This is a genomic window from Neptuniibacter sp. (assembly GCF_024231755.1).
Taxonomy (GTDB): Bacteria; Pseudomonadota; Gammaproteobacteria; order Pseudomonadales; family Balneatricaceae; genus Neptuniibacter.
Genome location: NZ_JAAEQH010000350.1, coordinates 1 through 41339 on the forward strand (window position 1 = coordinate 1; position 41339 = coordinate 41339).

Annotated in this window: 33 protein-coding genes and 1 pseudogene; 27 read left to right on the forward strand and 7 right to left on the reverse strand. The window is 45.5% G+C overall.

Translation table 11 applies throughout. From position 1 onward, the window contains the following. The first annotated feature begins 201 nt into the window (after positions 1 to 201). Positions 202 to 342, forward strand: coding sequence for a MerR family transcriptional regulator (locus tag GY843_RS19705; protein WP_297312247.1), 141 nt, complete (start codon positions 202 to 204; stop codon positions 340 to 342). Between the two features lie 9 nt (positions 343 to 351). Further along, positions 352 to 543 carry a MerR family DNA-binding protein gene (locus GY843_RS19710; RefSeq protein WP_276309500.1) on the forward strand — a complete coding sequence of 64 codons (192 nt, stop codon included), beginning with the start codon at positions 352 to 354 and terminating at the stop codon, positions 541 to 543. A gap of 165 nt (positions 544 to 708) precedes the next feature. On the opposite strand, the gene GY843_RS19715 is transcribed toward GY843_RS19710, so the two are convergent. After that, a complete protein-coding gene (locus GY843_RS19715; protein ID WP_105932867.1) occupies positions 709 to 1161 on the reverse strand; it encodes a Cd(II)/Pb(II)-responsive transcriptional regulator in 453 nt (150 codons plus the stop codon). 81 nt (positions 1162 to 1242) lie between these two features. Between GY843_RS19715 and GY843_RS19720 the strand changes: the two genes are divergently transcribed. The 6 genes from GY843_RS19720 (at position 1243) to GY843_RS19745 (ending at position 9958) form a co-directional block, all read left to right on the forward strand. Further along, positions 1243 to 3708, forward strand: a complete 2466-nt coding sequence (locus GY843_RS19720) for a heavy metal translocating P-type ATPase (protein WP_088585980.1) — start codon at positions 1243 to 1245, stop codon at positions 3706 to 3708. A 93-nt stretch (positions 3709 to 3801) separates the two neighbouring features. Further along, complete coding sequence (locus GY843_RS19725) at positions 3802 to 4206, forward strand: helix-turn-helix domain-containing protein (RefSeq protein ID WP_088585979.1); 405 nt, start codon at positions 3802 to 3804, stop codon at positions 4204 to 4206. After that, positions 4190 to 4459: a hypothetical protein gene (locus GY843_RS19730; protein WP_212751624.1), complete on the forward strand. Its 270-nt coding sequence runs from the start codon at positions 4190 to 4192 to the stop codon at positions 4457 to 4459. Before GY843_RS19725 ends, GY843_RS19730 begins: the two co-directional genes overlap by 17 nt. A gap of 312 nt (positions 4460 to 4771) precedes the next feature. After that, positions 4772 to 5719, forward strand: a complete 948-nt coding sequence (gene lpxC, locus GY843_RS19735) for a UDP-3-O-acyl-N-acetylglucosamine deacetylase (RefSeq protein ID WP_088585977.1) — start codon at positions 4772 to 4774, stop codon at positions 5717 to 5719. 220 nt (positions 5720 to 5939) lie between these two features. After that, positions 5940 to 6374: a Cu(I)-responsive transcriptional regulator gene (gene cueR / locus GY843_RS19740; RefSeq protein WP_088585976.1), complete on the forward strand. Its 435-nt coding sequence runs from the start codon at positions 5940 to 5942 to the stop codon at positions 6372 to 6374. 143 nt (positions 6375 to 6517) lie between these two features. Continuing rightward, positions 6518 to 9958, forward strand: coding sequence for a molybdopterin-dependent oxidoreductase (locus tag GY843_RS19745; protein WP_073661981.1), 3441 nt, complete (start codon positions 6518 to 6520; stop codon positions 9956 to 9958). 230 nt (positions 9959 to 10188) lie between these two features. Here GY843_RS19745 and GY843_RS19750 read toward each other — a convergent pair. Further along, a protein-coding gene (locus GY843_RS19750; RefSeq protein WP_161789755.1) for an IS630 family transposase occupies positions 10189 to 11218 on the reverse strand; the annotation gives its coding sequence in 2 pieces (ribosomal slippage) (positions 10189 to 10765 and positions 10764 to 11218; 1032 coding nt in all). Between the two features lie 116 nt (positions 11219 to 11334). Between GY843_RS19750 and GY843_RS19755 the strand changes: the two genes are divergently transcribed. The 3 genes from GY843_RS19755 to GY843_RS19765 all read left to right on the forward strand — a co-directional run bounded on the left by GY843_RS19755 (position 11335) and on the right by GY843_RS19765 (position 16016). Next, positions 11335 to 12570, forward strand: coding sequence for an efflux RND transporter periplasmic adaptor subunit (locus tag GY843_RS19755; protein ID WP_249362399.1), 1236 nt, complete (start codon positions 11335 to 11337; stop codon positions 12568 to 12570). Then, positions 12567 to 15737 (forward strand): efflux RND transporter permease subunit, encoded by a 3171-nt coding sequence (locus tag GY843_RS19760; protein WP_088585973.1) that lies wholly within the window; start codon positions 12567 to 12569, stop codon positions 15735 to 15737. Before GY843_RS19755 ends, GY843_RS19760 begins: the two co-directional genes overlap by 4 nt. 87 nt (positions 15738 to 15824) lie before the next feature. Further along, positions 15825 to 16016 carry a heavy-metal-associated domain-containing protein gene (locus GY843_RS19765; protein ID WP_088585972.1) on the forward strand — a complete coding sequence of 64 codons (192 nt, stop codon included), beginning with the start codon at positions 15825 to 15827 and terminating at the stop codon, positions 16014 to 16016. A 220-nt stretch (positions 16017 to 16236) separates the two neighbouring features. Here GY843_RS19765 and GY843_RS19770 read toward each other — a convergent pair. From GY843_RS19770 to GY843_RS19780, 3 genes and pseudogenes are all read right to left on the reverse strand, one after another. Further along, positions 16237 to 17199, reverse strand: a pseudogene (locus GY843_RS19770) (IS5 family transposase). A 400-nt stretch (positions 17200 to 17599) separates the two neighbouring features. Then, complete coding sequence (locus tag GY843_RS19775; RefSeq protein ID WP_088585971.1) at positions 17600 to 17869, reverse strand: metal-sensing transcriptional repressor; 270 nt, start codon at positions 17867 to 17869, stop codon at positions 17600 to 17602. 106 nt (positions 17870 to 17975) lie between these two features. Continuing rightward, a complete protein-coding gene (locus GY843_RS19780; protein ID WP_088585970.1) occupies positions 17976 to 19274 on the reverse strand; it encodes an MFS transporter in 1299 nt (432 codons plus the stop codon). A gap of 1178 nt (positions 19275 to 20452) precedes the next feature. Here GY843_RS19780 and GY843_RS19785 point away from each other — a divergent pair. Continuing rightward, positions 20453 to 21358 (forward strand): 3'-5' exonuclease, encoded by a 906-nt coding sequence (locus GY843_RS19785; RefSeq protein WP_024024111.1) that lies wholly within the window; start codon positions 20453 to 20455, stop codon positions 21356 to 21358. Between the two features lie 72 nt (positions 21359 to 21430). Here GY843_RS19785 and GY843_RS19790 read toward each other — a convergent pair whose 3' ends face one another. Further along, entirely contained in the window at positions 21431 to 21679 is a 249-nt protein-coding gene (locus GY843_RS19790; RefSeq protein ID WP_297312283.1) for a hypothetical protein, read from the reverse strand. Here GY843_RS19790 and GY843_RS19795 point away from each other — a divergent pair. From GY843_RS19795 to GY843_RS19850, 12 genes are all read left to right on the forward strand, one after another. Then, the gene (locus tag GY843_RS19795) at positions 21572 to 21871 is read left to right on the forward strand and encodes a hypothetical protein (RefSeq protein WP_297312257.1); all 300 of its coding nucleotides are present in this window, start codon (positions 21572 to 21574) and stop codon (positions 21869 to 21871) included. The genes GY843_RS19790 and GY843_RS19795 overlap by 108 nt on opposite strands. A 317-nt stretch (positions 21872 to 22188) precedes the next feature. Then, the gene (locus tag GY843_RS19800; RefSeq protein ID WP_297312258.1) at positions 22189 to 23112 is read left to right on the forward strand and encodes a WYL domain-containing protein; all 924 of its coding nucleotides are present in this window, start codon (positions 22189 to 22191) and stop codon (positions 23110 to 23112) included. Between the two features lie 69 nt (positions 23113 to 23181). Continuing rightward, positions 23182 to 24741: a type I restriction-modification system subunit M gene (locus tag GY843_RS19805; protein ID WP_297312259.1), complete on the forward strand. Its 1560-nt coding sequence runs from the start codon at positions 23182 to 23184 to the stop codon at positions 24739 to 24741. Next, positions 24738 to 25961: a restriction endonuclease subunit S gene (locus GY843_RS19810; protein WP_297312260.1), complete on the forward strand. Its 1224-nt coding sequence runs from the start codon at positions 24738 to 24740 to the stop codon at positions 25959 to 25961. The genes GY843_RS19805 and GY843_RS19810 overlap by 4 nt, the downstream gene beginning before the upstream one ends. Then, the gene (locus GY843_RS19815; RefSeq protein ID WP_297312261.1) at positions 25961 to 27166 is read left to right on the forward strand and encodes an AAA family ATPase; all 1206 of its coding nucleotides are present in this window, start codon (positions 25961 to 25963) and stop codon (positions 27164 to 27166) included. Before GY843_RS19810 ends, GY843_RS19815 begins: the two co-directional genes overlap by 1 nt. 8 nt (positions 27167 to 27174) lie before the next feature. Continuing rightward, a complete protein-coding gene (locus GY843_RS19820) occupies positions 27175 to 30288 on the forward strand; it encodes an HsdR family type I site-specific deoxyribonuclease (protein WP_297312262.1) in 3114 nt (1037 codons plus the stop codon). A gap of 102 nt (positions 30289 to 30390) precedes the next feature. Next, the gene (locus tag GY843_RS19825) at positions 30391 to 31650 is read left to right on the forward strand and encodes an SIR2 family protein (RefSeq protein ID WP_297312263.1); all 1260 of its coding nucleotides are present in this window, start codon (positions 30391 to 30393) and stop codon (positions 31648 to 31650) included. 12 nt (positions 31651 to 31662) lie between these two features. Next, positions 31663 to 33402, forward strand: coding sequence for an ATP-binding protein (locus GY843_RS19830; RefSeq protein ID WP_297312264.1), 1740 nt, complete (start codon positions 31663 to 31665; stop codon positions 33400 to 33402). A gap of 117 nt (positions 33403 to 33519) precedes the next feature. Continuing rightward, positions 33520 to 35670 carry a MobH family relaxase gene (gene mobH / locus GY843_RS19835; protein WP_297312265.1) on the forward strand — a complete coding sequence of 717 codons (2151 nt, stop codon included), beginning with the start codon at positions 33520 to 33522 and terminating at the stop codon, positions 35668 to 35670. 48 nt (positions 35671 to 35718) lie between these two features. After that, positions 35719 to 37539, forward strand: coding sequence for a conjugative transfer system coupling protein TraD (traD, locus tag GY843_RS19840; RefSeq protein ID WP_297312266.1), 1821 nt, complete (start codon positions 35719 to 35721; stop codon positions 37537 to 37539). Positions 37540 to 37548: 9 nt separating this feature from the next. Then, complete coding sequence (locus tag GY843_RS19845) at positions 37549 to 38109, forward strand: conjugative transfer protein (RefSeq protein WP_297312267.1); 561 nt, start codon at positions 37549 to 37551, stop codon at positions 38107 to 38109. Further along, positions 38096 to 38731, forward strand: coding sequence for a DUF4400 domain-containing protein (locus GY843_RS19850; RefSeq protein WP_000033756.1), 636 nt, complete (start codon positions 38096 to 38098; stop codon positions 38729 to 38731). The genes GY843_RS19845 and GY843_RS19850 overlap by 14 nt, the downstream gene beginning before the upstream one ends. Positions 38732 to 38757: 26 nt before the next feature. Here GY843_RS19850 and GY843_RS19855 read toward each other — a convergent pair whose 3' ends face one another. Beyond that, positions 38758 to 39345 (reverse strand): plasmid-related protein, encoded by a 588-nt coding sequence (locus tag GY843_RS19855; protein ID WP_177340615.1) that lies wholly within the window; start codon positions 39343 to 39345, stop codon positions 38758 to 38760. 288 nt (positions 39346 to 39633) lie between these two features. Here GY843_RS19855 and traL point away from each other — a divergent pair, with 288 nt between their 5' ends. From traL to GY843_RS19870, 3 genes are all read left to right on the forward strand, one after another. Continuing rightward, positions 39634 to 39915: a type IV conjugative transfer system protein TraL gene (gene traL / locus GY843_RS19860; protein WP_000433891.1), complete on the forward strand. Its 282-nt coding sequence runs from the start codon at positions 39634 to 39636 to the stop codon at positions 39913 to 39915. Then, entirely contained in the window at positions 39912 to 40538 is a 627-nt protein-coding gene (locus tag GY843_RS19865; protein WP_000667170.1) for a TraE/TraK family type IV conjugative transfer system protein, read from the forward strand. The genes traL and GY843_RS19865 overlap by 4 nt, the downstream gene beginning before the upstream one ends. Continuing rightward, positions 40519 to 41339 (forward strand): type-F conjugative transfer system secretin TraK (locus GY843_RS19870; RefSeq protein ID WP_367183880.1); only part of this gene is annotated, 821 nt, incomplete at its 3' end. The genes GY843_RS19865 and GY843_RS19870, both read left to right, overlap by 20 nt.

Genomic DNA, 41339 nt, shown 5'->3' on the forward strand with positions numbered 1-41339 from the left:
CTTGCTGTACCCTGCCTATGGATTGCTGCTTTCGCCAATCTTTGCTGCAGGCGCGATGGCGCTATCCAGTGTATTTGTTCTGGGCAACGCACTTCGTTTGCGTCGGTTCCAGACTCCGCTGGCAGAAGACTCTGAGCACTAAGATAAAGGGGAGTTATGAACATTGGTAAAGCATCGAACGAATCAGGAATCTTCGCAAAGATGATTCGCTATTACGAGCAAATTGGTCTGATTCCTGCTATAGGTCGTACCGAAGCAGGCTACCGTGATTATGCACCCAATGATGTCCACCGTCTGATTTTTATCCGCAGTGCGCGTGACCTTGGTTTTTCTCTTGAATAGATAGCCGATTTGCTCAAGTTATGGAATGACAAATCTCGCCAGAGCGCCGATGTTAAACGTCTGGCACAAGAGCATATGGATGATTTAGAGCGACGTATGGAAAATATGCAACGAATGGCATATACACTCAGAGCTCTGTTCAAAAGCTGTGCTGGGGATGAGCGATTTGAATGCCCAATACCAGACATTAATGACCGCTGATGCTAAAAGCCATCCCGGTAAGAGAGAAGGGGCGGTGCAACGTAGTTCTCGTGGTAACGAAATGGAAAAAGCCCGACCCCTTATTTTAAGGGCATGATGGCGTAGCACAAAGCTGTATGGGCTAGTGTTACGCCATCAGTCTAATCAACTTATAAGCGCACACCACTAATGCACCCCCCCCAAGTGGTCAGTTGGTACGGTTAAAGGAAGATCACCATTCTCTTCATCAGCAGTCAATTTCTGTACTATCCCGCATTCGTCCACGCTCCGGTCTGAGCTGCAATAGCCATTAAGTTCTTTTAGTTGTGTTTCCAGGGCTAATAGCTCTTTAATACGATGCTGAACATGCGTGAGATGGGCACTGATTATTGCATCAATGGGGCCACAGTCTTTACCGCGATTATTAATTGCCAGTAGCAATGCACGTATTTCCTCATGAGTCATATCAAGAGAGCGGCAGCGTCGGATAAATAACAACTTTTCCAGATGAGTATTGTTGTAACAGCGGTAGTTATTTTCAATATCTCTTAATGGAGCTTGAAGTAATCCTTTTTTCTCATAGTACCGAATAGTTTCCACCGGACAACCCGCCTTACGGGCCAATTCACCAATTTTCATGCATCCCCCCTTATGCACTTGACCCTGTAGTTAGATCAGGGTCTTTAATAGTCAGTATAGTTAGCAGATGAGGAAATGAAAATGAGTGGTGGTGTAAAAAATAGCAAAACCCCTGCAGGAGACGAAGCGGCTAGTTGCTGTGAAACGTTCAATTTAGGGACAGGACTCCGGGTTAAGAATACTGGTGAATCACATAAAGCAAATGATCATGCACATGATCAGAAGGCTCATAATCACAATAAATGCAGTGATGACCATTCCCATGAAGGCCATAATCATGATGCCCATAGTCATGGCGGCGAAGGGCATTCGCATGATGAGCATAATCATAAGGGATGTAACCATGATCATGCCGCGCAAGAGCATTCTCATGAAGGCCACGATCACGGCCATGAGGGGGATTGTTGCTCCGCGGCTCCAGAACAATTGAGTAGCCTGGGGGGCTCGCAGGTTGTGGCTGGTGGATTACGGACAGAAATTCGCATTATGCAGATGGATTGTCCTGTTGAAGAAAATCTTATCAAAAAGAAACTGGGTGGAATGAGCTCTGTTAAAGAGCTTGATTTCAACCTGATGCAGCGTGTTTTGACTGTAACTCATACACCGGATTCGCTTGAAGCGATCATGGCTGCAATTCGCTCGTTGGGATTCGAGCCAGAAGTTTCGGATAATACTAGCGGCAAGAAAAATACCCAGGAGAAAAAAAAGCCCTGGTGGCCATTAGCTCTGGCTGGCGTAGCTGCTCTTGCAGCCGAAGTGATGCACTGGGCTGATATGCCTGACTGGCTCGAAGCTGGGTTGGCTTTGATAGCAGTGCTTTCTTGTGGTCTGACAACCTACCAAAAAGGTTGGATTTCGATTCGCAATGGCAACTTGAATATCAATGCACTAATGAGTATTGCCGTTACTGGGGCTTTGGTCCTTGGGCAGTGGCCAGAAGCGGCGATGGTTATGGTGTTATTCACCATTGCTGAACTAATAGAAGCCAAATCACTCGATAGAGCCAGAAATGCAATAGGTTCACTGATGAACCTGACTCCTGAAACTGCAATGGTCCAACAAGCTGATGGAACATGGCAGGAAGTTGACGCCAGTAGCGTACAACCGGGCAGTATTGTTAGGGTAAAACCAGGTGAACGAATTGGTCTCGACGGAGAAATCGTCAAAGGTCAAACCACCATTAACCAGGCTCCAATTACAGGTGAAAGTATGCCTGTCGATAAAATCGCGGGCGATACAGTATTTGCTGGAACAATAAATCAGTCAGGCTCTTTTGAATATAAAGTCACTGCAGCTGCAAATAATACAACCCTTGCGCGAATCATTCATGCTGTTGAGCAGGCGCAAGGTGCCAAAGCAGCTACACAACGTTTTGTTGACCGCTTTTCCCAGATTTATACCCCAGTCGTTATGGGTATTGCTGTTGCGGTTGCTGTATTGCCACCATTGTTTGGGGCAGGAACATGGCAGGAGTGGATCTATAAAGCTTTAGTTATGCTTGTCATAGCGTGTCCATGTGCCCTGGTTATTTCTACGCCAGTAACGATTGTCAGTGGACTTACTGCAGCTGCTCGCAAAGGGATTCTCATTAAAGGCGGTGTTTATCTTGAGCAGGGACGTAAGCTAAAAGCCCTTGCGCTGGATAAAACAGGAACTATTACCCATGGGAAACCAGTACAAACCGACGTAATGGTATTCAATGGATGGAGCGAGCGTGAAGTTCGTACTACTGCAGCTAGTCTCGCTAGTTACTCTGATCACCCTGTTTCACTGGCAATTGTGAATGCTTCTGCTGATTTGAAAAAGCAGGATGTTGACAGCTTTGAAGCGATTGTTGGGCGAGGTGTGCATGGCGTAATTACAGGTAAGGATTTTTACCTTGGAAACCTGCGTTTGACAGAAGAACACTTTAATTGTCCATCAGAGATTAAAGCAACAGTACAAAGGCTGGAAAGCCAGGGTAAAACAGTTATTTTACTCAATGATGGTAAGCAAGTGCTTGGGCTGTTCGCTGTTGCTGATACTGTTAAAAACAGCAGTCGTGAAGCGATTGAACAACTTCATGAACTTGGCGTTAAAACTATTATGCTGACTGGTGATAACCCACATACAGCTAAAGCAATCGCATCTCAGGTTGGAATTGATGAGGCTCGAGGGAATCAATTGCCAGAAGATAAACATCGTGCAGTTGAAGAGCATTCACGGATTGGAATCACTGGGATGGTTGGTGATGGTATCAATGATGCACCGGCTCTGGCTGCAGCTGATATCGGTTTTGCTATGGGAGCAATGGGTACTGATACGGCGATTGAAACTGCAGATGTAGCTTTAATGGATGATGACCTGCGTAAAATACCAGCCTTTGTGAAATTGTCCCGACAAACGTACAGCTTACTTGTACAAAATATCAGCCTCGCTCTAGGTATTAAAGCCGTATTCCTTGTACTCACGCTCATGGGAATGGGAACCATGTGGATGGCTGTATTTGCTGATGTTGGTGCCAGTCTTCTGGTTGTGGCAAATGGCCTGAGATTATTACGAAAATAAAGAGTTGGGTCTCTGAGTTCTTCATGGACGACAGACTCAGAGACCGTATTCTGGTTTGAACATATTTATCGAATATGGTTTGAGGGGGAGCGGATGGACACCAAAAAATATTCTGAAAGTGTTGTCGAAGATATTGTACAGTGGGTTGAATGTTCATTGAATAAAACCTTGCCAGTAGAAATCATTGCTGAAAAATCTGGTTATTCACGATGGCATTTTCAACGTTTATTTAAACAGGCGACCGGCATTGCGCGGGGTGAATATGTTCGCTCTCGTCGATTATCCTGCGCTGCCATCGATCTGAAACTAACTTCCAGAACAGTTCTGGACATTGCTCTTCAGTATGGTTTTGATTCGCAACAAACTTTCACGAGAGCTTTCAAAAACAAGTTTCATCTTCCTCCCGGTCGGTACCGTAAGCAAGGGAGTTGGGATTTATCAGCGCTGTGTCCATCTTTACTTTCAGACGATGAGGAGAGATATGCCAATGTTAGTTAATGACCCCGTATTGATTCCTATGATAGAAGAGCTGGCTGATAAATATAATAAAATGCAGGATTTTTTAATCGATGATGAACCTTGTATTGATATCGTACGGTCGGTGTATGAGTTGGAGTGCACCGTTAGCGAATTCAAAAAAAGAATTATACTTCAACATATTTCCTATTGCCATTCAGATGAATGTGATGACCCTGACCTGCATGTGGCCCTAATTGACAATATAAAAAATATACTTGACTATCTTGAATAATTTTACAAGAAGGGGGTTAGGTTTTCTTAAAACCATTTGTGTTTTGGATGAATAAATATTTTTAATTCACTGATTTCCATATGGTCTCAACCATAAGGAATATGATGGTAACTAACTCGGGTCAGTCAGTGCGACTCGTGCAAGATGCTTCATGTGTATATCGTATAAAAGCTTGACCCTATATCAACTTTAGGGTTTTTAATGGAACCAAGTCGAGAGTAGCGAGGACGATGAACAGGGCAATAGGGGGAATCATTAATGGAGCCTTGTTGCAGACGTTCTGCCTAGTCGCTAGAGCAAATAGAGGTCTCCATGATCAAGCAAAAAACTATCAAGAATATTGTTGAGTTAAACGGTATTGGCTTGCATAGCGGTAAAACCGTTAACATGAAAATCATGCCTGCTGGTGCCAATAGTGGCATACGGTTCCGTAGAACAGATGTAACTCCTGTTGTTGATATTCAGCTCCGTGCCGATCAGATTCATGACACTATGCTGGCAACAAGCATTATCAACCCTCAGGGAGTTCGAGTTTCAACAATCGAACATTTCCTCTCTGCGGTGTCCAGCATGGGACTTGATAACCTCTTGGTGGAGCTCGATGCTCCAGAACTTCCCATTCTCGATGGGAGTGCCAGAGGATTCATATATTCAATAATGCACGCTGGTTTGATAGAGCAGTGTGCGCTAAAAAAATATCTGCTGATAAAAAAAACGGTTTCCGTAAAAGATGGCGACAAATGGGCTCTTTTGCATCCAGACTCTAAGTTCTCGATCGATTTTATGATTGATTTTAAGCATCCCTTGATTTCTGCTGAGACCAATAGATTAAATATTGAAGTGTCGAAAGAAAACTATATTGGCGAGATTGCTGATGCCAGAACTTTTGGATTTGTTCGTGATGTAGAACTTCTACAACAAAAAGGTCTTGGGTTAGGGGCAAGTTTGAATAATGCGATAGGTCTTGATGAATATAGCGTTCTGAACCCGGAAGGTCTGCGATTTAACAACGAACTTGTGCGACATAAAACACTGGATGCGATTGGAGACCTCTTCGTATCAGGCCATAATATTATTGGCGCCTACCATGCTTATAAGTCAGGTCATGCATTAAATAATAAGTTGATGCTTGCGTTGTTGAATGATGTCGAATCATGGGAATTAGTGAGTGTTGGCGAATATAAAAATGATTCCACTAGAGATAGCATTCTTTCTAAACCCAAAGAAGAGTGTTTTGAGTCATTAAGTATGTGGTCATAAGGGAGATGAGTATTTTCGTCACATCTGGTTTCTTATACAGCTTATCTTGATGATCTTTTTTCTTGACCTTACCGCCACAGGAAGGTTTAGGCTGGATATCGACTCAATATTGATGAGCCAGACGGTAACCGTATCACTACGTATGCAAGGTAAGAGCGCCGGAAACGACGTCATTTGAAACTGGATCTGGTATCAACAGAATACATTTTGGGAGGTAAGGATGAACATTGGTGATGCTGCCCGGTTATCCGGAGTTTCCGCAAAAATGATCCGCTATTATGAAGAGGCGGGATTAATACCGGAAGTAGCCAGAACTGCAGCCGGGTATCGGATGTTCCGCGATATTGATGTGTACAAATTACATTTTATACGCCGATGTCGGGAATTAGGTTTCTCTCTGGCACAAACAGGGGAACTTCTCTGTCTGTGGGGGAACCATTCGCGCCAGAGTGCTGATGTAAAAAAATTAGTCGAGTCACACATCAACGAGTTGACGCGAAAAATTCAAGAATTTCAGCGTATGGCATCAATACTTACAACGCTTTCTGATTGCTGTGCAGGGGATGATAAGCCTGAATGCCCTATTTTGAGTGCACTGTATCTTGCAGATGTTAACGGTTTACAAAAATCAGACTCTGGTCCTGAAATTTCTTAGCCGCAATCCATAGATGACAGTAATTTCAACTGAAATTACGCCTACAAAACAAGATGACATTAATTGGGTTAGTAACTCTTGGGTAAAAAGAAATCAATGTGGTTTTTAAAGAATATTAACTGTTTTTAGTAGTGAGGTTTCCAATGTCAGATATTATTCCCGGATATTGCACACTTTGCCGTTCGCGGTGTGGGACGCTGAGTGAAGTAGCAAATGACCACCTGATCAAGGTACGGGCTAACCCTGAACACCCTAATGGTAAGGCCATGTGTATGAAGGGGAAAGCGGCACCTGAGCTGGTGGACAGCGCAAATAGAATTCTGTACCCGATGAAGAGAACTCATCCTAAAGGTGCAGAGGATCCGGGCTGGCAACGTATAAGTTGGGAAGAGGCTATGTCAACGATAGCCGGACAACTGGAAAAATTTAAACGAGAGGATGGAGCTGAATCTGTCGCTTTCGGCTTTACGAGCCCAAGCGGTACCCCCCTCAGTGATGCAATTGAATGGTTAGAGCGATTTGTTCGTATCTATGGCAGCCCAAATACCAGCTATGGAACTGAGATATGTAACTGGCATAAAGACGTTGCACATCGATGGACCTTTGGCTGCGGCATTCCTGTTGCTGATTATTCCCATGCCGATCTTATTCTTCTTTGGGGGCATAACCCCGCGAATACTTGGCTTGCCCAGGCTAGTGCGATTGGTACTGGTCGAAATAACGGCGCAAAACTGATTGTCGTGGATCCTCGCCCGACACCCTTAGCGAAAGAAGCAAATGCCTGGCTTGATGTCAATCCTGGAACTGACGGTGCATTAGCTTTGGGGTTAAGCCATCTCCTGGTAGAACGAAACCTGTTTAATCATGAGTTTGTTCGAAACTGGACTAATGGTCCTTTGTTGGTTCGAAATGATAATGGTTATTTTCTTCGGGAAAAAGATATTAACCCACTTGCCATCAGTAATCGCTATACAGTTTGGGACGAACACAACCAGCAAGTCACATTTATCGATTCCGAGACTCGAACTGAAGAAACGCTGATGCCTACAGCTGCACTTGAGGGCAATGTTGAAGTCGCAATAGCTGATGGTGCAAAAATTTCCTGCCAAACGGCGTTTTCATCTTTTAAAGATATGTTGGCTAATTATGACCCAGAAAACGTAAGCCGTATCACCGGGGTATCTGTTGCGTCAATTGAAGCCGCTGCGAGTTTGATTGCCGGGGCCAAGAAAATCGCCTACCACAGTTGGTCTGGAGTGGCTCAACACACTAATGCCACCCAAACAGAACGTGCGATTGCGACACTGTATGCTTTAACCGGTTGTTTCGATCAGGAAGGATGTAATCGAATCTATGCCAGCCACCCGGTAAATGTGGTTAATTCACCGACATTGATGCCTAAATCACAATGGGATAAAGCATTAGGCCTTGAAGAAAGGCCTATCGGGCCGCCTTCACAAGGTTGGGTTCATTCTCAGGATATCTGGCATTCAGTATTAGAAGGTACACCCTATAAAATTCGCGGGTTAATTGGCTTTGGTGCCAACATATTACTTTCACAAAGTGATACTTCTCTCGGACAACAGGCGCTTGAGGCGCTTGAGTTTTATGCCCATGTAGATTTGTTTGAAACGCCTACATCAAAGTATGCTGATATCCTTCTGCCAGTTAACACTGCCTGGGAGCGCGAAGGCCTAAGAACCGGGTTTGAAAGTAGTGCTGCTGCTCAGGACCACATTCAGTTGAGAAAAAAAATGGTCTCTCCGCGCGGTGAAAGCCGTTCCGACCTTGAGATTGTTTTCGATCTTGCATGCCGGTTAGGAATGAATGAAGCGTTCTTCGACGGCAATATTGAGGCAGCCTGGAATTATCAACTAGAACCATTAGGTTTGACTGTTGAGATGCTCAGAAATAAGCCAGAAGGTTACGATATCCCGCTTGAGCATAAAGTCAGAAAATATGCTTTCAGAGACCCAAATAGTGGATATCTGGCAGGTTTCAATACAGAAACAAAACGTGCAGAGTTTTACTCTGAGATCCTTCATCACTATGGTTACAATCCTTTACCTGAGTATGTACAGCCGCAAGAATACCAGCGCAACGATCCTGATTATCCATTAATGCTGACATCCGTTAAAAGCGGATTCTTCTGTCATAGCCAACATCGAAGCCTGACTAGCCTACGAAAAAAAGCACCTTATCCAACGGTAGACATTTCGGCAACTCTGGCTGACGAAGAAGGTATCAAGACGGGGGATTGGGTAGAAATTGAAACGAGAGCAGGTCTTGCTCGATTTAGAGCAAAAGTGGAAGCCAAACTCTCTCATGAAACTGTAATTGCTGAGTTTGGGTGGTGGCAGGCTTGTCCTGATTTTGGCAAACCTTCATACCCGGTTAAAGGTGAGTACAGTAGCAATTACAATAGTTTAATCAGCGGTGATAGCTATGATCCAGTCAGCGGTGCTTTACCTTTGCGTTCATTCCGCTGCCGCATTCGCCGCTTGAATGATTTTGAGCTGATAAGGCGCCCCTGGGAAGGTCGTAAAACATTCAAAGTCATTGAACTGAAAAAAGAAGCAGATAATGTTACGACAATTACCTTCCAATCGAACAGTGAAGGCTACTTACCTGATTATGAACCGGGCCAGCATATCACTGTTAGCTGTTGTCCGATGAGCGATTCTGAAGAGATCGTTACCCGGGCGTATTCGCTGACAGGCCCTGCGTTTGTTCATGACCGTAAAACCTATTCCATTTCTGTCCGTCATCAGAAAGCGACTGATGAGAAAGGTGAGTATGTTGAAGGAATAATGTCATCCTACATAAACACGCATTTGCAGATAGGCAAGGATGTTGAACTTACCCCTCCTGGGGGGAATTTCATTGTCCCGCTCAATGCCGTCCAGCCTGTCGTAATCTTTGCTGGCGGTATTGGAATTACTCCATTCATTTCCTATCTGGAGTCTATTAACCCCCAAGCGGAAGGTCCGGAGATCTGGCTTTTCTATGCTAATCAAAATAGTAGGCTACATGCGTTTAAGAAAAGAATTGCGGAGCTAAATGCGTCTATTGACAGGCTTAAAGTAATTAATATCTACAATCAGCCCCTCGACTGTGATATTCCAGGATTGGATTATGATAGAGCTGGTTACGTTGGTGCGGGAGATGTCGAGGCATATCTTATTGAGAATAATGCTCGTTATTACATGTGTGGTCCGCAGCCTATGATGGATGCGATATCGCGAGGGCTTCAGGAGAGAGGTGTACCTGCATTTGCTATTTTCTACGAGATATTTCGTTCTCCAGCAAAAATAAATAATGATCCCTCATTACGTCATAAAGTCATTTTTGCAAAATCAGGAAGAACAGAGATTTGGACCACGGATAAAGGTACTCTACTTAATTTTGGGGAAAAGCTTGGGATTCAAATGCCTAGTGGTTGTCGTGTTGGACAATGTGAAAGCTGTTCAACTAGGGTGATTGCAGGGAACGTACAGCATCTGAATGGTGTGGAGCCCTCTGATGAGGGGGCATGTTTGACATGTCAGTGCATTCCTGCCGGTGATATCACGATTGATGCTTGAGGTAAGTACTAGCTATTAGCATCCTTTACATCAGGCCATTTCAGTGGCCTGATTTTTTCTATGAATAACATTATGTTTTAAACAATTTTCAATTTTTTGTACGAATTCACCTCAATAGCCGATTTAATCAATTTTATCAGTGCGATCTTTCTAAGTTTTTATCATCCTCCCCCTTGACCTTCCAGTTACTACAAGCTTTAGCCTGTAAGAAATTATACCAATTGCATTAATTAATTGACCAACTTTATCCACTCTCTCCAACAGAGATTTTTGACTCGTTCAACATCCGCAATGAATGTATTCCAAGCGCGAGAGACCTGTTCCACTATTTCTTCGTAACCTCGAAATACGCGGTTTGATAAGCAACGTTGCCGTAACCATTGCCATACTTGCTCCATCGGGTTCAGCTCCGGAGAATAAGGTGGGAGTTTTAACAGACTGACATTGGTAAATGGGCTGGCCGTATCGATCGTATGCCAGCCCGCGCCATCCATTACAACAACGGCATGACGCCCAGGCTCTGTCGCTTCACTTATTAATTTCAGATGCTGCTTCATCACCTCTTTATTCACAAGAGGGCTGATAAGCGCCTGAGTATTACCATTGCTCGGACACACCGCCCCAAAGACATAGCCATAATCGAATTGCTGTTGCTTTACTACTCTTGGCCTGCTGCCCTTGGCTGCCCATATTCTGGACGTCTGATTTTGCTGACCGAATCGTGCTTCGTCTTGAAACCAGACGTCAACGCGATCCAGAGGAAGATGACCGGGAGTGTGAAGGATCGTTTCCAGCAGGAAATTTTTTAAAAGTGTCCTGGGTTTGTTGTGATTGTTTAGGGTGTTTAGAGCGACTGGTTATCCAACTGAAACCGAGCGCATCCATGATGCGGTATACGTTTCGCAACTGATAATCGATTTGGAAGGTGTCGCTAATGTATTGTCGTACATCCTGTGCAATCAAACGCCCCCCCTCCTTTTTAACCGCATTTTCTTTGATAAAATGTGCGATCTGTTCTCGCTGGGAGACGGAGAGCTGACAGGGTCTACCCGGACTAGGTTTGGATTGCAGACCTTCAAGTCCGTGCGCCAGATAGTTGGATACCCAGGTATTAACACTGCCTCTGGCAACCCCAAGGTAAGTTGCTATCTGGGTTCGTGTTTCCCCATTCTTGAAATGATACAAAGCTAGATAGCGGGTTCGCAGTTGCCCGTTGGAGGTTTGCTTTGCTAATTGTTTAAAGTCGTCGGCTGTATGCATATCAAAATCACTCGAATATGAATACCACTATTAGATCAAACTTTTAAGACAATTGGTATTACTACAGACGCCAACTTCGGACTGGCCGAAGAGTTTTGGTGAATGAAAGGATCGTTATGATGAAAATGAAAGTTGGGATATTGCTGATGGCAGTTGCAGTGACAGCCAATACAGAAGTGGTACTTGCAAATGATGATGCAAGCGAAACGCAAAAAAAAACTGCAAATGCGCCTGCAGGTCCACAGGTACCCGTGGCTGTTGCCGTATCACGGAATATTATACCTTCTGCTGAATTTACCGGTTCTTTAGCGGCTATTAAAACAGTGGAGCTACGCCCCAGGGTAGGAGGGGCAATCGAATCTGTTACGGTGCCGGAGGGAAGTCTGGTTCAGAAAGGACAGATGTTATTTCAAATCGATCCGCGGCCCTACCAGGTTGTGCTTGATAGTGCACAAGCGCAATTACGACAGGCAGAAGCTCAGGCGTTCCAGGCAAGCCGCAATTACGAGCGTATTAGCCGTCTGGTAAACGGAGGTGCTGTTTCGCGTAAAGACTATGATGATGCATCTTCTGAGAAAAATGCCCGCGTTGCACAGGTTCAGGTATCGAAGGCTGCAGTCGAAGCAGCAAAGCTGGATTTGTCATACTCGCGTGTGACTGCGCCAATTGATGGCCGTATCGATCGGATTTTAGTAACTGAAGGTAACTTGGTTAGCAGCAGCCAGGGGGGGGCCGCGACTCTATTGACAACAATCGTTTCGTCCGACCCTTTATATGTTTATTTTGATATTGATGAAGCGACATATCTCAATACTGTCAGTAAGGCTCGGCCTGATGTTGTCGGACGTAGCAACGAAAAATTACCCGTACATATAGGTCTGGCAAATGAGAAGGGGTATCCGCACGGGGGGGCGCTTGATTTTGTTGGCAACCAAATTGATCGTAATACCGGCACTGTTCGTGTCCGGGCTATTATCCCGAATGCTGATGGTCTTCTTACTCCTGGAGCATTTGCCAGAGTTCAGTTAGGCACTGGTAGTGAGCAAAAAGTAATTTTGGTAAACGATCAAGCCGTAGGCACAGATCAGGGCAATAAGTATGTCCTTGTTGTTGATGCCAATAATAAGGCGCAGTATCGCCCGATAGTGTTGGGGCCAATGGTCGATGGATTACGTGTTATCAGCGACGGTCTGAAGGCCGGGGAAAAAATTATCATAAAAGGGCTCGTACGACCGGGGATGGCCGTTACGCCAGACATCGTATCGATGCAAACGCTGTTGAGCGTACCTGAGAGGCAGCCTGAAGGTGCATCTAAAAAATCGAATGGCAAAAATGAGGGAGGTAGTAAATGAAATTTCCTCATTTCTTCATCCAGCGCCCCATATTTGCAATTGTCTTATCAGTTTTTATGCTGATAGCGGGTTCTTTAGCGTTTTTTCAACTTCCTCTCAGTGAATATCCGTCCGTAACACCGCCAACCGTTCAGGTAACGGCAAGCTACCCCGGAGCAAACCCCAATGTAATAGCAGATACTGTTGCCGCCCCGCTTGAGCAAGCCATCAATGGGGTTGAAGGCATGCTTTACATGAGTTCTCAAACTGCTTCTGACGGCCGAATGATTTTAACCATCTCTTTCAGACAGGGAACTGACCCCGATATTGCGCAAATTCAGGTTCAGAATCGGGTATCACGGGCTTTGCCTCGGCTACCAACGGAAGTCCAGCAAATAGGGGTTGTGACTGAAAAAACCTCGCCGGATATTCTTATGGTGGTGCATTTGTTCTCTCCTGATGAGCGTTATGATCCACTTTATGTTTCTAACTATGCAATGTTAAACGTACGTGATGAGCTTTCACGCTTACCAGGTGTCGCAAGCATAGCGCTGGGAGGTGAAGGGGAATATGCCATGCGAGTATGGTTAGATCCTAATAAAGTGGCTTCCAGAGGGTTAACATCAAGTGATGTCACTGCTGCGATTAAAGAACAAAACGTTCAGGTAGCGGCTGGCTCTGTCGGACAGCAACCTAATGCATCGTCATCATTCCAGGTCACTGTGAATGCCTTAGGGCGCCTAACTACTGAGGAACAGTTCGGCGATATAGTTATTAAAACCGGAGATGACGGACAAATTACGCGCTTGCGTGATGTGGCTCGTCTTGAACTCGGTTCAGATAACTACTCCATGAGGAGTTTACTAAATAATAAAAATGCAGTGGGTATGCAGATTGTTATGACCCCGGGCGCCAATGCACTTGAGGTGTCTGCATCGGTAAGGTCAACAATGGAACGCCTGAAAGTAAGGTTTCCGGAAGGTATTCAGTACAGTATCGCTTATGATCCGACCGTGTTTGTTAGTGCTTCCCTGAAATCTGTCACGACGACTTTATTAGAGGCCACAATATTAGTTGTGCTGGTCGTGATGCTATTTTTGCAAACATGGAGAGCATCAATCATCCCATTGATCGCAGTGCCTATTTCATTAGTGGGTACGTTTGCATTAATGGATGTATTTGGGTTCTCACTCAATACGCTATCTTTATTTGGTCTGGTTCTTTCAATTGGTATTGTTGTTGATGATGCAATCGTTGTGGTTGAGAACGTTGAGCGCCATATTGCAAAAGGACTCTCACCAAAAGACGCCGCAAGAAAAGCAATGGACGAGGTAACGGGGCCAATTCTGGCTATTACCTCAGTACTGGCAGCTGTGTTTATTCCATCAGCATTCCTCTCGGGGCTTCAGGGCGAATTCTATCGTCAATTTGCATTGACGATTGCTATCTCAACGATTTTATCGGCTATCAACTCCTTAACATTGTCTCCGGCATTAGCTTCCGTACTACTGAAACCACATCAAGGTATAGAGAAGCAAGATTTGTTGACTCGTGTAATGGATCGTTTTTTCGGATCTTTTTTCCGTCGTTTTAACCGTTTCTTTGATAGCCTGTCGAATTCCTATGTTGGGACGATTCGACGTATCGTTCGCGGAAGTACAATTGTACTCATTCTGTATGCTGGTTTTCTGGCACTGACCTTCCTGGGCTTCAAACAGGTTCCTGGTGGTTTTGTGCCTGCTCAGGATAAATATTACCTTGTTGGCATTGCTCAGCTTCCTTCCGGCGCTTCACTCGACCGAACCGAAGCTGTAGTTAAGGAAATGTCCAGGATTGCTTTATCTCAGCCTGGAGTTGAAAGTGTGATTGCATTCCCTGGCTTATCGGTAAACGGCCCTAACATGCCAAATTCAGCATTAATGTTTACTATGTTGAAACCTTTTAAAGAACGTCGAAATCCATCATTATCTGCTCAGGCTATTGCTGGTAGTCTGATGGGGAAATTTAGTCAAATTCCTGATGGTTTCGTGGGTATATTCCCCCCACCACCTGTTCCTGGTTTAGGGAGTATGGGAGGATTTAAACTTCAAATTGAAGACCGGGCCGGATTAGGTTTTGAAGAGCTTGCTCGTGTGCAGGACGTCATCATGGCTAAAGCTATGCAAACTCCAGAGTTGGCAGGGATGATGGCCAGTTTTGAAACTAACTCGCCTCAGATTCAGGTAGATATTGATCGTGTGAAAGCAAAATCTCAGGGGGTTGCGCTAACAGATATATTTGATACTTTACAGGTGAATCTTGGATCGCTTTATGTAAATGATTTTAATAGGTTTGGTCGGACGTATCGAGTCATTACCCAAGCCGATGCGCCATTCCGTATGCAAGCAGAAGATATCGGGTTGCTTAAGGTGCGAAACTCAGCAGGTGACATGATTCCTTTATCAGCTCTGATAAATATTAAGCGAACTTCTGGACCTGACCGTGTGATGCGATATAACGGGTACCCATCTGCAGATATTACAGGTGGTACAGCACCAGGTTATTCTTCGGGACAGGCAACTGATGCTATTGAGAAAATAGTTAAGGAAAGTTTACCTGAAGGGATGGCATATGAATGGACTGACCTTACTTATCAGGAAAAATTGGCGGGTAATTCAGCACTGTATATCTTCCCTCTAGCTGTTTTCTTTGCTTTCCTTATCTTGGCGGCACAATATAACAGTTGGTCTTTGCCATTTGCTGTATTGCTGATTGCGCCGATGGCGCTATTTTCTGCAATTGGGGGAGTCTGGATTTCTAATGGTGATAACAATATCTTTACTCAGATTGGTTTTGTTGTTTTGGTGGGGCTGGCCGCGAAAAATGCAATCTTAATCGTGGAGTTTGCCCGAACCAAGGAGAGTGAAGGACTATCACCATTGGCGGCCGTGCTTGAGTCTGCTCGCTTGCGTTTACGTCCGATTCTTATGACATCTCTGGCGTTTATTGCGGGTGCTATACCTTTGCTATTAGCTAGTGGGGCTGGTGCCGAAATGCGGCATGCTATGGGTATTGCCGTATTCTCGGGAATGCTTGGAGTAACCTTCTTTGGCTTACTGCTTACTCCTGTGTTTTATGTGGTTGTGCGAAGTTTTTCCTCAAGGCGAAAAGTTGATACCTCTGGTGAAACGTTTAGTCAAAGAGGATAAGCACGAAAATCTTTGGCGATAGGGCTTGACCTTACAACAGTGGCAAACTCTATCCTAAAGGTCACCACAACTAAATAGGATATACAAATGCAATTACATATAGAAAATATGACATGCGGTGGCTGCGCTCGAACAGTGACTAAAGTTATTCAGAATATGGATCCAGAGGCTAAAATCGTAACCAACCCACCAATACGTAAGGTAGATGTGCAAACATCAATATCTTTAGAGCAGATTTCTGAGGCTTTACGTGAAGCTGGGTTCCCACCAAAAGAATAGTTTTATTAAAACGGTAACTCTACTATGGAGTTACCGTTTTTAACTTTTTTATATTATTTTATCCCTGATAATAGCCTGACTTATTTTTATATCGACTAAGGAACCTGTAATTAAGCCTCCACTTCTGCCCAACCAGAACCCGTAGCAATTGGGGCCCCATTTAGACGTCATTATCCTGCGTTTTCCTTCGGACAGCGCCTTTTCAGGCACTTCAGACTGATTAACCCTGTGCTCGCAACATCTGATCCACGCGCACGAGGTTTGACAGCGCGAACAGCATCGCCAGTTTGCCGTCATTTTTCTTCAGACCACGGTAACGGGCTTTTACAAAGCCGAACTGGCACTTGATGATCCGGAACGGATGCTCAACCTTGGCACGCAGGCTGGCCTTCAGATACTCGGTGCGGGGATTCTGACCTTATTGATGCGAGGATGCTTTTTCAGAGTCTTCAGCTGCCCGGGTTGTTCGGCGATGTGCCAGTCTGCACTGACATCTTTAAGCTCTACCCGCTTTTCGGCGCCTCGGTAACCCGCATCGGCAAAGATGAACGCTTCATCACCATGAAGCAGGTGCTCTGCCTGGTTTAGGTCATGCTCATTGGCTGCCGTAGTGGTGAAGCTGTGCGTGATACCGGTGCAGGCATCCACGCCGATATGGGCTTTCAGCCCGAAGTGCCTTCTTCGTCTGGTGCATCTCAGGATCGCGCTCGCCACTGCGGTTCTTAGTTGAACTGGGGGCCTCGATGATGGTGGCATCGATCAGGGAACCTTCCTTGATCAGCACACCAGCCTCGGACAGCCACTGATTGACCTCGTCGAAGATCTGGCGTGCCAGGCCATGTTGTTCCAGCAGGTGGCGGAACTTCAGAATCGTTGAATGATCGGGGATGGCCTTATCCAGTGACAGACCGGCAAACAGGCGCATGGAGGCAATCTCATACAGCGCATCTTCCATCGCCTCATCACTCAGGCTGTACCACTGTTGCATGCATTGAATCCGCAGCATAGTAGACAACGGATAAGGACGGCGGCCGTTACCGGGCTTGGGATAATGAGGTTCGATGACGTTTTCGAGACGCGTCCAGGGGATCAGCTTGTCCATCCGGCCAAGGAACTTCTCTTTACGGGTCTGGCGGCGCTTGTTGCTGAACTCGCTGTCCGCGAATGTAAGTTGCTGATCCATCTCTATGTCCCCAATCGTGTGCAGCGGACATTATCTCATGCGGCAGACTTGATCACAGCTTCCCTATCATACTCCTTGTAAAGGCCTTGTCGGGATCGGACTCATTAACAGCAGACATCACTTTGTCGTGCAGGTCATTCATGTCCGCCTTATATTCCTGTGACTATGCTGACGAGTGCATTTTTGACATTTTCATTTCCGATTTTTCGACGGAAATGGCTGGCAGGAATAAGATTAATATAGAAAAAGGGAGTTTTTTATTTTCATATAATAAATCCTTTCAGGTAGGTACTGGTTAATTGCTGCTGAGTCAGATAAAAAAGCCCCCTGATGGGGCATATGTAGCAACACAGGCATTAACCACACCTTGCTGTGAAAAACCAGTCATGTTTCACCAGCTTTAAAGATACTTGGTTATCTCTTTAAATTCGCTAAGCGAACTATCAGACTCGGAGTGTTCAGCATGAAGGGCCTCCTCCAGGCAGTGACCTAAGTGGTCGTGAATTAAAGTACGCTTCGCATTCGTTATAGCTTTTTCCACAGCCTGTAACTGCTGGGCTATATCCAGACACGCTTTTTCATCTTCAAGCATCTGGATGGTACTTTTCAGGTGCCCTGCGGCACGCTTAAGTCTTTTAATAATGTCAGGGTGTGATGCGTGTACGGTCATGGGGCTGTCCTCTCTGGGTGGAGGGGATAAGATAATATGTATCAACGCTATGGTCACACTTTTTATCGGCTTATCCTCTCCTTATACGCTGCATATTATGGGTAAATTACTTCTCTTTCTTCGGCCATGACGGGTGTTCATCATCAATCACGAAATCATGCTCATGGGTCGATTCATTGTTTGTATCTGGGGCTGTGTGGCTGTGAACCTGGATGTAAATTTCATGCTCAGGCCGCCAGATGAGTACGGCAGTAACCAGCGACAGCCCCGCCACAATGGTCAGAGCGATGAATGAAGCCTGAGTTCCCCATGTAGCGCCTACCCACCCTGCCAGCGGATAAGTCACCAGCCAGCATGAATGTGACAGCGCAAACTGAGCGGCGAACAGCGCCGGTCTGTCTTCAGCTTTTGACGAGCGCCGCAGCAGGCGCCCACTTGGCGTCTGAGAAAGCGAATAACCCACCCCCAGCAGCGCCCACAGCACTAACAAGGTGACATAATTTTTTAGGAGAATGCCCAATCCCAGGCCAATGACTAAAAGCGACGTACCTACAAGCATCGGCATGCGGTCACTCATTTTGTCGAGGAGTCTGGGTAGAATCAGAGCCGATAGCATGGATCCGATACCGAAGCATGCCAGCGCAATGGCGGTAGACCGTTGTGAGAAACCAAAGTTAGCCTGAACCAGAACAACAGTATTGACGATAACCATCGCACTCGCCGCTGCTACGGCCATGTTGAGAGCCAGCAGGCCGCGTAGTCTCGGTGTTTTCAGAAAAATACGCATGCCTCGCGTTGTTTTGTCATAGATGCTGCGTTTTACCGTTAGCGCTTTCATCTTTGGCAATCTGACAGAAACAACCAGTAAAGCCGATGCGATAAACCCCACAGCCGTCCCAGCAAACAGGTTATGGAAGCTCATGACCGCCAGCAGCGCAGCCGCCAGCATGGGGCTGATAACACTTTCCAAATCGTAGGCCAGCCGTGACAGAGACAGCGCCCGGGTATATTCGCGTTCATCAGGAAGAATTTCCGGGATTGTCGCCTGAAAGGTTGGCGTAAATGCCGCCGAGGCAGACTGAAGAATGAAGATCAGGATATAGATTTCCCAGATCTGGGTGACAAATGGCAGCGCTATAGCCACGAGGGCGCGAACCAGATCCAGCGTCACCAGCATACTGCGACGCGGGAATTTGTCGGCGAAGGCCGCAGCTACGGGCGCAACCAGAATGTAGGCGCTCATTTTGATAGCCAGCGCGGTACCCAAGACAGCACCAGCCCTGTCTCCTGCAAGCTCGTAGGCTAACAGCCCCAGCGCAACGGTCGCCAGACCGGTGCCGATAAGGGCGATAACCTGTGCCATAAACAGGTGGCGGTAAATACGATTAGAAAGAATATTGAGCATCAGGAAATCTCTCGGCTTAAGTTTACATCCCCCCCGGGGGGATGGTTGAAGTATAGATCGGCCTCACAGTAATGGCAATCTCTATCCTGGGTGGGGGGGTGTGAAATTTATCGGTTACTTGATATGAAAAATATTCATGTATCATATGCTTATGGCCTAATTATTATTAGGAATATCAAGAGAGGGACAGCAGATTTCCGGCAAACAGTTGCAAGCAGATATAGTCCAGTTAATCCTTCAGAAAAAAGAGGTACCATCGTGAACCTCCGTTGGAATAGTATTCAATCCCTACCTTGTGGCGATTCAACCACCTGATCGTGTTACGAAATCAGCCCATGCCTGCATCATCGGGCGATGTTGTTCCAGTAAATCAGTCCTGTGGTAAGCGGCCTCAGCTTTACTCTGAATTGAGTGAGCGAGTGCTCTTTCAGCAAGATCTCGAGAGTAACCATGCTTGCTGCACCAATCACGAAAACTTGAGCGAAAGCCATGCGCAGTGGCTACCCTGTTGGGAATATCACTTGGAGCCTCAACGCGACGTAAAAAAGAGGTGAGGCCATATCGCTAAGAACGGTCTGCTATGCTGATTTCTACAAGTAAAATTGTAGGTAAAACTGTAGTTGTTCGAGTAAGACGCTGTGTTGTAGGTGATTTCTTTTTTGTGTTGATAAGCTTGATGTGGGGATCGCTCGCCCTCGTCAAAGCCTGCAAGGCTTGGATAATACTGCTTCTGCCTACTGCTCTTGTTTCTGTTACTGATCCTGTTACTGCTACTGGTTAACGCATGGGTCAAGTAACCGTCAGACAAGGCTTGTTGAACCCTTTGCAAAGGGTTTAAAAACAGTTAGTAAAATTCTGCTTCGTATTGAATTTACTAGCTTAAAGCGAAGTCAGGAGCATCATTAAAATGCTCAGTCGAACTCAGTTAAAGCCTTTTTCAACCGTTTGAAAAGGGGTTGGCTAAGCCATACGTAAAGGGTATCGGTAAGGGTTACCTAAACGGTTTAGCTAAGACTTTCTGAAAGGATTAACCAAAGCCTTCATACATGGGTTCACCCAGTAGAAAGATTAAAAAATGCTGAGGTATCCAAGGTGCATTTTGTACAAATGCGTTTATAAACGAACAGGGCACAATGAAATAACCCAAAGCGAACAATAGAATTGAAGAGGAACCATCAATGACAAGAGCCCCTACGCCATTTCCGCTAGAGCGCCTCGCGGATATCCCAGAAAGACCAGAAGATTTTAGATTGCTGGAGCGTATTCCATTAACGCGTGAGCCGCAGTCCTGGCCACTTGAACTTTCTCCTATGGTAGGCGATGAACAGCCAATGGTGCTGCTCGATACAGAGACAACTGGACTGTCTGCCGATGACGAGTCCATTATTGAGCTTGGTATGGTTAGGGTGCTTTACAGTCCCTCGGCTAAGCGGATTGTGTCGATTGTTGATGTGATCAGCTTGTATGAAGATCCCGGCAAGCCAATCCCCGAGCTGATTACCGAGTTAACCGGTATCACCGATGATATGGTGCAAGGCCAGCACATTGATGATTCACTGGTAGCGAGTTGGTTATCCGATGATCCGCTGGTGGTTGCGCACAATGCACAGTTTGATCGTCCTTTCTTTGAAAAGCGGTTTGCTGCATTAGGCCATCTATCTTGGGCCTGTTCAGCCAGTGGCATAGATTGGAAGGCGCTGGGTTTTGAAAGTCGAAAGCTTGAGTACCTGCTGCTTCGCTTAGGTTGGTTCTATGAAGGACACCGAGCTGCAACCGATTGTTTGGCGATGGCCTGGTTGTTTCATTTGCTGCCTGAGTCCGTTGCAAACTTGTTGTCTGAAGCAGACAGGCGAACTGTGTTAGTTCGTGCGTTTGGTGCGCCGTTTGACGTAAAGGACTATTTAAAAGAGCGTGGTTACCGCTGGCATGACGGTGTTAAAGGTGCCAACAAACATTGGTGGCGCGAAATCAGCGAAGACGAGTTGCCGCAGGAACAAACTTACCTGGATGATTTGTATCATCGTGGCTCAGAACATGCCCACTATGACTACAAAGATGCCCGCAATCGATTTAAACCTTTGTAACTCTTCACAAGGTAAGCCTTGCATATTTGAAAACCTCTGGAAAATGGAAAGTGAACTTACGTTATACCCAAACTACTTGGTGTTGCAGCTAGGCGGCAAGTGAGTGAGTCCCCATGAGCATAGATCTTCTATGTGATTGGGGTGAGCGAATGCAGGTAACACCGCTGCGGCTGCAAGTAGGAAGGGTATATAACCAACAAGAGGAATCTTTCCATGTACCAAGACACCTACATTGAATACTGGGGCGAAATCTTCGTCTCTGCCCGCATCATTGAATTTGGCATCACGTTCGAGCGCTTTCTTAAAGATCCATGGAAGCATTTGATGTCCTGTGGCCAAGAGTCTGCCTCAGACGCGATTGCTGAAGGGATGCTGCCATTGCTACCAGCCCAGGCAGAAGTTGCTAGGCGCATTCGGGAGTGTGAACAACGAGCCCTGATCTCTACAGAGTCGGACAACGGGGTATCGCATCGCGGTAACATCGTGGTGCCATTGGTTCGGGTAGCGCATTGATAGCGGCTATCAGCAATGGCATGAAACAATGTCTTCACGCCCATACCTGAGCGGCAATTACAATCCAGATCAAAAAGTTGCCGCTTAGTCTTCCCTACAAAATAATTTGTGATAGGATGATACCTAATAAAATTAATTAGGTTGAAGCCTATTCAGTGTTTTATGGCCATCTGTCCAGCTTCAACCAGTAGAGATTGATTAGTCATTGCGGATAAAGAGCAGCTTTATGCCATGCCTTTCAATGGGATTACGCGATGTCTGACGGTACTTTATAAACAGAGTTTTAAGAATCTGGTTGAATTGGATAAACAAGACGCATGACAAATGATGGTCTGAAACAAACAGTAGTGGCGAAGCCAGATAGGCTTTCGCAGATAGCGCAGTTGCCACAAGCAACCAGGGATCGCATTGCCCACATCGATTTCACCTTATTATTTAAGGGCGAAGCGGTACGGGCGGATTTAGTCGATCGCTTCAGTATAGCCGCCGCACAAGCAACGAAAGACTTCACCATGTACAGAGAGCTTGCGCCAGGCAACATTGAGTATGATCAAAAGCTCAAGTTACATAAGCGTGGTGAAGCTTTTGAGCCATTGTTCGACTATGACGTTGTGAGAACGCTGGCAACCATTAGCCAAGGGTACGGCGATGGCTTTACTGGAAAGGTAAAACCACCCCTTGCTTGTGAAGCGCCTTATCACCTTAACAAGCCGAGTTTATCGATAGTGGCGAAAGTCACCGAGGCCATACACAAAGGCAAAGCCTTGCGTATCACCTATGTATCATTATCTAGCGGTGAAACAACCCGTGAAATCGTGCCGCATACGCTGGTGGACAATGGCCTGCGTTGGCATGTTCGTGGTTTTGACCGCAAGCATGGTGAGTTCCGTGACTTTGTATTGACCCGCATTAAAGCTGCGGTTGTGCTTGAAGATTCCACTTTGTCTGAAACGGAGCTCGAAACCCAAGACCGGCAATGGAACAGATTTGTAGAGCTTGAGTTAGTGCCACACCCACGTATTGAGCACAGCGAAGCGATAGAGCTGGACTATGGCATGACGGGTGGCGTTCTAAAGGTTGAGATTAGAGCGGCAACCGCTGGGTATTTGCTTCGTCAATGGCATGTGGATTGTTCCAAAGCACACAGCCTTCAAGGCACTGAATACCAGCTTTGGTTAAAGAATACTCCGACACTCTACGGGGTCGGAAATTTGAATTTAGCTCCAGGGTTTAACGAATGATGTTCGACGACAGTGAACATTGCGTAACCCATAAACGAATTATGACGAATTAAAAGCAGGAATTAACAAATGACAAGTTTACAACAACGTGCCGAACTTCAACGCCAAATATGGGCGATTGCCAACGATGTGCGAGGCTCAGTGGATGGTTGGGATTTCAAGCAATATGTACTGGGTACGCTGTTCTACCGTTTTATCAGTGAAAACTTTGTCAACTACATCACAGGCGGAGATGAGAGCGTTAATTATGCTGCCATGTCTGACGATGACGAAAACATCAAGTTTGCCAAAGAAGATGCCATTAAAACCAAAGGCTATTTTCTTTACCCTAGCCAGTTGTTTAGCAATGTGGCGGCTAATGCACACAAAAACGAAAATTTAAATACGGATTTGGCCGCTATTTTTGCGGCAATCGAAAACTCAGCCAACGGCTATGATTCAGAAAAAGACATCAAAGGCTTGTTTGCGGATTTTGATACCACCAGTAATCGCCTAGGCAATACGGTAGAGGCAAAAAACAAACGCCTAGCTGCGGTGTTAAAAGGCGTGGCAGGTTTAACCTTCGGTAATTTTGAAGACAACCAAATTGATTTATTCGGTGACGCTTACGAGTTCCTGATTTCAAACTACGCGGCTAATGCGGGTAAATCCGGTGGCGAATTTTTCACCCCTCAGCACGTTTCAAAACTCATTGCACAGCTGGCCATGCACGGCCAAACCAGTGTCAATAAAATCTATGACCCTGCGGCGGGCTCCGGCTCGTTGCTGTTACAAGCTAAAAAGCACTTTGATGCGCATATCATTGAAGATGGTTTTTTTGGCCAAGAACTCAACCACACCACCTACAACTTAGCGCGTATGAACATGTTTTTGCACAACATTAACTATGACAAGTTCAATATTCAGTTGGGTGATACCTTAACCGAACCACACTTTTTAGATGACAAACCCTTTGATGCCATTGTCTCTAACCCGCCTTATTCGGTGAAATGGATTGGCAGTGACGACCCAACCCTAATCAACGACGACCGCTTTGCGCCCGCTGGCGTGCTTGCGCCCAAATCAAAAGCCGACTTTGCCTTCGTGCTGCATGCGCTTAGTTACTTATCAAGCAAAGGCCGTGCGGCGATTGTTTGCTTCCCCGGTATTTTTTACCGTGGTGGTGCTGAGCAAAAAATTCGCCAGTACTTGGTTGATAACAACTACGTTGAAACGGTAATTTCATTGGCACCAAACCTGTTTTTTGGCACCACCATTGCCGTGAATATCTTAGTGCTGTCTAAACACAAAACCGACACTACCACCCAGTTTATTGATGCCAGTGGCCTGTTTAAAAAAGAAACCAATAACAACACCCTAAGCAATGAGCACATTGAGCAGATCATCAAGGTGTTTGCCAGCAAAGAGGACGTGGATCACTTTGCAAAATCCGTTGATTTGGATGTTATCGCAGGCAACAGCTACAACCTTTCGGTGAGCAGTTATGTAGAAGCGAAAGATAATCGCGTCGTCACAAACATTACTGAACTCAATCGGGATTTAAAAACAACAGTCGCCAAAATCGATTCGCTTCGCAGTGATATTGACGCCATTGTGGCGGAAATTGAAGGTGAGGAGATTGAAGCATGAGTCATTTAAGCTACATGGAGAAGCTGCTGGATGGGGTTGATGTGGAGTGGCTGCCATTGAAAGAAGTGCTAGTACGCACTAAAGGAACAAAAATAACAGCCGGTCAGATGAAAGTCCTTCACAAGGATGGAGCACCGTTAAAAATTTTTGCAGGAGGCAAAACAGTTGCCTTCGTGGATTTTAACGACATACCTGAAAAGGATGTAAATCGGGAACCGTCGATTATTGTAAAGTCCAGAGGTGTGATTGAGTTCGAGTATTACGAGAAACCGTTCTCACATAAAAGTGAAATGTGGTCGTATTACTCGGATAACGATGCGATCCATATAAAGTTTATTTACCATTTTTTGAAATTGCATGAACGGCACTTTCAAGGCATCGGTAGCCGAATGCAAATGCCGCAAATTGCAACGCCAGATACTGATAAGTTTCTCGTACCCATCCCATGCCCAGATAACCCAGAAAAATCGCTGGCAATACAAGCTGAAATTGTGCGCATTCTTGACGCATTTACCGCCATGACCGCCGAGCTGACCGCCGAGCTTAACATGCGGAAAAAACAATACAACTACTACCGCGACCAGCTGTTAAGTTTTGAACAGGATGAAGTTGAGTGGAAAATTCTAGAGGATGTCGCTTCATTTAGGCGTGGCTCATTTCCTCAGCCCTATGGAAACAGCGAGTGGTATGACGGAGAGAGCTGCATGCCTTTCGTTCAGGTTGCTGATGTTGCTGATTTCGGCTTTACACTTCATCAAACGACGAAGCAGAAGATTTCCAAGCTTGCACAGCCAAAAAGCGTTTTCGTTGAAAAAGGCACGGTTGTCGTTTCTCTGCAAGGTACTATTGGACGCGTTGCTATCACCCAATACGACAGTTACGTGGATAGAACTTTAGCAATATTTACCAGCTACAAAGAAGATATAAATAAAAAATATTTTGCACATCAGCTAAAGGCTAAATTTGATAAAGAAAAAGAATTCGCCAGAGGAAGTACTTTGAAAACGATTACTAAGGCGGAGTTTTCGAAGTTCCAAATACCTATACCATCAATTGAAAAACAGAACCGCATTGTTTCCATTTTAGATAAATTTGATGTATTGACTCACTCAATTCAAGAGGGGCTTCCACGCGAAATTGAATTGCGTCAAAAGCAATACGAATACTACCGAGACCTGTTGTTGAGCTTCCCGAAATCTCATCCAGATGAGGCAGCTTAATGAGTAAAACGCTAACGGAAATAGCAGAGTTGTTGCAAGCGTCCGATAAAAAGGTGCAGTTGTTCTATGCCTTTAATGGCACGGGTAAAACGCGTTTGTCGCGTGAATTTAAAGAGATCATCGCGCCAAAGGAAGATGGACTGGATGATCTTGATGGTGGAGAGCAAGCGCCACTGTCGCGCCACAAGATTTTATATTACAACGCGTTTACAGAAGACTTGTTTTACTGGGATAACGACTTAGATGCTGATGCAGAGCCGAAGCTAAAAATCCAACCCAATACGTTTACCGATTGGATTTTGCAAGACCAAGGGCAAGACATGAACGTGATCAGCACGTTCCAGCGCTATGCCAACGATAAACTAACGCCACGATTTAATCCGCAATACACGGCTAAAGACAAAGACGGAAAAGATGTTACCGTCAAAGCCTTTTCTGAGGTGACGTTTTCACATCAAGGTGGTGATGATGAACCGGATAGAAAAATTAAAATATCAAAGGGTGAAGAAAGTAACTTTATTTGGAGTATTTTTTATTCATTGCTCGAACAGGTGATTAGCATCTTAAATGTACCTGAAGATGCTGGCCGCGAAACTGACCAGTTTAACCAATTACAATATGTGTTCATTGATGACCCAGTGAGCTCGTTAGATGACAACCATCTAATAGAGTTGGCTGTTGATTTAGCTCGTTTAATTAAGTCGAGTGATTTCGCTATTTCTGGTCTTAAGTTCATCATCACCACTCATAATCCGCTTTTTTATAATGTTTTGCATAACGAGTTTAATCGAGCACCCAAGTTCGTTTTGCGCAAGCTCGATGATGGTAAGCATGACCTGATTGAGCAAGAAAATGATTCTCCCTTCTCGTATCACCTGCATTTAAAGAATGAGTTAATGAAAGCGGCAGACTCAGGCGATATCCACAAATACCATTTTAATTTTTTGCGAAATGTACTCGAAAAAACCTCAACGTTTTTGGGGTACGAAGAGTGGGGGGAGCTGTTGCCCGGTGTCAAAGGTAATAGGGCTACGGGGCAAGTAAACCCCTATGCACGGGTAATTAATTTATATAACCATGCAAAACACGCAGGCCATGAAGTGGCCGAAGTCGAAGAAGATCATAAGCGCGTCTTTAAGTTTCTAGTGAAAGAGATCGACAATATTTATAAAGGCATGCGCACTCAACAAGGGGCACAGGCTTAGGAATAGATATGGCAGAATACAAAGCAATCGCAGAGTCTAAAAATTACATTGTTTTAGATAAATACACACGCCAAGAGCAAGTTGCTGAGGGCTACCAGAGCGAAGGTGATTTAGAACGTGAGTTGATTCAGGATCTAAGCAACCAGGGCTATGAATATTTACCTGCTCTGACGACACCAGACGCCATGCTGGCGAATGTGCGCAAGCAGCTACAAGCCCTCAATAAGGTCCAGTTTACTGATGCCGAGTGGGCTCGCTTTTGCGAGCATTACTTAAACACCCCAAGCGATAATATTCTTGATAAAACTCGCAAGGTGCACAGTGACTATATCTTCGATTTTGTCTTCGATGATGGTCATATCGAAAACATCTACCTGTTCGACAAGAAAACCATTGCTCGCAACAAAGTGCAGGTCATTAAGCAGTTTGAGCAAACGGGAAGCCATGCCAACCGTTACGATGTGACGATTTTGGTCAATGGTTTGCCTTTGGTGCAAATTGAACTGAAAAAGCGTGGTGTGGCGATCCGTGAGGCATTTAATCAAATTCATAGGTACAGCAAAGAGAGCTTTAATGCAGAGAACTCGTTGTACAAGTTCTTGCAGCTTTTCGTGATCTCTAATGGCACCGACACGCGCTATTTTGCCAATACCACTAAACGAGACAAAAACAGCTTCGATTTTACGATGAACTGGGCGAAGTCAGACAATACGCTGATCAAGGATTTAAAAGACTTTACCGCCACTTTTTTCCAGAAAGAGACCTTGCTTGAAGTGATCTTGCGTTACTCGGTGTTTGACGTCAGCAATACCTTACTGGTGATGCGTCCCTACCAGATTGCCGCTACAGAGCGCATTTTATGGAAGATAAAGAGCGCGTTTAATGCTAAGAACTGGAGCAACACCGAGAGCGGTGGATACATTTGGCACACTACCGGTTCAGGAAAAACACTCACCAGCTTTAAAGCGGCACGTTTGGCCACCGATTTAGACTGTATAGATAAAGTCTTTTTTGTGGTGGACAGAAAAGACCTCGACTATCAGACCATGAAAGAGTATCAGCGGTTCTCGCCTGATAGTGTGAACGGTTCAGACAGTACGGCAGGGCTTAAGAGTAACCTGGACAAAGACGATAACAAGATTGTCGTCACCACAATCCAAAAGCTCAATAATTTAATTAAAAGTGAAAGCGATTTAGCTATCTACAACAAGCAGGTTGTCTTTATTTTTGATGAGTGTCATCGAAGCCAATTCGGTGAAGCGCAGAAAAACCTGAAGAAGAAATTCAAAAAGTACTACCAGTTTGGCTTTACCGGTACGCCAATTTTCCCTGAAAACGCCTTGGGTGCTGAAACCACGGGCACCGTGTTTGGCCAGCAGTTGCACACTTATGTGATCACTGATGCCATTCGTGATGAAAAAGTACTCAAGTTCAAAGTGGACTATAACGATGTTCGTCCGCAATTTAAGAGCATTGAGACTGAGCAGGATGAAAAGAAGCTCAGTGCCGCCGAGAATAAGAAAGCGTTCTTACATCCAATGCGCATTCGTGAAATCTCGCAGTATATTCTGAGCCATTTTAACCAGAAAACGCATCGAGCCTATTCTGGCGCGAAAGGGTTTAACGCCATGTTTGCGGTCAGTAGTGTTGATGCGGCTAAAGCATATTGTGAAACCTTTAAAACATTGCAGGCCGAGGCCGAAAATGGACCCACAAGTAAGCCTCTGCGCATAGCGACTATCTTCTCATTTGCTGCCAATGAAGAGCAGGACGCCATTGGTGATATTTTAGATGAGAGTTTTGAAGTCAGTGCCATGAACAGCAGCGCAAAAGAATTTTTGAGCGCCGCGATTAACGATTACAACGCCATGTTTAAATCTAACTATGGCGTGGACAGTAATGGCTTCCAGAACTACTACCGTGACCTTGCCCAGCGTGTTAAGAATCAAGAAATAGATCTGCTCATCGTGGTGGGTATGTTTTTAACTGGCTTTGATGCGCCCACGCTTAACACCTTGTTTGTTGATAAGAATTTGCGCTATCACGGCTTGATGCAGGCATTTTCTCGCACTAATCGCATTTATGATGCGACGAAGACCTTTGGCAATATTGTTACCTTCCGTGATTTGGAGCAGGCAACCATTGATGCCATTACTTTGTTTGGTGACAAAAACACCAAAAACGTGGTGTTGGAGAAGAGCTACAAAGAATACATGGAAGGCTTTAACGATATTGCTACTGGCCAAGCGCGTCGAGGTTTTGTTGATATCGTCAAAGAGCTGCAAGAACGCTTTCCAAACCCAGAAAATATTGAAAAAGAACAAGATAAAAAGGAATTTGCCAAGCTGTTTGGTGAATACCTAAAAGCAGAAAATATTTTGCAAAACTACGATGAGTTTGCTGGATTAAAAGCACTGCAAAGCTTAGATACCAGTGATGAACAAGCTGTTGAAAAGTTCAAGTCAAAGTACTATCTGGACGATGCAGACATCGAGGCAATGCAAACCATTGATATGCCAAGCGAGCGTGCTATTCAAGATTATCGCTCTACCTACAACGATACCCGTGACTGGTTGCGACGCGATAAAGAAGGTCAGGACAAAGATAAGTCAACGGTAGACTGGGACGATGTGGTCTTTGAAGTTGATTTGCTTAAATCTCAGGAAATCAACCTCGACTACATTCTTGAACTGATTTTTGATCACAATAAGAAGAACAAGAGCAAAGAAGGCTTGATTGAAGAAGTCCGCCGTATGATCCGCGGTAGCCTTGGCAATAGAGCGAAAGAGAGCTTGGTGGTTGATTTTATTAACCAGACAAACCTAGATGAGATCAATGACAAAGCCAGCATTATCGACGCTTTCTTCAAGTTCGCCCAGGCGGAGCAGAAGCGCGAAGCCGATGCCATCATTGCCTCTGAAAAGCTCAATGTCGATGCTGCCAAACGCTATATTTCGTCATCACTCAAACGTGAGTACGCCTCTGAAAATGGCACTGCACTTAATGAGGCGCTGCCCAAACTTAGCCCATTGAACCCACAGTACCGGACCCAGAAGCAAACGGTTTTTCAGAAAATAGCCGCTTTTGTTGAAAAATTCAAAGGTGTGGGTGGGCAGATATAAGTGTTATTACGTGCTGTTCAGGAACGAAGTTAAATAGCACAAGCGTCTGAAATTTATTGGTTTCTAGGCTGGTTGTCTTTTACGTGGAAGGTGAATTAAAAAATGGAAAATGAAAACATAGTAAGGTTTTTGTCATCAGACATAAAAAGGAACTCCGCGTCTTCGAAGAGAGAGCCAATCGAAATTGATCTTTCTAATGATGACTTAGATGACGAGCTGGCCACATTTTTTCGTTTTATCAATAAAGTTTTAGATACTGATAACTTAGTCATACTGGCTGGTTCAGGCACGTCTTTAACATTTAATAAGCCTTCTCAGCAGAACCAAGCGCCTATTGCTCCAAGTATGTGGCACCTTTGGGATTATTGTAATAAAGCAGATGAGAATCTTTTCCAATTGGTTTTGAAGGCAACAAATTATGATGCTCTTCAAAAACATCGTGAAGCAAATGGAGATGCAAAGCCAGACATTGAACTATTATTGTCTCTTTGCGATTCCTCTTTAGCCGTTGGGAACCTTTCAAATCAAAGAACTAATCAAGTAAGTAAATTCCTTGAGCAAGCCAAAAACATAATTTTAGCTAAAACCACCTTTACTGAAACGATCCCTGAATCAGACTGGGTTAGTCATGATAAATTTATGCGTGCAGTAGGTAGAAGGAGTGCTCAGCAACAACGACTTAAACTATTCACGACTAATTATGACTTGGCTTTTGAGCACGCTGCATCAAATACTGGTTTTGTTGTTATTGATGGTTTTGAGTTTTCTAACCCCTCTTTTTTTAATCCTATGTGGTTCAAGTATGACATAGTGAACCGTGGGCACTCTCAGAGCAGTGAAGGCGCATACATATCCAATGTGGTTCAGCTATATAAGATGCATGGCTCTGTGGACTGGAGAAAATTTAACGGCAGAGTTAGAAAGCTAGGTGCTGATAGCAAAATTGGTGAACCTGTTTTTATCTATCCAAGCAGTAGCAAATATCAGACATCTTATGATTCTCCTTACTTAGATATGATGACTTCTTTTTTGGAAGTAGTTAAACAACCAAAAACGGCTGTACTGTGCCTAGGTTTTGGTTTTAATGATAAGCATATAAATAATGCGCTGACTATGGCGCTTAGGACTAACCCTGAGTTTATGCTGATGGTTGCAACGAAAGACCCATTCAGTGTAACGGGTTCATTCAATGATGAGATTAGGAATCTGCTAATGGCAGCTATTGACCATGGGGATGGCAGAATCGCAATAATGGATTCAACGTTTAAACAGTTTTCTAGTCTGCTACCTGAACGAAGATCAACAACTCCTGAGGACGAACTCTTCAAAGCATTTGAAAAAATCACTGCGAGTATTAAATAAGGGAGACTATTCATGGAGCGGAAAAAGTGGTTTTCCCCTTACGATCCAACAAGACGGATTGGTAGCGTCATTAGCGTATCTGCAACCGAGCTTATCATTAACTTATCTAAAGCGGGATCTGGTGAGCCCAGTTGGTCATTCGGAAATCGAATAGCCGCTGGAGAAGTAAATGAATTTGTATTCATCGACATAGGTGAAACAGCGATACTTGGGCGCTTAGTGAAAGTGTGGATTGAGGGGGGAGAGAGATTAAGTGTTGACGGTTTGGCTGATAAACCATCCGAAAATCATCCAATTGGACTTGTTCAATTATTGGTGAGTTTGAACCCAGCTAATGGTCGTAACTACAAAGGAATTAAGCAGCATCCGAGATTAGGTAGCCAAATATATTCAGCTCACCCGTATCTGGTATCAATAATCGCTGAAGGTAAACAAGATGAGGAGCCTGGCCAAATCCATTTACCGTTAGCTTCACTTCCGCATGATGAATCCGTAACTGTTCACGTTACCCCTGAGAAATTGTTTTCACGCCATTGCGCTATTTTAGGAGCAACAGGTGGCGGGAAAAGTTACTCGATGACAAACATCATCGAGCAAGTGACTAAGGCCGGAGGAAAAGCAATTATTATTGACCCCACGGGGGAATATGAGTCACTTGGCTGTGATAGTTACTATGTTGGGAATCATGCAAAAGCAACTCCATTTAATCAGTTAACTTTTCCACATTGGCAGTTTACAGACTCGGATATTCGAGCATTTTTAAGGCCTTCAGCGCAAAGCCAAGCGCCTAAACTGGAGGCTGCTATCGAGAGTCAGAAAATAGTGTGGCAATTTTGGCAGAAACAAAATCATGGCCTTGATATCAATGCAAATTATCTTTTGAACAAATCTGGGCAAGCAAAGGCTCCTTACGAAGCTGCTCTATTATCTATGAATAGCTCTATCCAGACAGCTCCATGGATGTTTAAAAACATTGCAGACCAGATTGTAAACGAGTGTGTGTGGCCCAATGGCGGTAATGCTAATAATCCTAACCCCACTATTTGGGGCGGTAGAGCTGATAATGATGTTGGCCACTGTTTAAACCTGATAGCTCGGATTAAAGCCTATTCAAACAACCCCAATTTAAAATGGATGATTGACCCGGATGATAAATTAAAGACATTACCTAATCTTATTGATGATTTCTGTTCGCCAATAAGTAGCAATAATGTGCTGAGATTAGATCTTTCTGAAGTTCCATTTGAAGCAAACTCAAGAGAAATACTTGTTAATGCCATTGGTAGAAAGTTGTTATCTGTAGCCAGGCAAGGTGCAATAAATCATGGTGCACCTCTATTAGTATTTATTGATGAAGCTCATCAATTTCTCAATAAGCGAATTGGTGAAGAAACGAACAGGTTTGAGTTGGATGCCTTTGGAAATATTGCTAAAGAAGGTAGAAAGTATGGTTTAAATACCATCATTGCTACTCAGCGACCACGTGACATTCCTGAAGATGTTTTAAGTCAGATTGGTACACTTATTGTACATAGGTTGACCAATCAGCTGGACCAAGAAATTGTAAAAAAGGCTGTTGGCGCTATTGATCAACGTTCAGCGTCTTTTCTCCCTGTCTTGGGTCAAGGAGAAGCGTTGTTGTTAGGAGTCGATTTCCCATTTCCTATGACTGTGAAAATGAAACGTCCTGCAAATGCGCCAACTTCGAAAAGCGCTGGCTTTTCTAAAAGTTGGAAACCTTTGCAAAATTAGTTTCAATTGAGACAAAACTGCTTCGCCACTTCCTAGTCAAATAGGTGCGGTTCTTTTACATCTAATCCACCGCCGGTGAGTTTATGAACCTTCACACTATCGTGTCGGAGGTTCACTATGTTCAAAAACCTATTTTTTCAAGCCAAAGCACTACCAGAACTGTCATCGCAACTGGATGCAGAAATCCCACGCTACCCGCCATTCCTGAAGGGGTTGCCAGCTGCGTCCCCCGAGGATTTGCAGTCCACACAAGACGAGCTAATTGCCAAACTGCGCCAGGTACTTGGCTTTAATCAGCGTGATTTTCAACGGTTGATTCAGCCCTGTATTGACCATCTGGCTGCTTACGTTCACTTGTTGCCAGCTTCTGAGCATCATCATCACAGTGGTGCTGGTGGTTTATTACGTCATTCGTTGGAAGTTGCTTTCTGGGCGGCACAAGCAGCTGAAGGGATCATCTTTGTTGCCAGTGGCACCCCGGTTGAGAAAAAAGAGCTGGAACCAAGGTGGCGTGTTGCCGCGGCATTAGGCGGTTTGTTCCATGATATTGGTAAGCCTGTTTCAGACCTGTCCATCACGGACGAAGATGGACGCTATCAGTGGAACCCTTTTTTAGAAACATTATCCCAGTGGACCACAAATAACAGTATTGAACGCTATTTCATTCGCTGGCGCGATGGACGGTGCAAGCGACACGAGCAATTTTCAATTCTGGTGTTAAACCGGGTGATGACACCTGAGTTGCTCGCCTGGTTAACTCAACCTGGCCCTGAAATTTTGCAAGCCATGCTGGAAGCAATTGGCAATACCGATCCCGAGCATGTCCTGTCTAAACTGGTCATTGAAGCTGACCAAACCAGTGTCCAGCGAGATCTGAAAGCTCAACGAATTTCCGTTGACGACAATGCCCTTGGAGTCCCAGTCGAACGCTATCTACTTGATGCCATGAGGCGATTGCTTGCCAGTTCCCAGTGGTTAGTTAATCAGCGAGATGCCAGAGTCTGGGTACGAAAATCGAATCAATCAACCAATCTTTACCTGGTCTGGAAAAGTGCAGCTAAGGACATCATTGAGCTATTGGCCAAAGACAAGATACCAGGCATACCAAGAGATCCCGATACCCTTGCGGACATCCTCATTGAGCGAGGATTGGCCACGAAATCCGCCTCAAATGAGCGATATGAAAGCTTTGCCCCTCAAGTGCTGATCAAAGACGGCAAGCCAATCTGGCTACCCATGCTGCATATATCTGAGGCCGATTTATTGTTCAGCTCGAATGTACCAAGTGGTGTGACACTGTTTTACAAATCTGAGTGGGAAGCAACACAGCAAACACGAGCAGAGCCACAGAGTCGCTCCAGTGAGCAGCCAGGCTTGCCTGAAGCGTCATCATCAATCGAACTCAGTAATTCGGCTGAGTCGCCATCGTCAAAATCGTCCGACCAAGATGATGAACTTCGTCATGCCAGTGATGTTAATCACCTTCAGGCAAATGAAAATGCTCCAGGTGATGAATGTGAAAAGCCTAACAACTCATATGATGGCGCTATCTCAAATAACGTAAACCAGCACGATGCAGAAGCATTGAATCTGCCTGAATCTTTGGCATGGCTCCCAGAGGCCAGTAGTGCGTTGGTTATGGTTGATGAACAGATACTGATCCGCTATCCCGATGCCGTAAGACCTTGGTGTGCCCCCCGAAAACTACTTGCTGAACTCAGTCGATTAGATTGGCTTGAACTAGATCCGGCAAACCCGACACGTAAGGCCAGAACGGTGACTACGAATGATGGCGTTCAGGAGCAAGGGTTGCTGCTAAAAGTGTCAGTTTCGAAAGGGCTAACTGCACTGATAGACCTCTCCAAACAAGACGAAGAACCGGCGGCAGCAATTCAGAACGAAGAGGCTTCACAGCGTCCTAGTCGAACTGAGACAGCCAATGCCCAAGCAAAAGAGCCCGCCACAAGAGCGGAACGTAAGCAAAAGCCGATTGCGGCCAATGCGAACTCAAGTACAGACCCCAAACACGCGCAGCGGCAACAGATGGTTAATTTTGTGAAAGATTTGCCCATCTTACTGACCGATGGCGATTACCCAGACGTGGATCATAGTGCCGATGGTATTCGCGTCACGATTCAAACCTTACGCCAAGTCGCCAATGAGCATGGCATTCCAGCCGGACAGCTGCTTCGGGGGATCTCGGCCAGTGACCAATGCCAGTTTGATGAGGGGGAAACGGTTCTGTTTACCGCTCACGCTAAACGTTAATCCATTTGAAGTTAAGCGGATTGTAAACGGTTATTTTGCGGAGCATGAATGAAAGAAAACGCATACGAGATGCCCTGGCGCACGAACTATGAAGCCATGGCAGCAGCAGGTTGGCTGGTTGGGGCAACTGGGGCAATTGCCGCAGAAATGCTGACAGAGTTACCACCTGAGCCATTTTGGTGGATGACAGGGATTTCCTCGGGCATGGCGTTGTATCGCCTTCCTGAGGCTTACCGTCTTTATAAATTACAGAAGGGGCTAAAAGGCAAACCATTGGCATTTATGGAGCTGTCGCATTTGCAAAAGGTGATGGCAAAACATCCTGATGAATTGTGGTTAGGGTATGGCTTTGAGTGGGATCAACGTCATGCCCAACGCGCTTATGAAATCCTAAAGCGGGATAAGCAAACCTTGCTTAACCAAGGTCACGGCAAGCAAATGGGTTCAACCTGGATTCATGGTGTTGAGCCCAAAGAAGAAGATGTGTACCAGCCAGTTGGTCACACTGAGGGGCATACCTTAATAGTTGGTACGACCGGTGCCGGAAAAACCCGATGCTTTGATGCGATGATCACTCAGGCCATTTTGCGTAATGAAGCCGTGATTATTATTGATCCTAAGGGAGACAAGGAACTTAAGGATAATGCGCAACGAGCCTGTATTGCCGCCGGTAGTCCTGAGCGCTTTGTGTATTTTCATCCGGGGTTTCCAGAGCATTCAGTACGACTTAATCCCCTGAGGAACTTTAACCGGGGTACTGAAATCGCCAGCCGAATTGCGGCACTAATCCCATCCGAAACCGGTGCTGATCCATTTAAAGCCTTTGGCCAAATGGCACTGAATAACATCGTGCAAGGTCTGTTGATTACGTCACAACGTCCTGATCTGAAAACACTGAGACGATTCTTGGAAGGTGGCCCAGAAGGCTTGGTAGTAAAAGCCGTCACAGCCTGGGGGGAGCAGGTGTATCCGAACTTTAGTGTGGAGATCAAGCGCTTTACCGAAAAGGCCAATACCTTGGCTAAACAAGCCATGGCGATGCTACTTTTTTACTACGAACGCATTCAGCCCGTTGCCGCCAATACTGATTTAGAGGGGCTATTGAGTATGTTTGAACATGATAGAACCCACTATTCCAAGATGGTGGCCTCACTGATGCCGGTACTCAATATGCTCACATCAAGTGAACTAGGCCCATTGCTATCACCGATTGCAAACGATGTGGATGACAGCCGGTTAATTACGGATTCTGGCCGTATTATCAACAATGCCCAAGTGGCCTATATCGGCTTGGATTCATTGACCGACGCCATGGTTGGCAGCGCCATTGGTTCGTTGCTTTTATCCGATCTCACCGCCGTGGCCGGTGACCGCTATAACTATGGTGTTGAAAATCGTCCCGTAAATATCTTCATCGATGAGGCTGCTGAAGTCGTCAACGATCCCTTCATTCAACTGCTCAACAAAGGCCGTGGCGCAAAAATGCGTTGTGTAATTGCTACTCAGACCTTTGCTGACTTTGCAGCTCGTACAGGCAGTGAAGCTAAGGCTCGCCAGGTGTTAGGTAACATCAACAACCTGATAGCCCTTCGGGTGATGGACGCCGAAACGCAGCAGTACATAACTGACAATCTGCCTAAGACTCGGTTGCAGTACATCATGCAAACTCAAGGTATGTCGTCCAACTCGGACAGCCCCGCGTTATTTACCGGCAATCATGGCGAACGCTTGATGGAGGAAGAAGGCGATATGTTTCCACCGCAGTTATTAGGCCAGCTACCTAACCTGGAGTACATCGCCAAGCTTTCAGGCGGCCGCGTGATCAAAGGTCGAATTCCTATTTTAACCAGCTCTACACAGGCAGCATAAGGAGTCTGTATGCATCATTCTGTCTGTCTGAAAATGACAACACTTACCAGTAAAGAAATGCTCGCTCAGTGGCAGCAACATAACCCCCAGTTCAAGGAAACCTTAAGACTGCTTGAAACCGACTGGCCTCATGCTTTGGCCTCGGTGTATTGCTTGGCGGACTATTTAACAGAGGCGCTCACGTTAGATGGCCATTCCATCTTTGATTTGTGTCTGTGTAATGGCTTGGGCAGTTATGACGAAGTCAGTTGTGATGATGATAGTGTACGCCTTTGGCATTTCATTGAGGCACTGACCTGGACTGCCGCCAGTGCTTTAACAGGGATTCGCCTGCGTGATCCTGACCATTTCGAGTGGGCCGCTGTGGATGGTGTCTATTTCCACTCCTGGATTCGTAATCGTCCAAATCGGATAACGTATTTGGCAGAAGGACGCATCGAGGTGCGTTATGTCAGTGGTCATACGACGACAAAGCGGCTTCAACAAGTGCTTAAAGCCCGGATTATGACGCCAACCGTTGCAGCCATGCTGGCGCGAGTTGAAGAGGATGTTTGGCATGAGCAAGCATAAGTCGGTTTGGCTGCTGTGTCTGGCACTGATGCTGGAGATTATTGCCATTGGCGTGTTAGTGCCCGGTGATTGGACTGGCCGGGTCATCAGTAAAGAGAAGCAGATGATCCAAAACCAATTGGGCGCACAAACAAGCTATTGGATTGGTCAAACTAGCCATCGCTGGTATCAATCATGGGTTGTGGATACGCAGATGGAGCAATCTGTGCGAGATTTTCTAATCCCCACTGAAGAGCAGCGACTGCGCTCTAAAGGGATGGAGAACATGGGAGGCTTTTGGTTTGTCTGGGTAGAAGACCGTATTCAGGCATTTTTTGATGTGTTGTACCAAGTGTTCACTCGATTTGCTTTACTGATGGTCTGGTTGCCCTTTGCGCTTATTCTCATGTTACCGGCGTTGTGGGATGGCTTAATGACCTGGAAGATTAAGAAGACAACCTTTGATTTTTCGAGCCCTATCATTCACCGCTACAGCATGATTATCCTGGGTTCAGGCGTCATCTTGCTGTTTATGGGATTGTTCGCCCCGCTGGCTATTCCACCGGTGGTACTACCGTCGATGATCATCGGCTTGGCATTGATGGCAGGGTTGGCGTTAAGTCACTTGCAGAAGAAGATATGAGGCCAGTTGGGCCTCATCTTGTAGAGCTAAAACCTTACGCCTACGGTATTGCCGTTCTCGTCTTCAGCAGGCAAATGGTAAGTATCAATAAGGTGGCCTTGAAGCCAAATATATTGAGGCATCCAAAACGAGTACTGTCGTATAAGAGCCAATACTTCTTTTAACGGTTTGTTTGCATGAGGCTCGGCAATACGAAAGTACATGAATGAGCAATAATCTCGAAAATACTCATGAAGCTCTGAATCCGATAGCGTTTCTTTTAGCGGCCTGTTTTGTTCGTCGTCCTCATCAGGGGAATTGGCATAAATTTCAAATAGCTGCTTTTCAGTGAGCATCTCCAAGAAGTGGTCTTCAATTAAAACCCCATCACTGGTATCGACGTCCATACCATCTTTGACATCAAAAGCCATGACACATCCAGAAGATAACGCCACTTCTGATGGTTTCAGTAAGTCATTAGCTAGCACAACTTGATGCCAATGATTAAAACCAGCAGATACTGCAACTTCATCGAGTGCTTGAGTGTGTGGAATGGATTTTTCACGTTTAAGCTTTCGTGCTTTTTGCTTTAAACGTTCAACCGAGGCAGAGGAAATGATTTTAGTAATTTGCATTGAGTTTCTCCTATTAGCGAATACGGTGCCCACTGCCGAGGTCGCAGAAAAAACCTAAGCAAAAAATAAATTTGATATGCATGTCGTCCCGTCCGGGTTTGCTAAAGTGGGCAGCTGGTCTCGACACGACCAATAACCCCATCATATCAACCGCATCAAAAAGATCAATTGTTAGTATTGTCTGAGTAGAACCCTCAAAACCTTCAAGAATTCGGCATCTAGCTGACCACTGAAGCTGCCAATCCCGAGGCATCCTTCACTTCTCAATTCAAACAACGAGGAGTGACTATGGAACCTGTGAGTATTCCGTCCTATATCGATGATCCGCCGCACTTCCTGCTTTGGAGTGCCGATGAGATGGCTCCCATTCTGTTGGGGCTAGTGATCGGCATTTTTACCGGTAATGCCTTGGTTTTATGCCTGTTGGGGTTGGTGACAACCAAACTCTATCGGCGTTTTCGTGATGGTCGCCCAGATGGTTTTATTCTTCACGCCATCTACTGGGCCGGACTGTTGCCAACCAAAGCCAAGACGATCCCTAACCCATTTATCAGGAGCTATCTGCCGTGAAGTTCGACGTGTTTTTAAAATCATGGCAAGGCACGCAATTAGAGAACCGATGGCAACGGTTCCTGATTGCGGTGCTGGTGCTATCTAACTTGCTGCTTGCGGTAGCGGCATTTTCTCGCAATACCGTGGTAGCTATTCAACCACCAACCTTGTCTGAAACGGCTGAAGTGTCACGAAACCAAGCCACTCAACCTTACCTTGAATCCTGGGGACTCTACCTGGCTGAGCTTATGGGCAACGTGACGCCGGGTAATGTGTCTTTCATCCGGGTTGCCATTGAGCCGCTGCTTTCACCTGCGGTGTACCAGCAAGTGGTCGATGCACTGGAGATTCAGGCAAGACAAATCCGCGAAGACAGGGTCACGCTCAAATTCCAACCCAGACAAGTGGAGTATGAGTATGAAACCGGCCATGTCTTTGTGACCGGTTATTCCTTGGTCTCTGGACCATCTGGAGATGAACAGCGCCAAACTCGCACCTATGAGTTTGATATCGATATTGAGCAATACCGTCCAAAGCTCAGTTGGATGGATACGTATGAGGGGCAAGCTAGAACGAAGCGAGTTCGTGAAAAGTTGACCCAAGAGCAAAACCGGAGGGTGAATGATGCGAACCAAAATTAGTCGATGGATAACACCAAGCTTAATCGCAATGAGCTTGAGTGGCGTCCTGTTATCTCAAGCGTCGTATGCAGACGTGGAATTGCCGATTGTGCCAGCCAGTGTGATGAAGCAGTCTGCTACTGCAAATCCACCGGTTCAAACCAATACGGTTTCAACGGATGTGCCAACAATGCTACTGATGACACCGGGGGTTAATGAACTGATCCCTGTAGCTCTTGGTCATCTGAATCGGATTGTGACGCCGTTTGAATCGCCTCAGGTGAGAACAACCAGTGATGCTCAGACGCAAATCAAGGGGAATGTTGTATATGTGGCCACGGACAACGAATCACCGGTTTCACTTTACATCACTCCGCCTGGTCAGGAAGCGCCCGCATTATCAGTCACCTTAGTACCTCGTCGTATTCCACCGCGTGAAATCACCTTAGCTATTGATGGTCAGCAGTGGCCTATTAAGGGCGTCGTGAACCGAAAAGCCGCCACTTGGGAAACGGCTCAACCATACGTCGATAGCTTACGTGACTTACTCAGAAGCCTTGCAGTAAATGAGTTACCACAAGGCTATGACATCCGTTTAGCTGACCAAACTGACACAAGCCCGAAATGTTTTCAGCCGGGCTTAAAGTTTGGTTTTAAGCATGGGCAAATTGTGACGGGACATTACTTCACAGTCTATGTAGGACTGGTTGAAAGCTTTGCCGATGAGCCGATAGAAGCCAGTGAAATAGCCTGTCATGCACCAGATATAGTGGCAAGCGCTTACTGGCCTCGCAATATCTTGTTGCCGGGTGAAAAGACTGA

Bases quoted from the DNA above. Each gene is read 5' to 3' on its own strand.
- GY843_RS19705 (WP_297312247.1), top strand. From the start codon at position 202: ATGATTCGCTATTACGAGCAAATTGGTCTGATTCCTGCTATAGGTCGT.
- GY843_RS19715 (WP_105932867.1), bottom strand. From the start codon at position 1,161: ATGAAAATTGGTGAATTGGCCCGTAAGGCGGGTTGTCCGGTGGAAACT.
- GY843_RS19720 (WP_088585980.1), top strand. From the start codon at position 1,243: ATGAGTGGTGGTGTAAAAAATAGCAAAACCCCTGCAGGAGACGAAGCG.
- GY843_RS19725 (WP_088585979.1), top strand. From the start codon at position 3,802: ATGGACACCAAAAAATATTCTGAAAGTGTTGTCGAAGATATTGTACAG.
- GY843_RS19730 (WP_212751624.1), top strand. From the start codon at position 4,190: ATGCCAATGTTAGTTAATGACCCCGTATTGATTCCTATGATAGAAGAG.
- lpxC (WP_088585977.1), top strand. From the start codon at position 4,772: ATGATCAAGCAAAAAACTATCAAGAATATTGTTGAGTTAAACGGTATT.
- cueR (WP_088585976.1), top strand. From the start codon at position 5,940: ATGAACATTGGTGATGCTGCCCGGTTATCCGGAGTTTCCGCAAAAATG.
- GY843_RS19745 (WP_073661981.1), top strand. From the start codon at position 6,518: ATGTCAGATATTATTCCCGGATATTGCACACTTTGCCGTTCGCGGTGT.
- GY843_RS19755 (WP_249362399.1), top strand. From the start codon at position 11,335: ATGATGAAAATGAAAGTTGGGATATTGCTGATGGCAGTTGCAGTGACA.
- GY843_RS19760 (WP_088585973.1), top strand. From the start codon at position 12,567: ATGAAATTTCCTCATTTCTTCATCCAGCGCCCCATATTTGCAATTGTC.
- GY843_RS19765 (WP_088585972.1), top strand. From the start codon at position 15,825: ATGCAATTACATATAGAAAATATGACATGCGGTGGCTGCGCTCGAACA.
- GY843_RS19775 (WP_088585971.1), bottom strand. From the start codon at position 17,869: ATGACCGTACACGCATCACACCCTGACATTATTAAAAGACTTAAGCGT.
- GY843_RS19780 (WP_088585970.1), bottom strand. From the start codon at position 19,274: ATGCTCAATATTCTTTCTAATCGTATTTACCGCCACCTGTTTATGGCA.
- GY843_RS19785 (WP_024024111.1), top strand. From the start codon at position 20,453: ATGACAAGAGCCCCTACGCCATTTCCGCTAGAGCGCCTCGCGGATATC.
- GY843_RS19795 (WP_297312257.1), top strand. From the start codon at position 21,572: ATGTACCAAGACACCTACATTGAATACTGGGGCGAAATCTTCGTCTCT.
- GY843_RS19790 (WP_297312283.1), bottom strand. From the start codon at position 21,679: ATGCTTCCATGGATCTTTAAGAAAGCGCTCGAACGTGATGCCAAATTC.
- GY843_RS19800 (WP_297312258.1), top strand. From the start codon at position 22,189: ATGACAAATGATGGTCTGAAACAAACAGTAGTGGCGAAGCCAGATAGG.
- GY843_RS19805 (WP_297312259.1), top strand. From the start codon at position 23,182: ATGACAAGTTTACAACAACGTGCCGAACTTCAACGCCAAATATGGGCG.
- GY843_RS19810 (WP_297312260.1), top strand. From the start codon at position 24,738: ATGAGTCATTTAAGCTACATGGAGAAGCTGCTGGATGGGGTTGATGTG.
- GY843_RS19815 (WP_297312261.1), top strand. From the start codon at position 25,961: ATGAGTAAAACGCTAACGGAAATAGCAGAGTTGTTGCAAGCGTCCGAT.
- GY843_RS19820 (WP_297312262.1), top strand. From the start codon at position 27,175: ATGGCAGAATACAAAGCAATCGCAGAGTCTAAAAATTACATTGTTTTA.
- GY843_RS19825 (WP_297312263.1), top strand. From the start codon at position 30,391: ATGGAAAATGAAAACATAGTAAGGTTTTTGTCATCAGACATAAAAAGG.
- GY843_RS19830 (WP_297312264.1), top strand. From the start codon at position 31,663: ATGGAGCGGAAAAAGTGGTTTTCCCCTTACGATCCAACAAGACGGATT.
- mobH (WP_297312265.1), top strand. From the start codon at position 33,520: ATGTTCAAAAACCTATTTTTTCAAGCCAAAGCACTACCAGAACTGTCA.
- traD (WP_297312266.1), top strand. From the start codon at position 35,719: ATGAAAGAAAACGCATACGAGATGCCCTGGCGCACGAACTATGAAGCC.
- GY843_RS19845 (WP_297312267.1), top strand. From the start codon at position 37,549: ATGCATCATTCTGTCTGTCTGAAAATGACAACACTTACCAGTAAAGAA.
- GY843_RS19850 (WP_000033756.1), top strand. From the start codon at position 38,096: ATGAGCAAGCATAAGTCGGTTTGGCTGCTGTGTCTGGCACTGATGCTG.
- GY843_RS19855 (WP_177340615.1), bottom strand. From the start codon at position 39,345: ATGCAAATTACTAAAATCATTTCCTCTGCCTCGGTTGAACGTTTAAAG.
- traL (WP_000433891.1), top strand. From the start codon at position 39,634: ATGGAACCTGTGAGTATTCCGTCCTATATCGATGATCCGCCGCACTTC.